We start from the raw sequence: 56862 nt of genomic DNA, 5'->3' as shown, positions 1-56862 counted from the left end.
GCGCGCCAGCGGCGCTCCCCCATGATCAGCTCGTAGCGCTCCTCGTCAACCTTGCGGACGACGATCGGCTGGAGGAGGCCCACCTCCTTGATCGAGTGCACCAGCTCGGCCATCGCCTCCTCGTCGAAGACGGTGCGCGGCTGGACCGCGTTCGGGACGATCGCGGCGATCGGCAGCTCGGCGAAGTACGCGCCGGCGACCAGGGCCGGCTCGGTCGAGGTGGTGGCCGGCCGAGGGACCGGGTCTCCCCCGACGGCGGCAGCGGCCGCAGCCCCCTCCTCGACCTGAGGCTGCGTCGGGATCAGGGACCCCAGACCTCGTCCGAGTCCACGTCGCTTGTCGCTCATGCCCCTGCTCCCTTGACTGCCATCTCACGCGCTGCTTCCAGGTAGCTGAGTGCACCCGGAGAGCCTGGATCGTAGGTGATGACGCTCTGGCCGTAGCTCGGGGCCTCCGAGACGCGGACCGAACGCGGGATCGACGTGCGCAGGACCTGGTCCTTGAAGTGCTCCCGGACCTCCTCTGCCACGCCGGAGGACAGGTTGGTGCGTCCGTCGTACATGGTGATGAGGATCGTCGAGATCGACAGGTCGCTGTTGAGGTGAGCCTTGACCATCTCCACGGTCTCGACGAGCTGACCCAGGCCCTCCAGGGCGTAGTACTCGGCCTGGATCGGGATGAGCATCTCGACTCCCGCGACGAGGGCGTTCAGGGTGAGCAGGCCGAGCGACGGGGGGCAGTCGATCAGGACGTAGTCGAGACGGTCCTCCGCCTCGGTACCGATCTTGTCGTAGGCGGCCAGTGCTTTCTTCAGGCGGCTCTCCCGGGCGACGACGCTGACCAGTTCGATCTCCGCGCCGGCCAGGTCGATCGTCGCGGGGACCGTGGACAGTCCCGCGATGTCAGGGTGGTGCTGGACGGCCTCGCTGATCGGCAGCCCGTCCACGAGCACGTCGTACGACGACGGGGTGCCGCGACGGTGCTCCGCCGCCAGGGCGGTCGAGGCGTTGCCCTGCGGGTCCAGGTCGACCACCAGCACACGGAGGCCGCCCTGGGCGAGAGCCACCGCCATGTTCACCGTGGAGGTCGTCTTGCCGACACCACCCTTCTGGTTCGCGACCACCATCACCCGCGTACGGGCCGGGCGCGGCAGCGGGTCGTTGAAGCTCGCTCGCTCCCGTGCACGCAGCTCCGCCTCAATCGCTCGGGCGAGAGGCGTCGAGGTGTCGCTGTACGACGGCGGGTTGGCGTCGAGGTCGGCGGCCGTCTTGAACGCCGGCGCGCCACCCTCTCCCAGATCCTTCTGGGGGGCTGCCTCGGGCGTACTGGGTGACTCGGTCACGGTGTGCTCCTGTACCGATGTTTCACGTGAAACAGACGAAAGGTCTGTGGATAACTGGACATGATCTGTGGACAGCCCCGCTTGGAGTGCCTCTTTGACCGGTGGATAACTTTGTGAACGTGTTCTAGACCGGTGTGGGCGAAGTCGCCCACGCCGGACTACTTCTTGACGATCTCCACGACGCGAACGGGCTGCTCCAAGAAGTCCGCGCCCAACTCCTGGACCCGGACGAAGCGCCCGCGTTCGCGTTCGATGATCTTGCCGGCGGTGGCAATCTCGGTTTCCGCCGAAGAGCCTTTCATGGCCAGGAACGACCCGCCAGACCTGACCAGGGGCAATGACCACCGGGCCAGACGATCCATCGGGGCGACCGCCCGCGAGGTGACCACGTCGAACTGCGCAGAACCGTGGACCTCTTCCGCGCGGCCACGACGTACGGTCACGTTGTCGAGCGCCAGCTTCTCGCAGGCTTCGTCGAGAAATGTCGTCCGTCGCAGGAGCGGCTCGATGAGGGTGATCTGAAGATCCGGTCGCCGGATGGCCATGACCAGTCCCGGCAATCCCGCACCTGAACCGATGTCAGCGACGCTGGCGCCTGGGGCAACAGCGTCGGTCACAACAGCACAGTTGAGGAGGTGGCGGTCCCAGAGGCGCGGGACCTCACGCGGACCGATCAGGCCGCGCACGATCCCGTCGGTCGCCAGCAGGTTTGTGTACGCCTCGGCGATCGAGAGTCGATCCAGAAACACCCTCTGCGCCACGACCGGCGTAGAGGGTGCCTCTGCATGATCCGTGGTTTCACGTGAAACGTCGTTGCGCGACGTTTCACGTGAAACGGAGTGGGCGTTCACGCGGGGAGGACCACCACGTAACGACGGGGCTCGACACCCTCGGACTCGGAGTTGAGGCCAGCAGCGGCAACAGCGTCGTGCACGACCTTGCGCTCGAACGGGGACATCGGGTCCAAGGACACCGACTCACCGGACTCCTTCACCTGCGCCACCACAGACGCAGCCTGCGCCTCGAGCGCCGTACGACGAGCTGCTCGGTGCCCCGAGACGTCCAGCATGAGGCGCGACCGTTCGCCGGTCTCGCGGTAGACGGCCAGCCGGGTCAGCTCCTGGAGAGCCTCCAGCACCTCACCCTTGTCGCCGACCAGCTGCGGAAGGTTCGCGCCGACGATCGAGACGGTGGCACGGTCACCCTCGACGTCCATGTCCAGGTCACCGTCCAGGTCCGCGATCTCGAGAAGCTCCTCGAGGTAGTCCGCCGCGATCTCCCCCTCCTGCTCCAGGCGCTTGGTGCGCGGAAGGCGAGCGTCGTCGCCGGACTCGTCAGACTCGACCGCCACGTCCGCAGCGTTGGTGTCGGTCTCCTGCACGGACTCGGGCGCTTCGTCGACGACTGCCTCGGTCTCGGTGGTCTCGCTCACTTGGTGTCTCCCTGATCAGTACTGCCACTCTTCGGTGACGGGTTCTTGGGTCCGGACTGACCGGACTGGCTACCGCGGCGCTGCTGCCGCGACTGCTTCTTGGGCTGCTGGCGCGTCGCCGGCCGACGCTCCTCCTCGACCACGGTCGCTGTGACCGTCCCGGCCGCAGCGTCGACCTTGCCCTTGGCCGCATCGCGCTTCTGCTTCGCGCGGAACGCCTCGGTGTTGGGAGCCGGGTTGTTGCGGATGACGTAGAACTGCTGGCCCATCGTCCACAGGTTCGAGGTGGTCCAGTACAGGAGGACACCGATCGGGAACGCGATACCGCCCACCGCGAACACCAGCGGCAAGATGTACAGCAGCAGCTTCTGCTGCTGGGCGTACGGTCCGGTGAGGGCGTCGTCCGGCATGTTCTTGCTCATCAGCTGGCGCTGGGTGAGGAAGGTCGTTGCCGTCATGGCGATCACCAGCACGATGGCGATGACCTTCACGACCGTCACGTCGGCATTGAGGAAGGTCGAGGAGATCTCGCCGCCGAAGAGCTTCGCGTTCGCAAGCAGCTGTGCACGGTCATCGCTCAGGATGCCGTGGCCCTTGCCCTTCTTCGCGGCCTGGTCGAGGAGTCGGAACAGCGCCAGGAAGATCGGCATCTGCACGATCAGGGGCAGGCACGAGGAGAACGGGTTCGTCCCGGTGTCCTTGTAGAGCGCCATCGTCTCCTGGGTGAGGCGCTCGCGGTCGTGGCCGTACTTCTTCTGCAGCTCCTTCACCTTCGGCTGCAGCAGCTGCATGTTCCGGCTGGACTTGATCTGCTTCACGAACAGCGGGATCAACGCCGCCCGGATGACGAGGGTCAGGCCGACGATGGAGAGCGCCCAGGACGCACCGGACTCCTCGCCGAACAGCGCACCGAAGAGCTCGTGCCAGCCGACGAGGACGACCGAGACCACGTAGTACAGCGGCGTCATGATGAAGCTGCCGATATCGCCGAGGAAACCCACTCAGACTCCTTGAGTCGTAGTCATCGCGCCCAGCTCGTGCTGGACACCTTCATGCACCGCTTCCGCGGCCGAGACCTTCTTGGCCGGCACGGGGTCGTACCCGCCTGCCGCCCACGGGTGGCAGCGGCCGACTCGCCGTACTGCCAGCCAACTGCCCTTGATGCCACCGTGCTCGGTGACCGCTTCGAGTGCGTACGCCGAACAGGTCGGGTGGTACCGGCAGACCTGGCCGTACAACGGGCTGATCGCGAACCGGTACACCTTCAGCAGACCGATCAGCACAGCACGCAGTGGGGACCTCATCGCGACGTCACCCTGGCTGCCTCACGCTGGAGACAACGATCGAGCTCGGCCGCTAGATCCCCGAAGGTCGCACCGGCTGCTGCGGGCAGTGCGCGCACGACGAGCATGCTGCCGCTGGGTAGCGAGGTGACTCGCTCCCGCATCAGATGGCGTAGTCGGCGCTTCACACGATTCCGGGTCACGGCCGGGCCGACTGCCTTCGCCACGACGAATCCCACCTGGGGAGGCGATTCTGTCGCTTTGTCAACATTCGGCACCAGGAGATGTACGACCATCAACGAGCCACCGGAACGGCGACCCCGCCGGACCACCAGCCGGAAGTCAGCTCCGTCGGTCAGACGGTTGCGCGAGGGAAGCACATCAGGCCACGGGCCTCAGACAGCGAGGCTGTTGCGGCCCTTGCGGCGACGGGAGGACAGGATGGCGCGGCCGGCGCGGGTCCGCATCCGCAGGCGGAAGCCGTGCACCTTGTGACGACGACGGTTGTTCGGCTGGTACGTACGCTTGCTCACGAGTTCTCTCCACGCGATTTGTAGGGAATCCCTCTGCAGGGACGGGTCCATCACCGGGTCGCACGACAGAACGTCGCCAGTCACACATCTCGAACAACTGGCACCGCCTGCCAACGCAAAGGACCTCAGCGAGGCCCGGTCGTGGACATGCGGCACCGGTCGAACCGGTTTCGACCTTCCAACGGTACGTGGGGGCCCCGCACACGGTCAATTCGCGGGGGACTTGTCGTTCGCCAGCATCTCAAAAGAGACGATGCTGCACCTTGGCCCGGCGATATTCACAGCGACACGCCGTTGAATCCTCGAAACCTGTGGACAACGGTTGATCCAGCCGTGGACTAGAGCCTAGAGTCCACCTCTCCGGCCCGCCTGTGAAACGCGATTCGACCGCTCGATTTCCCGCTGGCGCACCCTGCACAACCTGTGGACAAAGGTGTGGATCGGACAACAAGGACGAGGGAGCGAGAAACGCACGTGGAGTCAGCAACAGGCGGGAACAGCGGGACCGGGCGAGAGCTCGACGCACTGTGGCCGGCGATCCTCGACAGTCTTGCCCCCAACCAGCGCGCTTGGCTCTCCTCCAGCCAACCGGTCATGCTCGCCGAGAACACCGCAGTGATCGCGGTGCCGAACGAGTTCACCCGCAGCCAGCTCGAGGGTCGACTGCGCACCCGGCTCGAGGACGCTCTCAGCGACTCGCTCAACCGGCCGATCCGGATCGCGGTCAGCGTCGACGAGTCGCTCTCGACTCCCGACGACCTGGCCAACCTGCCGCACACCGAGGCCGTCGCCAACCCCGACACCGCGGAGGCGGACAACACCGTCGCCCCCGAGATCGGGCCCGCCACCGCGCTCAATCAGGAGCCACAAAGAGACTCGTCACTTAATCAACAAGGATCTTTGTCTACAAATATCCTGGGGGGTGCATCGCTCACCACCGGGATCCCGGACAGCCCGCTCAACCCGCGGTACACCTTCGAGACCTTCGTGATCGGGTCCTCGAACAGGTTCGCCCACGCAGCTGCCGTCGCCGTGGCCGAGGCACCGGGCAAGGCCTACAACCCTCTGCTCGTCTACGGCGACTCCGGTCTGGGCAAGACCCACCTGCTGCACGCGATCGGTCACTACGTGCGAAGCCTCTACACCGGCGCGAAGATCCGGTACGTGTCCTCCGAGGCCTTCACCAACGACGTCATCAACGCGATCAAGGACGCGAACACCGCTGCGTTGCAGCGCCGGTACCGCGACGTCGACGTCCTGCTGATCGACGACATCCAGTTCCTCGAAGGAAAGCAGCAGACGCAGGAGGAGTTCTTCCACACCTTCAACACGCTGCACAACGCCAACAAGCAGATCGTGATCAGCTCGGACCGACCGCCCAAGCGCCTCACCCAGCTCGAGGACCGGTTGCGCAACCGCTTCGAGTGGGGACTGCTCACCGACGTCCAGCCGCCCGACCTCGAGACCAGGATCGCGATCCTCCGCAAGAAGGCCGCCGCCGACCGCCTGCACGCGCCGGCCGACGTGCTCGAGTTCATCGCCTCCCGGATCCAGACCAACATCCGAGAGCTCGAGGGCGCCCTGATCCGCGTGACCGCGTTCGCGAGCATCAACCACCAGGAGGTCGACATGACCCTGGCGGAGATCGTGCTGAAGGACCTGATCCCGGAAGGCGGCGAGCCCCAGGTGACGGCCGGGCTGATCATCGCGCAGACCGCGTCGTACCACTCGTTCAGCATCGAGGACCTGTGCGGGCCGAGCCGGACCCGGGCCCTGGTCACGGCACGCCAGATCGCGATGTACCTCTGCCGCGAGCTGACCGACATGTCGCTGCCGAAGATCGGCCAGCAGTTCGGCGGCCGCGACCACACCACCGTCATGAATGCCGAGCGCCGGATCCGCAAGGACCTGGCCGAGCGGCAGACCACCTACAAGACGGTCAACGAGCTCACCATGAGGATCAAGCAGCAGGCCAAGCAGGTCTGAGGCACACCCGCCGAACCTGTGGTTAACCGCGGCTCACGTCGTGGAGCACCTGGGGACGACGTGTGGAGAAGCAAGCACAACCGTGCACAACCCGAAGTACAGACCACAGGAACTTGTAGTTGGCCGGCGCTGGATCCACAGGCGCTGAGGACAAGAAAACTGTCGATGACCTGCAGTTACATGTCTTGTCCACAGAATCCACCGGCCCTACTACTACGACTAGATCTATTCATTCATCCCTCGCCGCGCAACAACCGGAACGTCCCCTCCTTGGGGACAACCTCCCCTCGAACCGGTCCGCGTGGCAGGATGCCCATCCCGAGACGTGAGACCTCACCTCGCGGCAGACCTGCAGGAGGCAACACCCGTGAAGTTCCGTGTCGAGCGCGATGTTCTCGCTGACGCCGTCGCCTGGACGGCCCGCGCCCTCCCCCTGCGCCCGAGCGCTCCGGTGCTCGCCGGCCTCCTCATCGAAGCCGGCACCGTCGACGGCACCGACGGCCTGCAGCTCTCCACCTTCGACTACGAGACCTCCGCGAGGGCCACGCTCAACGCTGACGTCTCCATCGAAGGACGCGCGCTCGTCTCCGGTCGTCTGCTCGCTGACATCTGCCGGAGCCTGCCCAACAAACCCGTCGAGATGCAGATCGACGGCCCGAAGGTCAGCCTGACTTGTGGCTCGGCCCGCTTCAGCCTGCAGACCATGCCGGTCGAGGACTACCCGTCGCTGCCGCCCATGCCCGAGTCCCGCGGCAAGGTGAGCAGCACCGAGTTCGCCCACGCGGTCGGCCAGGCCGTCACCGCTGCCGGTCGCGACGACATGCTGCCGGTCCTGACCGGGGTGCGGCTCGAGCTCGACGGCAGCTCGATCTCGATGCTCGCCACGGACCGCTTCCGCCTCTCCCAGCGTGAGCTCGAGTGGAACCCGGGCACTCCCGACATCTCCACCGCCGCCCTGGTCCCGGCCAAGGTCCTTGCGGACACCGCCAAGTCCCTGACCGGCGGCGCTGAGATCTCGATCGCTCTGTCCAGCTCCGGCGCGGGAGAGGGGATCATCGGCTTCGAGGGTTCCGCCGGTGGTGGCATCCGCCGTACGACGACACGCCTGCTCGACGGCGAGTTCCCGAAGGTCCGTTCGCTGTTCCCCAGCGAGCACCTGACCCTCGCCGTCGTCAGCCGTGAGGACCTCATCAACGCGGTCAAGCGGGTCGCCCTGGTCGCCGAGCGCAACACCGCGGTGCAGCTCGCCTTCGGTGACGGTGTCCTCGTCCTCGACGCCGGTTCGGGCGAGGAGGCGATGGCGAGCGAGTCCATCGAGGCCAACATCACCGGTGACGACCTGACCACGGGCTTCAACCCGCAGTTCCTCCTCGACGGACTGACCGCGCTGGAGACGTCGCACGTCGAGCTGGCGTTCACGACTTCTGCGAAGCCTGTCGTACTCTCGGGAGTGGATTCACTCGAAGCGAGCAGTGCAGACACGGGCTCGAGCTTCAAGTACCTGCTGATGCCGCGCCGTCTGCTCTCCTCCTGATCCTGGACTCAGCTCAGGGAAGGACGTCCCGCGCATGCACCTAGGACTCGTCGGCCTCGGCAAGATGGGTGGCAACATGCGCACCCGGTTGCGCAACGGCGGTCACACCGTCGTCGGCTACGACCGCGACCAGAGCATCTCGGACGCGGCGTCCCTGGAGGCGATGGTCGCCGAGCTGCCGGGCCCGAAGGTGGTCTGGGTGATGGTGCCGGCCGGCGCGATCACCGACAGCGTGATCACGGAGCTCGGTGAACTGCTCACCGAGGGCGACCTCATCGTCGACGGTGGGAACTCGCGGTGGACCGAGGACATCCGGCACGCCGAGGCGCTCGCTGCGAAGGGCATCGGCTTCGTCGACTGCGGTGTCTCCGGCGGAGTCTGGGGTCTGGAGAACGGCTACGCGCTGATGGCGGGCGGCACGGCCGAGGACATCGAGAAGGTGCAGCCGGTCTTCGACACCCTCAAGCCCGAGGGCGACTTCGGCTGGGTCCACGCCGGCAAGGTCGGCGCCGGGCACTTCTCCAAGATGGTCCACAACGGCATCGAGTACGCGATCATGCAGTCCTACGCCGAGGGCTGGGAGCTGCTTGAGACGGTCGACATCGTCGACAACGTCACCGAGGTCTTCCGCTCCTGGAAGGAAGGGACTGTCATCCGGTCCTGGCTGCTCGACCTGCTGGTTGCTGCGCTCGACGAGAAGCCTTCCCTGGAAGGGATCCGAGGCTACGCGGACGACTCCGGCGAGGGACGGTGGACCGTCGAGGCCGGCATCGACAACGCCGTCGCGACCCCGGCGATCACGGCCGCCCTGTACGCGCGGTTCGTCTCGCGGCAGGACGACAGTCCGGCGATGAAGGCGATCGCCGCCATGCGCAACCAGTTCGGTGGTCACGCGCTGCACACCGAGCCGCCCCCGGGCGGGGACGCCTCCCCCGAGTAGCACCACCGTGTACGTCGCCCACCTGAGCCTGCACGACTTCCGGTCCTACGCAGGCGTCGAGGTCGAGATCGGCCCGGGCGTCACCGCGTTCGTCGGACGCAACGGCCAGGGGAAGACCAACCTGGTCGAGGCCATCGACTACCTCTCCAGCCTGTCCTCGCACCGGGTGGCTGCTGATGCGCCGCTGGTCCGACAGGGCGCGAGCCAGGCGATCGTCCGCGCCGCGGTGGTGCGTGACGAGCGGCGCGCGGTGCTGGAGATCGAGATCAACCCCGGGAAGTCGAACCGCGCACGCATCAACAGGTCGCCGCTGCCCAAGGCCAAGGAGCTCCTCGGCCTGGTCAAAACCGTCGTCTTCTCCCCGGAAGACCTGTCGCTGGTCAAGGGTGATCCGTCGGACCGACGCCGCTTCATGGACGACCTCCTGGTCCAGATCTCGCCCCGCTACGCGGGGATCCGCGCCGACTACGAGCGAGTTCTCAAGCAGCGCAACTCGCTCCTGAAGACCGCCCGGGCCAACCGGCGCGGCCGGCAGTCCGACGAGACGCTGATCTCCACCCTCGCCGTCTGGGACGCCCGACTCTCCGAGCTCGGCGCCGAGATGATGCGGCGCCGGACGCAGCTGGTCGAGGACCTCCAGCCCCTGGCCGGCAAGGCGTACGAGGCTGTGGCTCGGGGAGCGAACCGCGACGACGCCGTGCTCGTCTACCGGCCGAGCTTCGAGCTCAGCGGCGACGGCACCCCGCTGGAGGACCAGCTGCACGCCGAGCTCCAGCGGCGGCGGCCCGACGAGCTCGACCGGGCGCTCACCCTGGTCGGCCCGCACCGCGACGAGCTGATGGTCTCGCTCGGGGACCTGCCGGTGAAGGGGTACGCGAGCCACGGCGAGTCCTGGTCCTTCGCGCTCGCGCTGCGGCTCGCGTCGTACGACCTGCTCCGGTCCAGCGGCGACGACCCGGTGCTGATCCTGGACGACGTGTTCGCCGAGCTCGACGCCGGACGCCGTGCGCAGCTGGCCGACCTGGTCGCCGACGCCGAGCAGGTGCTGATCACCGCAGCCGTCGGGGAGGACATCCCCGAGCAGCTGCGGGGTCGCCGTTTCACCGTCGCCGGGGGCGAGGTGACCCTCGATGGGTGAGGACGAACGTCCGGGGGACGAGACCGGCGCGAACCCGGGGGACGTCTCGGCAAGCTCGACGACCGGGGGCAGCTCGGGGACCGTGGGCGGCGCGGCGGACGAGCACGACGAGAGCGGGCTCGACCTCGCCCGCAGCATCGCGCGCGGGCTCGCCGGCAAGACCGGACCGCTGCGCCGGCGTACGGGCAAGGCACCCCAGCGGGTGCAGCCGAGGTCCAGCTCCTCGCACCCCGACGACCGGGACCCCCAGACCCTGGACGCCTCGCTCGGGCGGTTCGTCTCCGAGCAGGGCTGGCAGACCGAGCTCCGGGTCCACGGCGTGTTCACCCGGTGGGGGGCGATCGTCGGCCAGGAGGTCGCCAACCACGTCACCCCCGAGTCGTACGCCGAGGGACGGCTCGTCGTCCGCACCGACTCGACGGCCTGGGCGACGCAGATGAAGATGCTCGCCGGAACCGTCGTACGACGACTGAACGAGGAGCTCGGGGACGGCACCATCGAGGTCATCGACGTCCTCGGCCCGCACGTCCCGAAATGGACCAGCGGGCGGTTCCGGGTCAAGGGCCGCGGGCCGCGTGACACCTATGGGTGATCGGTGTGCTCCGGCGAGCAGCGGGAGGGCCTCAGTGCCGATCTGCGGGCCTCACGGACGTACAGGACCTCACCTCCCGGCCTGAAATCGGGCCAAAGGGCCACTCTGGGCCCTCACAGGGCATCTTTTTGGCGTTGTTCCCCCCATTCGGCGTACGGCACCCGTGATTTGAGGCCCCTGACGGGTAGACTGAGCCATGGTCGTCCGAGCTGAGAGGCGCTACGCGGACGGCCATTTCTGTGTCATCAGCGCACAGTCCGGGCAACCAGTGAAGAGGGAACAGTGGCCGACGAAGTCCAGACCGAAGGCAGCATCGGATCCGCGGTCGAAGAGGGCAGCTACGACGCCAGTGCGATTCAGGTCCTCGAGGGTCTCGAAGCGGTTCGCAAGCGTCCGGGCATGTACATCGGTTCCACCGGTGAACGGGGTCTGCACCACCTGATCTGGGAGATCGTGGACAACGCGGTCGACGAGGCCCTGGCCGGCTACTGCGACACGGTCAACGTGACGCTCAACGCCGACGGCTCGGTCAGCGTCACCGACAACGGTCGCGGCATCCCGACCGACACCGCGCCCGGCCAGGAGCTGCCCGCAGCAACGCTCGCCCTGACCGTCCTGCACGCGGGCGGCAAGTTCGGTGGTGGCGGCTACAAGGTCTCCGGCGGTCTGCACGGTGTCGGCTCCTCGGTGGTCAACGCGCTCTCGGACAAGCTGCACCTGCAGGTGAAGAACCGCGGCTTCCTGTGGGAGCAGGAGTTCTCGCTCGGCAGCCCGGACTACGCCCTGCGCCAGGTCCGTCCGCTCGAGGACGGCGAGCGCACCGGCACCACCGTCACCTGGTGGGCCTCCCCCGACATCTTCGAGACCACCGACTACACCCTCGAGACGATCTCGACACGGTTCCGCGAGATGGCCTTCCTCAACAAGGGCCTGCGGATCGAGCTGCGGGACGCCCGCCCCAAGGCCGAGGAGATCGCCGAGGCCGTCGAGGACGGCACGGTCGACGACACGGACGGCGTCACCGGCGTGGCCGAGGCCGCGTCGGAGATCCACTCCACCGACGTCGACGGGCACAAGGCGCTGGAGCAGGTCTTCGAGTACGAGCGCGGCCTGGTCGACTACGTCGAGTTCCTGAACCGCCGCAAGGCACCCATCAGCGCGATCATCTCCACCGAGGCGGAGACCGGTGACGACGCGCCGAACCCGATGAGCCTCGAGCTCGCGATGCAGTGGCAGGCGTCGTCGTACAACGAGTCGGTGCACACCTTCGCCAACACGATCAACACTCCTGAGGGCGGGACGCACGAGGAAGGCTTCCGTGCAGCCCTCACCTCGCTGGTCAACCGGTGGGGCGAGGAGTGGGGCCTGATCAAGAAGAAGGAGGACCGGCTGACCGGTGACGACATCCGCGAGGGTCTCACCGCGATCATCAGCCTCAAGATCTCCAACCCGCAGTTCGAGGGCCAGACCAAGGCGAAGCTCGGCAACACCGAGGCCAAGGGCTTCGTGCAGTCCGTGGTCAACGACCAGCTCGGTGCCTGGCTCGAGCAGAACCCGGCCGAGGGCAAGGAGATCATCCGCAAGGCGCAGGCCGCTGCCTCGGCCCGGATCGCGGCGCGCAAGGCGCGCGACCTGGCGCGCAACCGCAAGGGGCTCCTCGGCGGTGGCGGACTCCCCGGCAAGCTCTCGGACTGCCAGTCGACCAACCCCGAGGAGTGCGAGGTCTTCATTGTCGAGGGCGACTCGGCCGGCGGTTCCGCCCGTCAGGGCCGCGACCCGCGGGTCCAGGCGATCCTGCCGATCCGCGGAAAGATCCTCAACGTCGAGAAGGCGCGCATCGACAAGGTGCTCGCGAACACCGAGGTCCAGGCGATCATCTCGGCCCTCGGCACCGGCATCCACGAAGAGTTCAACATCGAGAAGCTGCGGTACCACAAGGTGGTGCTGATGGCTGACGCCGATGTCGACGGCCACCACATCAACACCCTGCTGCTGACGCTGCTCTTCCGCTTCATGAAGCCGCTCATCGAGCAGGGCTACGTCTACATGGCGCAGCCGCCGCTCTACCGCATCCGGTGGAACAAGCCCGCCGAGCACGAGTTCGTCTACTCCGACGCCGAGCGGGACGCGATGATGGCCGACGGCATCTCCCAGGGGAAGAAGCTGCCCAAGGAGAACCCGGTGCAGCGCTACAAGGGTCTCGGCGAGATGAACGCCGAGGAGCTGTGGGAGACCACCATGAACCCGGACGCGCGGCTGATGCTCCAGGTCACCCTGGACGACGCCGCCCAGGCCGACGAGATCTTCTCGACCCTGATGGGTGAGGACGTCGAGCAACGCAGGTCGTTCATCCAGCGCAATGCCAAAGACGTTCGCTTCCTCGACATCTGAGTAGGAAACCTCCATGACCGAGACCCCCACCGAAGACGCCGCCTCGAACGGCCCCAGCGGCCGGATCCAGCCGATCGAGCTGCAGACCTCGATGCAGCGCGCGTACATCGACTACGCGATGGCGGTCATCGTCGGCCGCGCGCTGCCCGACGTGCGCGACGGGCTGAAGCCTGTCCACCGTCGCGTGCTCTACGCGATGTACGACGGCGGCTACCGGCCGGACCGCGGCTTCTCGAAGTGCTCGCGCGTCGTCGGTGACGTGATGGGTCAGTACCACCCGCACGGCGACACCGCCATCTACGACACCCTGGTCCGGCTCGCGCAGCCGTGGGTGATGCGCGCGCCGCTGATCCACGGGCAGGGCAACTTCGGCTCGCCGGGCAACGACTCGGCCGCGGCCATGCGGTACACCGAGTGCCGCATGGCGCCGCTGGCCTTGGAGATGGTCCGGGACATCACCGAGGAGACCGTCGACTTCCAGCCGAACTACGACGGTCGTTCCGAGGAGCCGACCGTCCTGCCGTCGCGCTACCCGAACCTGCTCGTCAACGGGTCGGCCGGCATCGCGGTCGGCATGGCCACGAACATCCCGCCGCACAACCTGCGCGAGGTCGCCGAGGGTGCGCAGTGGGCGCTCGAGCACCCGGACGCGACCCGCGAAGAGCTGCAGGACGCGCTCATCGAGCGGATCAAGGGACCCGACTTCCCCAACGGCGCGCTGATCGTGGGCCGTCAGGGCATCGAGCAGGCCTACCGCACCGGTCGCGGCTCGGTCACCCAGCGCGCGGTCATCGAGATCGACGAGGACAACAAGGGCCGGACCTGCCTGTCCATCACCGAGCTGCCCTACATGGTGAACCCGGACAACCTCGCGCTGAAGATCGCCGAGCTCGCCGACTCCGGCAAGGTGCAGGGCATCTCCGACGTGCGTGACGACTCCTCTGGTCGCACGGGTCAGCGGCTGGTCGTCGTGCTCAAGCGCGACGCGGTCGCCCGGGTGGTGCTCAACAACCTGCTCAAGCACACCGAGCTGCAGACCAACTTCTCGGCGAACATGCTCGCGCTGGTCGACGGTGTCCCGCGCACCCTGACCATCGACCAGTTCATCAGCAGCTGGGTCGCCCACCAGATCGAGGTCATCCAGCGCCGGACCGCGTACCGGTTGCGGAAGGCCGAGGAGCGCGCCCACATCCTGCGCGGTCTGGTCAAGGCGCTCGACATGCTCGACGAGGTCATCGCCCTCATCCGGAGCTCGCCCGACGCCAACGACGCACGCGTGGGCCTGATCGCGCTGCTGGACATCGACGAGCTCCAGGCCAACGCGATCCTCGACATGCAGCTGCGATCGTTGGCCGCCCTGCAGCGCCAGCGGATCATCGACGACCTCGCCGAGATCGAGCTCGAGATCGCCGACCTCAACGACATCCTCGCCAACGTCTCCCGCCAGCGCACGATCGTGGGCGAGGAGCTCGCCGCCATCGTCGACAAGTACGGCGACGACCGGCGGACGCAGATCATCGCGGCCGACGGCGACCTGTCGATGGAGGACCTCATCCCCGACGAGGACCTGGTCGTCTCCATCACGCGCGGCGGTTACGCCAAGCGCACCCGCGCGGACCAGTACCGGACGCAGAAGCGTGGCGGCAAGGGCGTGCGCGGGGCGTCGCTGCGCGGTGACGACGTGGTCGAGCACTTCATCTCGACGACCAACCACCACTGGCTGCTGTTCTTCACCACGGCCGGTCGGGTGTACCGGACCAAGGCGTACAACCTGCCCGAGGCCTCGCGCGACGCGAAGGGCGGTCACGTTGCCGGACTGCTCAGCTTCCAGCCCGACGAGAACATCGCCCAGGTGCTGGCGATCCGTGACTACGAGCAGGCGCCGTACCTGGTGCTCGCCACCCGCAACGGGCTGGTCAAGAAGACCCGGCTGGGTGACTACAACAGCCCGCGGCAGGCCGGCGTCATCGCGATCAACTTCCGCGAGGACGACGACGAGCTGATCGGCGCCGAGCTCGTCCACGACGAGGACCACATCCTGCTCGTCTCCCGCAAGGGCCAGGCGATCCGGTTCCCGGCCGCCAACGACCAGCTGCGCCCGATGGGCCGTGCGACATCGGGCGTCACGGGCATGAAGTTCCGCGAAGGCGACTCGGTGCTGTCCATGTCGGTGATCCGCGCCGACCAGGTCGCGAACGAGGAGCTCGACGAGGGTGCCGAGGGTGCCGAGGTCCAGGTCCAGTACGTCTTCACCATCACCGACGGCGGCTACGCCAAGCGGACCCGGATCTCGGACTACCGGACGCAGTCCCGCGGTGGACTCGGGATCAAGGCGATGGCGCTGACCAACGAGGACCGCGGCGGACTCGTCGGCGCGTTCATCGTCGTCGACGGCGACGAAGTCCTGTCCATCACCTCCGGTGGTCAGGTCGTGCGCAGCCCGATCAACGCGGACTTCCGGGCGACCGGCCGCTCCACCCAGGGCGTGAAGTTCGTGACGCCGAAGAAGGGTGACGAGGTCGCCGTGGTCGCCCGCAGCGTCGAGCGTGCCGGCGAGGAGGACGACGAGGTCGAGGGCGAGGTCGAGGGCGAGGTCGTCGAGGGTGCGGATGCAACAATCGACCCGGCAGCACCGGTCGCCGAGCCCACCGACGGCTCCGAGGTCGTCCCCGACGCTGCTGACGACACCGACACCGAGGAGAGCTGATGGCCGGCAACACCGACTCCAAGGAGTCGCTGGCGTCACGCTTCCGCAAGGACGCACCTGCCCCGAAGCAGCCCGCACCCGCGCCCAAGCAGGTGCGGCAGGCCAGGCTCCGGCTGGTCCAGATCGAGCCCTGGTCGGTGATGAAGGCCGCGTTCCTGCTCTCGGTGGCCATCGCGATCGTCACCGTCGTCGCCGTGGCGATCATCTGGGGCGTGCTCGGCGCGGCGGGTCTGTGGGACTCGATCAACTCGATCATCCAGGACTCGATCGGTGACAACAAGGGAACGCCGTTCGACATCGAGAAGTACCTCGGCACCTCGCGGGTGCTCGGCTTCACGATGATCGTGGCGGTCGCCGACGTCGTCCTCATCACGGCGATCTCGACGCTGGGAGCGTTCCTCTACAACCTCGCCGCCACCCTGGTCGGCGGCGTGGAAGTCACCTTCGCAGAAGACAAGTGAGCGGCCGGTCAGCGGAGGCCGACCTCGTTTTGTAGGGGTCGGAGACCATGGGGTAATCTTCGCTGTCGGTCACGCAGTCCGCTGCGGATCACCCGGGCCTATAGCTCAGCTTGGTTAGAGCGCTTCCCTGATAAGGAAGAGGTCGGAGGTTCAAGTCCTCCTAGGCCCACCCCGCATCCACCTGGAGGTCGGAATGAAGAAGTTCCTGTTCGTGGTCGTCGCTGCTGTCGCCGGTGTCTTCGTCAAGAAGAAGATCGACGAGGGTCGCAACGAGCAGGCACTCTGGCAGCAGGCCACGGACCCGGTCGAGAAGGCCTGATCTCCACCACGGGGCCTTGGCGCAATTGGTAGCGCACCTGCTTTGCAAGCAGGGGGTTAGGGGTTCGAGTCCCCTAGGCTCCACCATCTCGACATGACGCGCCTGCGACGACTGCTGCGACGACTGCCGGGCCGGCTCCGCCGGGAGCCCGCGGCACCGGCAGCGAAGGTCAGGAAGCCGAACCCGCACAAGGCGTTCAAGAAGAACCAGATCGCCAAGGCGGTCCACGAACCGTTCGGCCCTGCGTTCGGGCACGACCTCGAGGCCCGCTTCCTGCACGGGTACCTGAGCCCGGGTGACGTCGTCATCGACGTCGGCGCGAACGCCGGTCAGTACGCCGCGGTCATCGAGGACGCGGTCGGCCGCGAGAGCCTCACGCTGCTGGAGCCGCTCCCCGATCTCGCGGCGACGCTGCGCCAGCGCTTCCCCGGCGTACGGGTCGAGAACCTCGCGGCCTCGGACGTCGCCGGCGCTGCCACGATCCGGATCCCGAGCATCGAGGGCAGGGAGTACAACACCCGGGCGACGCTCAACGACCACACCGAGCCGGGTCAGGGCGGCAGCCGCGAGGTCGCCATCGTCACCGAGCCGCTGGACTCGGTGGTCGAGCGGCTCGGACTCGGCAGGATCGACCTGGTCAAGGTCGACGTCGAGGGCCACGAGCCCGAGGTCGTCCGGGGCGCGCGGCGGACGCTGTCCGCGCCCGACGTCCTGCTGCTGATGGAGATCGAGGCGCGGCACCACGACTTCCCGATCACCGAGGTCTTCGGGCTGATCACCGCACTCGGACTGCGAGGCTACGTCTTCGACACGAGTTCGCTGACCGTGATGTCGATCGACGACTTCGCGGTCGAGAAGCACCAGCACGTCGAGGACCTCGTCAACCGTGCCTTCGTGAAGTACCTCAACAACTTCTGGTTCGTGGCCCCGGCACGGGAGCGCGAGTTCCTGGAGGCGGCCGAGGCGTTCCTGGCAGACCTGCGCACCAGCAGGTAGCTGGGCCAGGTGCGAGGTGACTCGTTCGCTAGCGGAGTAGAACACGTTCTAGGTACCGTCAGTGCTTATGAGTGCTGAGCAGCGGATGAGCAAGGCCGAGTCGTTGGCACGCGTCGGTATCGCCTACGTGGTCGCTTTCGGCGCCGGCGGTGCCTGGATGGCGTGGGGACCTGAGACCGACCACCTGTGGTTGGACGGCCTGATCGCGGACCTGATCGCGACCGCGGTTGTCTTCGCCGCGAGCCGGATGCACCGCAACTCGAGCTTCTACGACGCGTACTGGAGCGTGCTGCCTCCCCTGCTGATGCTGGCCTGGTGGATCGAGTCCGGGACGCCGGCCGACGACACCCGCACCTGGCTGGTCGCCGTGGTGGTGCTCGTCTGGGCGGTCCGGTTGACCGGCAACTGGATCTACGCCTTCCCCGGCCTGCACCACGAGGACTGGCGCTACCCGCTGCTGCGCGACAAGGCCGGTAAGGCCGAGGCGGCCGTGGACCTGATGGCCATCCACGTGTTCCCGACGTTGCAGGTCTTCGCCGGCATGCTGCCCGTCTACGTCGTGCTGACCCGGGCGTCGGAGGACGTCGGCTGGTTGGACTACGTCGCGCTGGTCGTGGGCCTGGGCGCGGTCGTGCTCGAGTACGCCGCTGACGTCCAGATGTACCGGTTCGCCGACACCCGCCAGCCCGGCCAGGCGATGGACTCCGGCCTCTGGTCGTGGTCACGGCACCCGAACTACTTCGGCGAGTTCAGCTTCTGGTTCTCCCTGGGGCTCTTCGGGCTGGCGGCGAACCCGGACGACTGGTGGTGGGTCTTCGTCGGCGCGCTCGGGATGTACGCCATGTTCCAGGGAGCCAGCATCCCGATGATGGAGCAGCGCAGCCTCGAGCGCCGTCCGTCGTACGCCGACGTCATCGCGCGGGTCCCGCGCTTCTTCCCGCGGCCGCCGAGGAAGAAGGCCGCCGCGTGACCCAGGGCGGCCCTCGTGACAGGACCAGGCCGAAGGTCGTCGTCGCCGGTCTCGGCGACACGGGCCTGCTGACCGCGATCCACCTGGCGAAGCGCGCCGACGTCGTCGGCATCTCCTCCAAGCCGGGACTCGTCAGCGGCCAGGAGCTCGGCGTCCGGCTGACCCGGCCGAGCGACTGGGCCCGGGACTACTGGATCTCGTTCGACCGGTACCGCAAGCTCGACGGCGTCCGCACCGTGCACGGTTCGATCCTCGGCGCGGACCTGGACGGCCGCACCGTCACGGTGGCGGGACCCGACGGAGGCGAGACCACCGAGTCCTACGACGCCCTCGTGATCGCGACCGGGGTGACCAACGGGTTCTGGCGAAAGCCCGAGCTGCAGTCCGAGGCGGAGGTCGAGGGAGCTCTCACCTCCGCCCACGACCGGCTCGCATCGAGCAGCACCGTCGTCGTCCTCGGTGGCGGTGCGGCTGCCGTCAGCTCCGCCCTCAACGTCGCGCGCACCTGGCCGGACAAGAAGGTCCACCTCTACTTCCCGGGTGAGCGCGCACTCCCCCAGCACCACCACCGGGTGTGGACCACGCTGGCCGGTCGGTTGGACGACCTCGGCGTCGAGGTGCACCCGGGCCACCGCGCGGTGATCCCCGACGGCTTCGCCTGTGACGAGATCACGGCGGGCCCGGTTGCCTGGAGCACGGGCCAGGACCCGGTCGACGCGGACGCCGTGCTCTGGACGATCGGCCGGGTCCGGCCGAACACCGGGTGGCTCCCCGCGGACGTGCTCGACGAACACGGCTTCGTCGCGGTTGACGAGCACCTGCGGGTCACCGGTCGGAACGACGTCTTCGCGATCGGCGACGTCGCGGCCACGGACCCGCTGCGCAACTCGGCGCGCAGCCGCGCCGACGGCCTGCTCGCCGACAACGTGATCGCGGCGCTCCGTGGTGGCGCGCTCAAGACCTTCCAGCCGGCCAAGCGCCGGTGGGGATCTGTCGTCGGCGTCCAGCCGAACGGTCTCGAGGTCTTCGCGCCGACCGGCAAGGGCTACCGCTTCCCGGCGTGGACGATCAACACGGTGCTGCAGCCGTGGATCGTGCGTCGCGGCATCTACGGCGGCGTGCGCAAGGGCTGATCCGGGGCGCGACCGGGTGTCTCATTCGCTCGGTAGTTGAAAGCATCACTACAGCAACTGCCGAGAAATCGTGGGTTCGTAATGTCCGTTTGGGGCCTCTCGGGCGATGACCCCACGACGTTAGGAACTCCCCTTGAAGTTGCTCACCACGAAGCGCTGGAGCGCTCTCGCCGTGACGGCCCTGGCAGGCGCTCTGCTGGTGCCACTCGCACCGACGGCCACCGCGACGCCGTCCCTCGCGCCGGCGGCAGACCCGTCGGCCCTGCCCGACCCGACGGCTCGCGGCACCTACACCGCCGCCGTCGTCCAGGAGGCGAAGCTCGGCACCGCTGCGCTGCAGGAGCCGGACTCCTCCGGCGCCGCGCCGACCGCGGGTACCGCTCGGGCGCCCGAGTACTTCGAGATCCGGGGCCAGCTGTTCTACCCCTCCGACCGCTCGGAGCCGTCGCCGGTGATCGTGCTCGTGCACGGCAACCACGGCTCCTGCGACGCCGGCCAGGACAGCACCACCGCGACCTGCACCGCGTTCAAGCGGAACGAGGCCGGTTACGCCTACCTCGGTGAGAACCTGGCGACCTGGGGCTACACGGTCTTCTCGCTCTCCCAGGACCAGCTGATGATGCGGCAGGACAACAACAAGGGCAAGGGCATGCACCAGCGCCGCAAGCTGATCGCGGCCGCCCTGGACGCGCTGACCCTGGCGAACACCCCGGGTGGTGTTCCGGTCACGGCCAACGCGACGATCGGGACGACGCTGTCGGGCAAGCTCGACATGACCCGCATCGGACTGATGGGCCACTCCCGCGGCGGTGACGCGGTGACCAGCTTCATCGACTACAACCGGGAGCGGACCGACGGCCCGCGCTACCCGTTGCGCGGTGTGATCTCGCTGGCGCCGGTGGACTACGAGCGGAAGGCGCCGTACGGCACGCCGTACATGACGATCCTGCCGTTCTGCGACGGCGACGTCTCCAACCTGCAGGGCGCGCGCTTCTACGAGCGCAGCCAGTACATCAATCCGAAGGACCCGTTCCCGCGGATCCAGTCCTCGCAGCTCGGAGCGATCCACAACTGGTACAACACCGTCTGGTACGCCGACGGCGGTGCCGACGGCCAGGCCAACAACGACGCCGCCTGCGGCAACTCGGCCCCGTTCGCCTCGACGAACGTGCACCCGAACAACCTGCGCCTGTCCGGTTCGGCCAACCCCAAGGCCATCACCGCGCGGCCAGGCAGCACCAACGGCAGCCAGGACCAGGAGAAAACCAACAACTACGTCATCGACAACGACGACACCTACAACCCGCTGGTCAACACCAAGATCTCCGGCGACCCGGCTCGGATGGGCGACCAGGAGAAGATCGGTCTCGCCACGATGGCCGCGTTCTTCCGGCGCTACGTCGGTGGTGAGGGTGCCTTCGAGCCGTACATGACCGGCGAGCTCTCCGACACCGCGTCGCACCTGCAGATCCCTGCCTCGGCCTGCCCGACCAGCGAGTCCGGCACCCGGGTGCCCTGCAAGGAGTACGTCTCGACGAGCTACTTCCCAGCCAAGGGTGAGCGCGTCGACGTGATCCGTCCCGAGGTCGAGAACCCGCTCGGGCTGAACGCGCTGGGCGGGAAGCTGTCCGGTGACGGCTTCGCCTACCCCTACCTCGACAACGGCGCGGTCTCGCTGCCCGAGAAGACGGCGGGCGGCTACGACTGGTGCAACCCCGAGCCCGACGACTTCGCCCCCGCGCAGCTGGGCAAGAGCACCCAGCCCACCGGCGCCAAGGCCTGCCCACTGCCGGGCAAGGCGGCACTGGGCGGTCAGAACGGCATCCGTGAGAACGCTCCGGTCAACCACTCCTACGGGCGCCAGCTGGCGCTCGCCTGGGAGGCCGGCCAGGACGCCGAGCTCACCGCCGACATCCCGGACGCGTCCAAGGACATGTCGGGGCTGAAGGCACTGGCGATGGGCGCAGACGTCAACTTCTTCGACACCCGCAACCCGGGCGCCGACGAGCGTGGCGACAACACCAAGACCGGCACCACCGAGGCGCCGATCTGGGCCAACGAGAAGCCGCAGTCCTACGACCCGGAGAACTCCACGCAGGACTTCCTGATCACGCTCACCGACACGAAGGGGAAGACGGCGTCGGTGCACGCCGGCGACGAGCGCTGGGGCAATGCCCTGCACATGTCCACCGGCACCAACACCCCGAACACGCACATCGTGCTGGACCAGATCCGGGTCCCGCTCAGCGAGTTCGCGGACGCGGGCGTGGACATCAGCTCGTTGGACAAGATCTCCTTCGAGTTCGGTGCTGACGGGACGCCGCAGTCGGGGTCCATCCAGCTCGCGGACGTGCGCTTCCAGGAGGCCACCGCGGCGAACCCGCTGATCCTCTCCGACGGCAACGCCGCGAACGGCGCCGGCAGCGGTCCGGCCGGCACCGGACCGGACCCGGCCGACCTGCTCGAGGACTACGACGTCAGCGCGGGCAACCTGAAGCTCGTCGACACCGTGGCCGACCCGTACTCGAACACCTCGTGGGTGGTCGACGACGACAAGGAGCAGTGCCCGAACGCGAACTTCACCTCGATCCAGTCCGCGATCGACTTCGCCGCCCCGTGGGACACGATCGTGGTCTGCGCCGGCACCTACGAGGAGTCCTCGACGCCGGTCTACCACGCCAGCAACCCGGTGGCGACAGGCTCGACCAACGGTCTGACCATCACCAAGCCCCTGAAGATCAAGGGCGCCGGAGCTGACAAGGTCACCATCGAGCCGGACCAGTCGCTCGACACCCTCGCCGGGGTCAAGCCCTACCTGCGCGACGGCGGCGGCAACGTCATCACGGTGTCGCGGCAGTCGCTCGGTTCGACCGACACCAACGAGATGTTCGTGGACATCTCGGGGGTCACGGTGGTGGCCGGTGACACCTACGCCGAGGCCGGCATCGCCTTCTTCGGTGCGGCGGGCCGGGTGTCGGAGAGCGTGGTCGGGCCGATGAAGGTCGCCACGAACGCCGACGACCTCGCGGAGAACCCGCACGGGTGGGGCATCGTCAAGACGGGCCTCATCCAGGGGTCCGGCGCCGGCACGGTCGAGAACGAGGTCACCGTCACCAACAGCCTGGTCACCGGGTACCAGTCCGGCGGCATCCTGTTCGACGGCGCTCGCGGTGCTGACGGAAGTGCGGACAACCTGGTCCGGACCAACGTCAAGCAGCACGGCTACGTGACCAACACGGTCGTGAAGGGCAAGCCGGGCACGGTCGTCCCGCAGACGGGCATCAAGTACGCCGGCGGCGCGGACGGGTTCGTGAAGAACAGCCGGATCACCGGCAACTACTTCAAGCCCGACCCGTCGAAGTCCTACGGCATCCTGCTCACCGACGCCGGTACCGATGCTCCTGGTTCGCTGACCGCGACCGGCAACATTGTCACCGGGAACGGGTTCGCGGCGTACAACGCCAACGCGGACAAGTCGGCTGTGCGCCAGGGTGCTCCGTTCGCGCTGAGCAACAGCTACGTGGGTCAGGGTGCCCCGGTCGCCGGTGGACCGGCCAACCCGGACACCGGCCTGGAGGCGATCTCCGGTCCGGACACCACACCCGCGGCCACGGTCACCGTGCCCGGTCGGCTGACCTCGGCACCGGCCGCGGTGCCGACGAAGGAGGGCGGCGTCGGTGACGACGACCCGACCGCAGAGCTGATCGACCCGGGTACGGGGCTGACGGTCAAGCCCGGCCAGACGGTGTACCCGCTGGTGCTCGGTCGTGACGACTTCGCGGTGAAGTCGGCTGCCCTGCTGGTCGACGGCAAGACGGTGGCCACGGAGTCGCAGGCGCCGTACGCGTTCACCTGGACGCCGACCACAGCCGACGCCGGCAAGACGGTCACCTTCGCAGGGGTCGTCACCGACTCCTCCGGTCAGGAGACCACGTCGGGCACGCTGACGGTGAAGGTCGCCAAGGCTCCGCCGATCAAGCCGACGCTGAACGGCGCCGGCGTGGTGAAGAACAAGAAGAAGGGGACGGCCGTCCTCAGCGTCAAGGTGAACACAGCGGGCACCATCACGCTGACCGGCGGCAAGGTCGTCACCGTCACGAAGAAGGCGGCGGGTGCCGGGATCATCCAGATCCCGATCACCGCGAAGTCGGCGTACAAGGCACCGCTGAAGCGGAAGGGAAAGATCACGGTCTCCGTGACCGTCACCTTCAAGGCCGAGGGCGGGACCAAGGTGGTGAGCACGACGTTCACCTTGGTGAGGAAGAAGAAGTGATGCCGCTGACGGCATGACCAGAAGGGCCCCCGGGGAACTGTCGTGATCTCCCGGGGGCCCTTCGTGGTTCGCGTCCGTGCTGCTCAGGCCGGCGCCGGACCGCCGAGCTCGAAGTCGGCGAAGTCGAAGCCCGGTACGACGACGCAGCTGACCAGCACGGCTTCGTCGACGGGGCGAGCCGCCTGCCAGGCACCGGCCGGCACGAGCAGCTGGGGTCTCTGTCCGGCTGCGAGGTCGGAGCCGAGGATCGTCTCGGCAGGCTCGACGACCGGGTCCACCGGGTCGTCGCTGATCCACAGGCGCAGCGGCCCGCCGCGGTGGTGGAACCAGAGCTCGTCGCTGGCGACCCGGTGCCAGGCCGAGGAGTCCCCGGGTAGGAGCAGGAAGTAGATGGCCGTGCCCAGCGACCGGGTGCCGGCCGCCGTCTCGGTGGTCGCGTCGTGCCGGTAGGTCTCGGCGTACCAGCCACCCTCGGGGTGCGGCTGGAGATCGAGGTCGGCGGCCCAGTCGGGAAGGTCGGTCACGGTGCTCCTAGGTGGTGGCGTCGATGATCCAGGGGAGGTCGAGGCCGAGCAGGACGGCGTCGGCGGTGGCGAACTGGTGGCCGTCGATCTGGGCCTGCGCCAGCAGCATGCGGTCGAACGGGTCGTGCCCCTGCAACGCAGGAATCGTGGTGAGCCCGTTCGCGTGATCCTCGGTGAAGGCAAGAGGCCGGATGCCTTGCTCGCGCACCAGGCGCGGGAACTCGGACGGCACGGTGACCTTGCGGCGCTGTCCCTTGACGGCCAGCTCGACGTAGCTGATCGCGGACGCGAGCACGCCGTCCGCCTGCCGGATGGAGTCGGTGGCTCGACGCCCGACAGGGCGTACGCCGGTGACGACCCAGAGCAGGACGTGGGTGTCGAGGAGGATCACGCCGGGAAGATCTTGTCGTTGAACATCGCCGCGACCTCCGCATCGGCCTCCGGGCTGAACGCGGACTCGTCGTACTCGACGAGGTGCGCGAGCCCGCCCCAGACGATGTCGACCTTGGGCTTCACCGCCGACAGCTCGGCCACCGGCTTGCCCGCACGCGCGATGACGATCGTCTCCCCGTTCTCGACCCGCTCGAGGAGCTTGGAGAGGTGGGTCTTCGCCTCGTGGATGTTGACCATTGCCGTCACGGGTTCAGCATAGGACTTAGTCCGACTTAGTCCACAAGGTTCTGCACAGGTGTGGATTGCGCTCATCTCTAGAACAGGTTCTAGTTCTCCTGCTACCGTCCGAGGCAGCGTCCGCCCGATCCCAGGAGAACCTCATGTCCGACCCCCGCGTCGTCGTCATCACCGGAGCCGGTTCCGGCATCGGGTACGCGACTGCCGAGCTGTTCCGCGACCTCGGCGACAAGGTCTACAGCCTCGACATCAAGGGCACCGGGCCCGAGGGCACGACGTTCGTCGAGTGCAACGTCGGTGACCGCGCGTCGGTGAAGGCCGCGATTACCGGGATCGGTGACGCCGAGGGCAAGATCGACGTGCTGGCCAACGTCGCCGGCATCGTGCAGTTCGGTCGCTTCGACACGATCACCGACGACGAGTGGGACCGCATCCACGCCGTCGACCTCAAGGGTCCGTTCATGGTCATGCAGGAGGCACTCCCCTACCTGCGCAAGACCCGTGGCGCGAACATCGTCAACGTCTCGTCGGTCGCCGGCCGGGTGCCGCAGGGCTACACAGTCGGCTACTCCGCCGCCAAGGGCGGACTGACCCAGATGACCCGGTCGCTGGCGCTCGAGCTCGCTCCCGAGCGGATCCGCGTGAACGCGATCTGCCCCGGCACCGTCGACACCCCGATCGTCTCCGAGGTCGCCGAGAAGTACCCGGACGACCTGGACCCGCGGGTGGCTGACCGGCTGATGATGATGCTGCCCGGTCGCGCGATCGCGCCGGCCGAGCTGGGTGCGTCGATCGTCTACCTCGCGTCGCCGGCCGCGCGCATGATCACCGGCTGCGTGCTGGCCCACGACGGCGGGATGAGCTGAGTCCCGGTTGATCGAGCGTAGTCGAGATCATCGAGGTCTCGACTACGCTCGACCACCCGGGCGGCCCCGGTCGTCGAGCTTGCCGAGACGCCCTGACGTGTCTGCCTGACTAGTCGGTCACGCCCTCGAGGGCGTCGAACTCGAGCGCGTCGTGGGCGCAGAAGATGGTGACCTCGTTGCCGTGGTCGGCGTGCAGAGACCGGATCCGGTCCTGGTTCGCGAGCCGCGCCTTCTTGTCCATCTGGACCGCGCTCTGGAAGATCGAGAGGCCGCTGGGGCAGGTCGGTGGGGTCTGCTTCTCCCCGTGGTTGAAGTAGGAGTCGCCGGCATGCAGGAACCACCCGCCTGACGGACGGCGTACGGCGACCGCGACGTGCCCGCGGGTGTGACCACGCGTCGGTACCAGCAGCAGGTCCTCGCTGACCCGGGTCACCGACTCGAACCCGAACCAGCTCTCGCCCCCGGCGTCCACGTCGTGCACGACCCAGCTCGGGCCGTGCGCCCACTGCGCCTCGATGTAGCGGTTCTTCTCCTTGGCCGAGGCCCGCTTGCGGGCGGCGTCGAGCTCGTCGGCGAAGACGTGCACCCGCGCTGTCGGGAAGTCACCGATGCCCCCGGCATGGTCGAGGTCGAGGTGGGTGAGGACGACGTCCTTCACGTCCTCCGGCGCGTACCCCAGCGCGCGCACCTGGGCGACCGCGGTCTCGCCCGGGTCGAGCGATGCCCCCATGAGGGCGATGAACGCCTTGCCCATCCGCTTCTGGGCGAGGTCCTCGGTGCCGAAGCCGCTGTCGACCAGCGTCAGCCCGTCCGGCCCTTCGATCAGCAGGCAGTGGCAGACCATCCGGTCCGGGGTCAGTCCGAACGGTGCCCGCGGGGCCATGGACGCACAGTTGAGGTGCCGGATCAGGGAGGTCACGCGGAGATCCTCGCACCCCACCCGTAGGCTGACCAGGTGTTCACGACCCTGCTTCGTCCGAAGTTCTGGGCGGGGCACCTGGCGATGATCGTCTGCGTCTCCGCCGCCGTGGGTCTGGGGATCTGGCAGCTCGACGCCTGGCACACCCGCCGCGCGGACGCCGCCCGCGACATCTCGAACCTCAAGCCCGTCGGGCTCGGCACGGTCATGGACGGCGACAGCTCGTTCCCGGGTCGCTCGGTCGGCCGCCCGGTCAGCTTCGCCGGGACCTGGCTCGCCGACTCCACGCTCTACATCGCCGACCGGTACGTCGGGAAGAAGCGCGGCTACTGGGTGGTCACGCCGGTCCGGGTCGACGGGTCGCAGTCGGTGATGCCGGTCGTGCGCGGCTGGTCCGCGAAAGCCGAGTCCGTCGCCCCGACCGGACCGGTCGAGGTCACCGGGTGGCTGCAGGCCAGCGAGGGCAGCGGTCCGGTCGACGACGACCCGCACGACGACGTCATCCCCATGATGCGGCTGGCGAGCCTGGTCGAGCACGTCGACGCCGACCTCTACAGCGCCTACGTCGTCGCACGCGACGTCACCGGGCAGGGCGGCCCGGAGGCCGGTGGTCTGCGTTCGGTCTCGGCCGCCGCGGTCCCCGACGTCTCCGGCTTCACCGCGCTGCGCAACCTGCTCTACGCGATCGAGTGGTGGGTCTTCGGGGCATTCGCGTTCTTCGTCTGGGCCCGCTGGTGCGCGGACTCGTGGAAGGACGAGGGCGAGTCCGAGGTCGACCCCGCTGCAGCGGCGGAGGTGGAGCCCGCGTGAGCGGCCTCCTGGTCGCCGGCACCACGTCGGACGCCGGCAAGAGCATCGTCACCACGGGCCTCTGCCGGGCCCTGCGCCGCCGCGGGATCGACGTGGCGCCGTACAAGGCGCAGAACATGTCGAACAACTCGATGGTCTGCGCCGATACCACCCTCGACCGGTTCAGTGAGATCGGGCGGGCGCAGTGGATCCAGGCGCGCGCTGCCGGCGTCGAGCCCGAGGCGGCGATGAACCCGGTCCTGCTCAAGCCCGGTGGTGACACCCGCAGCCACGTCGTGGTGATGGGTCAACCTGCCGGGACCCTTTCCTCCACGAACTGGGAGGACGGTCGGGTCGAGCTCGCCCGGGCCGCGCACGCGGCGTACGACGACCTGGCCTCGCGCTTCGACGTCGTCGTCGCCGAGGGCGCCGGCAGCCCGACCGAGATCAACCTGCGCGCCGGCGACTACGTCAACATGGGCCTGGCGCGGCACGCCGGGCTGCCGACCGTGGTCGTCGGTGACATCGACCGGGGCGGGCTCTTCGCGGCGCTGTTCGGCACCGTCGCCCTCCTCGAGCCGGCGGACCAACGACTGATCGCCGGCTTCGTGGCGAACAAGTTCCGCGGCGAGCTGTCCCTGCTCGCGCCGGGCATCGACGAGCTGACCCGGCTGACCGGCCGCCCGACGTACGGCGTGCTGCCCTGGCACCCCGGCCTCTGGCTCGACTCCGAGGATGCCCTGGACCTGGACGGCCGTCGGGCCCGCACCGGCGAGGCGCTGCGGGTCGCCGTGGTCCGGCTGCCGCGGATCAGCAACTTCACCGACGTCGACGCGCTGGGCCTCGAGTCCGACCTGGACGTCTTCTTCGCGACCTCGCCGCGCGACCTGCTCGGTGCTGACGTGGTCGTGCTGCCGGGGACACGCGCCACGTTGTCGGACCTCGCGTGGCTTCGCTCCCGCGGTTTGGACCAGGCGATCTCGACCCACCAGGCCGCTGGTCGCGCGGTCCTCGGGATCTGCGGCGGCGCCCAGATGCTGGGGACCCGCATCGAGGACCCGGACGGGGTCGAGGGCAAGGCCGGCGCGTCGGTCGACGGGCTCGGCCTGGTCTCCGCCACCACGACGTTCGGCGCGGACAAGGTGCTCCGGCTGCCCGAGGGGACCGGACTGGGGCAGCCGGTCTCCGGCTACGAGATCCACCACGGGCGGTTCAACGTCGCCTCGGGGGACGCCTTCCCGGGCGGGGCGCGCGTGGGTGCCGTGTTCGCGACGATGTGGCACGGAAGCCTGGAGAGCGACGGGTTCCGCCAGGCCCTGCTCGCCGAGGTCGCCGCGGCGTCCGGTCGGGTCCGGTCGCCCTCAGAGGTCGTGTTCGCCGAGCGGCGCGAGGAGCGGCTCGACCTGCTCGGCGACCTGGTCTCCGAGCACCTCGACGTCGACGCGCTGCTGGACCTGGTGACGAGCGGCGTCCCGGCCGACCTGCCGCTGCTGCCGCCAGGGAGCCAGCGCTGAGGCTGGGCGTCTCGGCAGGCTCGCCGACCGGGCTTGGCTCGGCCCGGTTCAGCAGACCGGACCGGCGTCGGGCATCGCCCGGCTGATCAGGTCTGAGAAGGCCTCCCGCACGTCGCACCCGCAGGTGACGGTCCTGGCGAAACCGATCCGGAGGTCGTTCTGGATCCCGCAGTGCCGGATCCGCAGGACCAGGCCGTAGCGGTCGATGCCCAGCGCTCGCACGTCCTCGGGGTCCTCACTCCACCCGAGGTCGAAACGAGCCAGCCCGACGAGGAGCTCGCCGTGGTCGGCCTGCAGGTGCGGGAGCCACTCGGCCTCGTAGCCCAGCAGGGGGTCGGGGAAGGCGCACCGGTACTCGTCGATCCCGATCTGGCGCGCTGCCGGCTGGGAGTCGTCGGTCTCGCAACGCCACGCGAGTGCGACCCTCTCGGGGACCAGCTGGACGAGCCGGGTCGCCCCGTCGGGCTCCTCGGAGCCGGTCAGGTGCAACCGCATCCCGGCCGGCAACGGCTCGGCGACGTCGAACACGCGACCCGACAGGGTGACCTCGCCGCGGATCCGATCTGCCTGCGGCACGGTTGCCACGTCGACCACGGTGGCGGTGATCTGGTGGTCGTCGAGCTTCTCGGCGAAGTCGGCGGGCGCCTGGAACAGGACCGACCCGTCCGGGACGACGCCGTGGCGGTGCACGTCGAGGGTCAGCTCGGGGGAGGCGACCCGCAACGTGGTCGCGGTCGCCACGACCGTGCGTGCCCGCTCTGCTGGGGAGAGCGCGGGCAGGTTCGTGGACAGGGCCCCTCGGCGTTCCTGGAATCGACGCATGAGGTAAGGCTAACCTAACCTCACAAGCGAGGCCAGGGTCAGTAGTTCCACCCGTGCAGCGCGAGCGCCGCCGTCGCGACCACGATCGCGACGCCGACCAGCTGCAGGCGCCAGGTCGTCGCCGGCCTGGGCTGGTCGTCGTCGGCGAACACCTGGACCGACGCGAAGATCGCAGGCAGCACGGCCGCCGCGACGAACGCCGCCTTGAGCTTGTTCAGGTCGCCGTCCGCCTTGCTGATCGCGAAGGCGACTACCAGGCTGCACCAGACCACGAGCACCAGGACCTGGGTGAGCCCGGCCGGCAGTCCGGAACGCAAGGTGGGTGCGAGGGCGCTGCGGGAGCGGACCGCCGCGAGCAGGTCCGGGACCGCGAACAGCAGCACACCGACCCACAGCTGCCAGCAGGAACCGATCACCGCGATGCCGACGAGGGCGAAGAGAGCGGTGCGCACCAGGAAACCGAGCACGAGCGCGGAGGTACGCGGCTCGGGCATGTCCTCGAAGACCTCGGTCGCGCGCAGACGCTCCGGGTAGGCGACGTCGACCAGCCACCCGAGCAGCACCCGGCCGGCGACGGCGAGGCCGGTGATGACGGCGACGCTCGAGGCGTCCGCCGGGAGACCGGTCCCCGTCCCGGCGATGACGTCCATGCCGGCGGCGATCCGCTGCGCGAGCCAGCCGCAGACCAGGGCTGCGATGACGACGTCAGCCAGGCGGTCCCAGCGGAAGCGCCAGCCCTGGCCGGCGCGCCGGATCGGTCGCAGCAACGAGGCGATCAGCGGCAGTCCGGTCCACAGGAAGCCGAGCACGATCACCACGCCGATGCCGTGCTTGTCGAGGTTGCCGGCGACCCCGACGGTGAAGGCGAGGCTGGCCAGGAAACCGGCGGAGGCGTCCAGGGCGCCGAGCACGATGATGCCGACGAGGATGCCCAGAGCGGGCGGGACGGCCTGGCCGCCGGTGTCCTGAGCGCCGGCGATGCCGAGCGCGACGCCACCGATCGGGAACAGCCACCACAAACTGCCGAGCATGGCGCGGATGCCGACACCGTCGACGGAGAGCCGGCCGAGGAACGGGCTGAAGCGGGCCACGACCGGCGGCGCCGTACGGCTCCAGAAGTCGGTGGCGTCGGTGCCGAAGGCCGCCCAGGTGGGAGACTGGTCACCCCAGCCGACCGTCTCGAGCTCGGACTCCTCACCCGGGTTGCGACCGGTGAAGGACGCCGAGGATGCCGGCCGTACGCGCGAGAGGGCACCCGGTCGGGAGAGCGAGAGGACCGCGAGCGCGAGCACGAGCAGCTCGAGCAGGTTGTTGAGGCCACCGGAGATCGGCTTCTCGACCTCGGGCTCCTCCGGCTCCTCGGGGGTGACCGGCGGCTGCTCGACCTCGGGTGTCGGCGTCGCGCTGGGCGTCGGGGTCGGGGTGGCGCTCGGCGTGGGAGCTGCGGTGACGGAGAAGGCGAACGACGCCTCGGGAGAGACACTGCCGGGATCGCTCGGGTCGACGACCCGGGCCACGATCGTGTGCTTGCCGGTCGCCAGCACGTCGGTCAGGCGGCACGACCAGGCACCGGATCCCGACGAGGTGCAGGTGGCCGCCGGGTTGGACCAGTTCCGCGATCCGGACGGGTCGACCAGCAGCTGGACGGTGAGGCCGCCGGCGCTGGTGCGGCCCTTGATGGTCAGCGGCTGCTTCTTGGTGCTGACCTTCTTGGGGCTGGAGAAGCTCGGCGTACCGGGGGTGCCCTTGCCGACGACGTTGATGCTGGTGCTGGCCGACCGGGACCCGCCGCCACCGCTCTCGGTCACGGTGATCCGGTGGGTGCCGGAGGTGCCGCCGATGTCGGCCGCGGCGCGCAGGCTGCAGGTGAAGGAGGTTCCCGAGGTCGAGCAGCTGCTGCCGCTCTGGCCGGCCACGACCCCGCCGTTGGAGGTGACCCGGGCCCGGACGCCGAAGGCGCCGCCGTCGAAGTTGCCGCGGACGGTGAAGCTGCCGCCCTCGTTGACCGATCCGGAGGTCCCGGTGATGCGGAACCGGCTGGAGATGCTGCCGCTGCCCGAGCCGGTCCGGGTGGTCGAGCCGCTCTTCGCCGTGGCGGTCACGCGGATCGACCCCAGGCCGAGGCGGCCGCTGCCGAGCGTGCAGCGCCAGGTGCCGAGGCCGTTGATCGCGCCCGCGGGCCTGCAGGACATCGAGCGGGTGCCGATACCGGAGTTGGTGATCTTGGCGGTGAGCTTGCTGTTGTCGAGACGGTTGAAGACGGTGACCGTGTACGGGCGGGGCTGGCTGGAGTAGCTGGCCGACTTCACCGAGACGACCGGGCTGTCGCCGGCGGCGGTGGAGGCGGCGGGCAGGCCGAGCACGACCAGCGCGGCCAGGAAGACGCCCGTGAGCGCTCGCTTCATCGGATCCCTTTTTCGTTTCGGTGGTCGTCCGGAGCCCCGAGTTGCGGCCAGACACAGTGATCTTCCCGTGTCTTGCGTCGAATTCTGGAACTTTCGCCCTTTCGTGACGCAAGTAATCAACTTGTTCTGTGTGGGTTGCACCGCTGAGGATCGGGTGCATGCAGGCACTCGCAGACCTCTCCTGGCCGAGGTCGACGGCTCGTCTGGAGCTGCGCCCCGCGACCGCCGACGATCTGGACGCACTGTGGAAGATCCGTCGGCAGCCCGTCGTGGCGACCTGGATGACGCACCTCTCCGACCGCTGGGAGGACTTCCACCGTCGCGCCCAGGAGCCGAGCTGGTTCCCGGCGACGTTGGTGCTCGAGCGCGACGGCACGGTCATCGGGGACCTGATGCTGCGCATCGAGAACCCGTGGAGCCAGGGCGAGGTCGCCGAGCAGGCCGTCGGCGTGCAGGCCGAGATCGGTTGGTGCCTCGACCCGTCTTTCCAGGGTCACGGCTACGCCACCGAGGGGGTCGCCGAGCTGATCCGGATCGCCTTCGAGGACGTCGGCCTGCGCCGGGTGACCGCGCTGTGCTTCAGCGCGAACGAGCCGTCCTGGCGGCTGATGGAACGGCTCGGGATGCGGCGCGAGGCGCACAACGTGCGCGATGCCCTGCACCGCAGCGGCGAGTGGATGGACGGGTACCTCTACGCGCTCCTGGCCGAGGAGTGGCGGTCTCGCCAGGACCCGCAGCCCCGGGGCTGAGGACCGCCCGAGTACCTTCGGGGCGTGAAGAACAACCTGCTGGTCTACCGCGTCCTGGCGAACGTGGTCGGCGTCCTGCTCATCGTGCTCGTCCTCGTCGGGCTGCCGCTGAACGAGCTGCACCGGGTCAACCCGGCGTGGTTCACCGAGGGGACCGACGCCCAGCAGGCCGGGGACTGGATCTCCAGGACGCTCGGTGTGGCGCACGGCTGGCTGTACATGCTGTTCCTCTTCGCCGCGTTCGCCCTGGCGCGTCGGGCGAAGTGGCCCGTCGGCTTCACCGTGACGACGCTGCTCTGCGGGACCATCCCGATCCTGTCGTTCTGGTCCGAGCGCCGCGCGGCGCGACGGATCGAGGAGGAGTTCGCCGAGGAGCTCGCTGCCTGAGGCTGGCCCAGCTCAGTCCCCGCTCAGGCCCGGCTCAGCCCTTGCGACGCCGGGTGCCTCCCCACAGGCCGACCCCGATCCCGACGACCGCGCCGCCGAGGCCGATCAGCTGCCCCGACCGCGACATCTGGTCGTGCACCCGGACCCCTCCGAGCAGGTCCGCGGCGTCCGCACCTCCCGAGGCCAGGAACCAGCCACGGGTGTCGCGCCCGCGCAGGGCTGCGTGGATCAGCAGCCCGCCGATGAGGGCGTCCCGGTACCCCATCGAGTGCAGCAGCAGGTACGCCGTCGGCTTGGGAGGGGGTTCGGGGTCGCCCCAGAACTTGTTCGCCGGCTCGGGTGCGACGAGGAACGAGACCCCGGAGGCGAATCGGATGGTGCCGGCGGTGAGGGCGGCGTAGTCGACGGTCATCGATGGATCGTAGGGCGATGACCGACGCTGCGGAAGGTGTTGTCGGTTTCACACCAGCTGGTGTGAAACCGACAGATCAGCCCGTTGCACCGTGCAGTCGAGTCAGGATCGTGCAGGTGAGCGGCTCAGCGACCCTTGCGCAGCTTGCGATCGGCCGTGTCGGTCATGACCTCGTCGAAGAACGACGTCAGCGAATCGGTCGGCGGCTCGGGGATCGGGGTGACCTCGTTGTCGCCGGCCCACGGCTCCTCGACGATGTCCTCGAGCGGCTGGGTCGCGGTCGCGGCCTCGCTCACCGGGTCGGGCGTCGGCTCGGCTGCGGGCTCAGCTTCGAGGACCGGTTCGGGCAGCGGCTCCGACTCGGGTACGACGGGAGCGGGCTCGGGGGCAGGCTCGGCTTCGGCGACGGGCTCAGGGACCGTCGTCCCAGCCGCTGCGGGGCTCTCGGTCTCGAGGCGCTCGAGGGCCTCGGGCTCGACGACGGGATCGGGGGCGGGCTCGGCAGCGGGCTCGACCGGCGCAGCGGCGGCGGCAGCGGGGGCGGGGTCGGCGGAAGCCGGGGTAGCAGGTGCGGCCGGGCGCGGGGCGGGCGATGCCGTCGGCCCGGAGGAGCTCGAGGAGGACTTCGCGGCCTTGACCGCCGCCGCTCCGAGGCCCAGCAGTGCGGCGAGGACGAGCTTGCGACCGCGGCGGCGCTTGCGCGGCTTGCCACTGATCAGCTCGCTGGCCTGAGCTGCCAGAGCCTCTGCCTTCTTCGATGACCGCCCCATGGTTCCCCTCCGGTGTTCGTGGCTTCCTCGCCTCGATCATGCCTGCCCCCCGCGGAGATGAAAACCTTGGGGTCCGTGGGAGGATCTGGACGAGATTCAGCCAGTTAGTACCCCACATCTTGGAAGGCGACCCATGTCGGACCTGAAGGCCACGCTGCACACCAACCGCGGCGACATCGTGATCAACCTGCTCCCGAACCACGCTCCGAAGACCGTGGAGAACTTCGTCGGCCTCGCGGAGGGAACCAAGGAGTACAACGCCGACGGTGGCAAGACCGGCAAGTTCTACGACGGGCTGGGTTTCCACCGCGTCATCGACAACTTCATGATCCAGGGTGGCTGCCCGCTCGGCACCGGCACCGGTGGCCCCGGCTACCAGTTCGCCGACGAGTTCCACCCCGAGCTGGCCTTCACCAAGCCCTACCTGCTGGCCATGGCGAACGCCGGCCCGGGCACCAACGGCTCGCAGTTCTTCATCACCACGGCGCCGACCACCTGGCTGAACAACAAGCACACCATCTTCGGCGAGGTTGCCGACGAGGACAGCCGCTCCGTGGTCGACGCGATCGGCACCACGCCGGTCGGCGCCGGTGACCGCCCGATCGACCCGGTCATCATCGAGTCCGTCGAGATCACCCGGGGCTGATTGTCCCGACATGAGCGACCCCACGACAGCCGCGCCGGTCTGCTACCGGCACCCGGACAGGGAGACCTGGATCCGGTGCCAGCGTTGCGACCGACCCATCTGTCCTGACTGCATGAACTCGGCTGCGGTCGGGTTCCAGTGCCCCTCCTGCGTCAAGGAGGGTGCCAAGCAGACGCGGACCGGCCGGCTGCCGTACGGCGGAGGGGTCAGCGCCAACCCGGCGTTGACCACCTTCGTCCTGATGGCGATCAACCTCGCCGTCTGGATCTCGATCGCCAGCACCGGCGGATCCGGATCCTCCGTCGTCCAGAAGCTCGCGCTCCTGCCCCAGGGCGCGCTGTTCCAGGGCAATGACGGAGAGATCGTCAGCGTGCAGGGCGTGGCGGACGGCGCGTGGTGGCAGATCGTCACTGCCGGCTTCACCCAGGTAGAGGTCTGGCACATCGCGGTCAACATGATCAGCCTCTACGTCGTCGGCCCCCAGATCGAGGCGATCCTGGGCCGCACCCGCTTCCTCGCGGTCTACGGCATCAGCCTGGTCGGTTCCTCCGCGGCCGTCATGCTGCTCTCCGACCCGAACAGCCTCACGGTCGGAGCCTCCGGCGCCCTCTTCGGCCTGATGGGCGCCCTCCTCGTCATCGTCCTCAAGGCGAAGATCAACGCCGGCCCGATCATCAACGTCATCGGCATCAACGTCGTCATCACCGTCGTCGGCCACGGCTTCATCTCCTGGCAGGGCCACCTCGGCGGTTTCGTCGTCGGAGCAGCCGTCACCGCCGCCCTCGTCTACGCCCCTAAGGCCAACAGAACAGTCATCCAGACGGCCGGCCTGCTAGGAATCACCGCAGTGGTCGTCGCCCTGGTCATCTTCAGGGCCGCAGCACTCGCGTAAACCCCCATCCTGGTGCGCCGCGAGGCGGCGACGACGGCCAGGGCCCGGAGCGGCCAGCATCAAGCCGACGCGTGGCGCCGCACGCAGTGCCGTGCGCGCCACCGCCTGTAGCGGCGACTCGGGCCGGCAGCTGGCGCGAGGAGCACTGTCAGGCGCCGCCGCACCCCCAGCCGCCAAAGCCGCCCGCAGGGCAAATCCCCCTGAAAACCACGAAAGGTTGTCCCCAACCTGGGGACAACCTTGTGGAGAACTACAACGGTGTCATTCCCACTTGGTGGCGAACGTGAACCCCACCGCCATGAAGGCCACACCGACCACGAGGTTGAGCTGGTCGAGCTTGTCCATGACCGGGACGTGCGCGGTCGCGCTCTGGGCGACGAAGTAGTACGTGACGATCCAGGCGAGGCCGATGAGGAAGCAGCCGAGCATGCCGATGACGACGCCGCGGCCGCGGCCCAGCGGAGTCTTGGGGTTCGCACCGACGATCAGGCCGAGGAAAGCGAGACCGAAGCCGATGGCGTAGTTCCACCGCTTGATGTCGGACATCCACTCGAACGGGGTGTCCGGCTTCTTGGTGCCCAGGCTCTTGCTCCACTCCGCGGCGTCCATGGCCTCGTGGGTGTAGAAGGTGATCCACGCGATTCCGGCGATGACCAGGAGGACTGCGACGACGCAGCGCACGATGGAAGTCTCGTAACCGCTGAGCGTGACAGTGGGGTTACGGGCGGCGGGCTTGGACACAGCAAGGCTCCCAGGTCAGGACGAGAAGATTCGAGTACGTCGGTTAGCGTAGTCACCGCCGGCTCACTTGTGGGGAGCGGCCAGGTAATCACGTGTTTCGGAGCCGGTGGGAGTGTGGTCCAGTGCGAGCGGATCGTGCGACCAGGCTCGCGTCGCTGGAGCGCTGGCGGGACCTGTTCCGGATCCGTCTGCGCGGGCGGTGGCGCCCGGCCGCCATCGCCATGTTCGTGTTCGCCGGCGCGCTCTTCGTGACCACCTCCATCAACTCCAAGGGCCTGGACCTGCGGGAGTCGAGCATCACCGACCTCGACCACGTCGTGCGCTCCGAGCGGGACCATGCCAAGGACCTCCAGGACCGGGTCGCCTCGCTGAACCGCGAGGTGGGCTCGTTGAGCCGCCAGGTCAGCAACACCCGCGTCGAGCAGCTGCAGGCGGAGGTCGACGAGCTCCGCGATCCCGCAGGCTTCTCGGCCGTGAACGGACCGGGGCTGACGGTGACGTTGACGGATGCTCCGAAGAAGGAGATCGACGCCGCCAACGCGGACCCGAACGACGAGCTGACGCCCGACGACCTGGTGGTGCACCAGCAGGACATCCAGGCGGTGGTGAATGCGCTCTGGGCCGGGGGCGCCGAGGCGATGACCATCCAGGGGCAGCGCGTGATCTCGACGACCGGGGTGAAGTGCGTCGGCAACACCGTCGTGCTGCACGGCGTCCCGTACTCGCCGCCGTACCGGATCTCCGCGATCGGCGACGTGGACGCGCTGCAGACCAGCCTGGACGACAGCGACTACGTGAACGCCTACCTCCAGTTCGTCGACGTGTACTCGCTGGGCTACCAGACGGAGGCGAGCTCGCGACTGGAGTTCCCGGCGTACGAGGGTGTCGCGACGTTGAAGTTCGCGAAGGCGGGCGACGCCCCGCAGCAGGTCCGGGACTAGCCGAGGAGCTTCGTGGGTCACTCGCACGCGCACGCCCACCGGGACGGTCCGGGCGACGTCCCGCTCGCACGCGGACCCGTCCGGGTCCTGCTGGTCTTCCTGGCGCTCGCCGCCGTCGCGACCGTGATCGGGGTGGTGGCGCTCTGGCCGGACACCGGCAAGGTCGACGCACTGCGCGACAAGGCCCAGTTCACCGCGCCCGGCGTGACCTTCGTGGACGCGACCGTCGAGTCGGTGTCCACGACCTGTCCTGACCAGGGCACCGGTACGGGCGAGGGTGCTGACCCGGGCGGGGGTCCCGGGGACGCGCCCTCGTGCGGAACCGTCACCGCGACTCTCGACGAGGGACCGGAGAAGGGTGCCTCCCAGACGGTCGGCGTACCGACGGCGGTGGCCGAGTCAGGCCTGGCCGGGGGCGACCGGGTCCGGCTGGTGCGGGTGCCCGGGGACGCCGGTGCGCCGGCGTCGTACTCCTTCGACGACGTGCTCCGGCTCAAGCCGCTCTGGGTCCTGTGGATCGCCTTCATCGTCGTGGTGGGTCTGGTGGCGCGACTGCGCGGGATCCTGGCTCTGGTCAGCCTCGGCTTCGCCGGGTTCGTGCTCCTCAAATTCATGCTGCCCGCGCTGCTCTCGGGTTCCTCGGGGATGGCGGTGTCGCTGGTGGGGTCCGCGGCGATCATGTTCGTCGTCCTCTACCTCGCGCACGGACCGTCGGCGCGCACGAGTGCAGCCCTGGCCGGGACGCTGCTCGGCGTCGGGGTCACCGCCGCGGTCGGGGAGATCGCGATCGGAGGCGCCAACCTGTCCGGGTTCGGCGACGAGGGAGCCGCGCTGCTCTCGGCCTTCGCGAGCACGCTCTCGTTCCAGGGCATCTTCACCTGCGCGCTCGTCGTCGCCGGTCTGGGCGTCCTCAACGACGTGACGATCACCCAGGCCTCCGCGGTCTGGGAGCTGCGCGAGGCCGGCCCCGAGCTCAGCCGCCGCCAGCTGTTCACCAGCGCCATGCGGATCGGGCGCGACCACATCGCCTCGACGATCTACACGATCGTGTTCGCGTACGCCGGCAGCGCGCTCGCCGTGCTGATGCTGCTCTCGCTCTACGACCGCCCGGTCTTCGACCTGCTCTCGACCGAGACGCTGGCCGAGGAGGTCGTCCGCACGCTCGCGAGCGGCATCGGTCTGGTGCTCGCGGTCCCGATCACGACCGCGATCGCCGTCGCGACCGTCGCGGGACCCGCAGCGCAGGGTGGTCGAGCGTAGTCGCGACCCCGTGCGTCACATGGTCTCGACTGTCCGCTCACTCCGTTCGCTGCTCGACCAGCCGACCGTCTAGGGCACCGGCAGGGTCGGGTCCTCCGTCGGCGTGTTCGTGGGCGGCGGCGGTTCGACGTACGTCGAGACCTGGATGAAGATCGGCGTCTTCACGTCCTGCTTCGTCCCGGCCGGCAGGGTCTGGAAGAGGACCTCGCCGGCGGGGTGCTCGGCGTCGCCGGCAGCCGGCTGCACGGTGACCTTGAAGCCGGCTTCCCGCAGGATCTTCTTCGCGTCCTCCTCCGACAGTCCGACCACGTCGGGGACGACCGGCGGGCCCTCGGAGACCTTGAGCGTGACGGTCTTGCCGAGCTCGAGGGTCTTGCCGACCTCCGGGCTGACCCCGACGACCTCGTCGAGGCGCTCGTCGCTGGTCTGCTTGACGGTCTTGATCTTGACCACGAAGCCGGCCTCGCGGAGCGCCGCCTCGGCAGCACTCTTCGTCTGGCCGACGACGGGCGGGATGGTGGCGGTCTCCGGCGGGGCCTTGCCCTTGGAGACGACGAGATCGACCGAGGTCCCCGGGGCGACGAAGCCGTCGCTGGCCGGGTCGGGGTCCTGCGAGAGGACGTTGCCCGCGGGCTCCTCGTCGTTGAACTCCTGGGTGATCTCGCCGACCTCGAGCCCGGCGTCGGTGATCGCCTTCTCGGCCTCGACCTGGGTCATGTTGGTGACCCGCGGCAGCGAGACCTCCTCGGGGCTGTCGTTGCCGAGCACGTCGCGGAGCATCAGGCCGCCACCGATCAGCAGCGCCAGCACGATGAGACCGATGATCACGTACGGCGCGACCTTGCGGCGCTCGGGCTCCTCGGTCCACTCCTGGGCACCGGGCACCACCGAGGTGGCCGCGGTGTCGGTCGGCAGCGTCGCGACGACCGGGACCGGGGGCGTCACCGGGACGGGCGGAGCCTGCACGGGACGCCCGGCCAGGAAGCGGTCGACGTCCTCCTTCATCGCGGCGGCGCTCTGGTAGCGGTCCTCGACGCGCTTGGCGAGCGCCTTGGCGACGATCTGGTCGACCTCGGGCGGCAGGTCCGCGTCGAAGGACGACGGGGCAGGAGCCTGCTCGCGCACGTGCTGGTAGGCCACGGCGACGGGAGAGTCCCCGACGAACGGCGGTCGGCCGGTGAGCAGCTCGAAGAGAAGGCAGCCGGTCGAGTACACGTCCGAGCGGGAGTCGACGGTCTCGCCGCGGGCCTGCTCCGGCGACAGGTACTGGGCGGTGCCGACTACCGCGGCGGTCTGCGTCATCGTGCTCTGCGCGTCGGCGACGGCGCGGGCGATGCCGAAGTCCATCACCTTCACGTCGCCGGCCGGCGTCAGCATGACGTTGCCGGGCTTGATGTCGCGGTGGATGATTCCGGCGCGGTGGCTGTAATCGAGAGCGCCCAGCGTCCCGGAGGTGATCTCCAGGGCGCGCTCGGGCAGGATCTTGCGCCCCTCGCGCAGGATCTCGCGCAGCGTGCGACCAGCGACGTACTCCATGACGATGTAGGGCTGCGCGACCGGCTGACCGGTGGCGGCGTCGTCGGCCATCTCCTCGCCGGTGTCGTAGACCGACACGATGGCGGGGTGGTTCAGGGACGCGGCCGACTGGGCCTCGCGGCGGAAACGGGCCTGGAAGGTGGCGTCACTGGCGAGGTCGGTGCGCAGCCTCTTCACGGCGACGGTACGACCGAGCCGGATGTCGGTGCCCTTGCGGACCTCCGCCATGCCGCCCCTGCCGAGCAGTTCGCCGATCTCGTAGCGCCCGCCGATGCGGTGTGGCTCAACCATCGAGGTGTCCCCTCATTCGTTCCTGTGCGTTCACATCATGACGGAGCCGTGGTCGGCTCTGCCCCTGCTGGTCGGTGTGCGGCTGGGTCATCGATCGAGCACCGCTTCCATGACGGCCTTGGCGATCGGCGCGGCGAGGCCGCCACCGGAGATCTGGTCGCGCTCGACGCCGGCGTCCTGGATCAGGACGGCCACCGCGACGCGTGCGTTGTCGGCCGGCGCGAACGAGGTGAACCAGGCGTACGGCGGACGCTTCGGCGCACTCTGCGCCGTACCGGTCTTGCCGGCGACCGCGATGCCCGGGATGCGGGCGGGGCGGCCGGTGCCGTTGTCGACGACGGAGACCATCATCTCGGTCAGCTTGCTCGCCACACCGGCGGAGATCGCCTGCGGTGAGTCCGGGTTGAGCGGCTCGGGGTTGAAGCCCTTGATGACGTCGAGGTCCGAGGACAGGATCTCGTTGACCAGGTACGGCTTCATCACGCGTCCGTTGTTCGCGATCGCCGCCGAGACCATCGCCATCTGCAGCGGCGTCGCGGAGACCTCGAACTGGCCGATCGCCGAGTACGCCGTCTGCGGTGCGTCGACCTTGGTCGGGAAGATGCTGGTGACCTGGGAGGTCAGCGGGTCGTCGAGGTCGGTGAAGTAGGACTTCTTGTTGAACCCGAACTTCTCGGCCTGCTCGCGCAGCGCGTCCGCCCCGAGCTTGAGGCCGACCGAGCCGAAGGCGACGTTGCAGGAGACGTCGAGCGCGCGGGTCAGCGTGATCTTGCTGGCACCGCAGGAGCCACCGTTCTCGTTGGGCAGGTTCTTCGAGGTCAGCGGGAGGTCGAGGGACGCGCCACCGGGCACGAGGCTGTCGGGCGTGAACTTGCCGCTGGACAGGGCCGCCGCGGCGGTGACGAGCTTGAAGGTGGAGCCCGGGGGCAGCCGCTCCTCGATCGCCCGGTTGTTCAGCGGCACCAAGTCGTTCTTGAGCAGGCGCAGGTAGGTGGCGTTCGCCTTCGGGAAGTCGTGCGTCGCGAGCCGGTTCGGGTTGAAGGTCGGGCTGGAGACCATCGCGAGGATCTTGCCGGTCGACGGCTCGATCGCGACGACGGCGCCGCGGACGTTGTTGCCGAGCTTCTTCAGGCCCTCGTACGCCGCCCGCTGCGCAGCCGCGTTGATGGTCAGGCTGACGTTGCCGCCGGCCGGCGGCTTGTTGGACAGGATGTCGCCGACCCGGTTCACGAAGAGCTCGGGCGACTCCCCGGTCAGCACGCTGTTCTCGCTGGCCTCGACCGCACCGATCCGGCCGCGCGCGAAAAAGCCCGCCACGTGGGCGTACTCGGCACCGAACCGGTAGGTGCGAAGGTACTTGAACTCGTCGTCGCTCTTCTTGCTGTGCGCGACTGCCCGGCCGTTGACCAGGATGTCGCCGCGCGGGGCGGAGAAGGCAGCGTTGGAGACCCGGGCGTTGTTCGGGTGCTTGGTCAGCGAGGTGAGGTCGTCGGCCTTGAAGAACTGCAGGTACGTCGCGTTGGCGATCAGCGCGAGGAACAGCACCAGGCAGCCGGTGGCCAGGTTGCGGATCGGTCGGTTCATCGCATGGTCACCACCTGGGTGGAGTCCATGTCGTCGTCGGACTCGCCGAACTCCGGCGGAGGTCGCCGGGCCTGGTCGGAGATGCGCAGCAGCAGCGCGATGATCACCCAGTTGGCGACCAGGCTCGAACCGCCCTGGGACAGGAACGGCGTGGTGAGCCCGGTCAGCGGGATCAGCTTGGTGACGCCACCGATGACGACGAAGACCTGGAGTGCGAGCACCACACCGAGACCGGCCGCGATGAGCTTGCCGAAGTTGTCGCGGCAGATCAGCGCCGTGCGCAGGGAGCGCTCCACCAGCAGGCCGTAGAGCAGGATGATCGCGACGACGCCCGTCAGCCCGAGCTCCTCACCGAAGGACGGCAGGATGTAGTCGGAGTAGGAGAACGGCGTCTTCTGCGGGGAGCCGAGACCGAGGCCGCGGCCGGTCAGCCCGCCCCAGGCCATGCCGAACATCCCGTTGATGATCTGGGTCGCGTCGTCCGGGTGGGCGAACGGGTCCAGCCAGTACTCCACCCGCTGCTGGACGTGGCCGAGGAACGGGTAGGCCAGCGTCGCGCCGGCCGCGAACAGTCCGCCTCCGACGAACAGCCAGCCGGGACGCTCGGTGGCGACGTACAGCATCACCAGGAACATCCCGAAGAACAGCAGCGAGGAGCCGAGGTCGTTCTGGAAGACCAGGATCGCCAGGCTGATCCCCCACATCGCGAGGATCGGACCCAGGTCGCGACCGCGCGGAAGGTCGATGAACAGGAACCGGCGACCGGCCAGCGCGAGCGCGTCGCGGTAGAGCACCAGGTAGCCGGCGAAGGCGATGACGAGCAGCACCTTGGCGATCTCACCGGGCTGGAAGCTCAGTGGTCCGAGATGGATCCAGATCCGCGCGCCGCGGATGTTCGTACCGAGACCGGGCACCAGCGGCAGCAGGAGCAGCACGACCGCGGAGAGGCCCGCGGTGTAGGTGAAGGCCTGCAGCCGGCGGTGGTCGCGCAGCACCACGAGGACGGCGATGAACAGCATCACGCCGAGCGTCATCCAGATCAGCTGGCCGGGGGCGAACTCGCGGGCGTCGGAGTTCGCCGCCTTCCGGGCGATGTCGATGCGGTGGATCATCGCCAGGCCGAGGCCGTTCAGTGCCGCGACGACCGGGAGCAGGATCGGATCGGCGTACGCCGCCTTCCACCGGATGGTCAGGTGCGCGGCGACGATCAGCGCGGTCAGCCAGCCGCCGTAGGTGTAGATGTCAGCGGGCACGTGCCCCTGGGCGCCGAGCCCGACGCACGCGTAGGCGCCGATGCCGACGGCCAGGCTGAGGACGAGCAGGAACAGCTCGGCCCCGCGGCGCTGGCGGTGGACGAACTCCATCAGCGGGCCCTGTCGGGGGTCCCGCGTCTGGGTGGGCGGTGCGTTGCGGCCGGCCATCGTCAACCGGACCGTTCGCAGCCGAGGTTCTCGACGTACTTGGTGTCCCACTCCAGGACCTGGACCGGGCCACCCTTGACCGTGTTGATCGAGGCGAGCTTGTCGCTGACCGCCGGCCACTCCTTGCGGTGGAAGCCGAGCAGGTGCAGCGGGCTGGTGTCGGCCGGGGTGGAGGCGGTGGAGCTCGGGCGGATCTTCGCGCAGCGCGCGTCGTGCACGTAGGCGTCGATCTGCGCCAGGCTGCTCTTGTCGACGCCGTCGGTGATCTTAGCGGTGTACTCGCTGCCGAGGTCGTCGAGGGTGAACCCGGTCGAGCGCACCTCCTCGCTCAGCGTCACCAGCGGGAGGTCGAGGTCGACGCCGCGGTAGATGCGCACGTCCTGGCCGTCGGCCTTCACGTAGTAGCGGGTCCGGGTGTACTCGTACCCGCCGTAGCCGGCGCCGGCGAGGATGCCGAGGACGACGACGAGGGTCACCAGGCGGCGCAGCCAGACCCGGCGCGGCGGTGGCTGCGGTGCGTAGCGGATCGCCTCGGGGTCCACGGCCGCCTCGGTGACGGTGAGGACGCGGGCGTCGGCGTCGGTCAGGTTGCCGGTGCGGTCGTCGGTGATCTGCAGGTGCGGCGACGATGCGGCGGCACCGACGACCAGCGGTGCCTGCGTGCTCGGGGCGTCGCCGTCGAAAACCTCGGCGACGACCACGGTGACGTTGTCCGAGCTGCCGGCGTCGAGCGCGGAGCGCACCAGCCCGGTCGCGACGGCGTCCAGGTCGTCGCCGGCCAACAGCGCGGTGAGCTGCCCGTTGTCGAGGACGCCGGAGCAGCCGTCGGAGCAGAAGAGGATCCGGTCGCCCGCCTGCAGCGGGACCTCGAACAGGTCGGGCTCGGGCTCGTGGACGCTGTCGACCGCCTTGAGGATCAGGTTCCGGTGCGGGTGCACCCGGGCCTCCGCCTCGGTGATCCGGCCCTCGTCGACGAGGCTCTGCACCAGGGAGTGGTCGGAGGTGATCTGCCGCAGGGCGCCCTCGCGGAGCAGGTAGCCGCGGCTGTCGCCGACGTGGCCGACCTGCAGGGCCGCGCCGTCGAAGAGCGCAGCGCTCACGGTGGTGCTGGTGCCGTCCATCTCGGGGTGGGCGTCGACGATCTCCGCGAGCCGGTCGTGGGCGAGGTGGATGGTCGCCGCCAGCGCGCTGAGCCCGTCCTGCGCATCCGGTACGTCGAGCTTGCGCAGCACCTCGACGCAGGCGCTGCTGGCGATGTCGCCGCGAGCCGCCCCGCCGACACCGTCGGCCACGACGACCAGGTGGGGTCCGGCGTACCCGGAGTCCTGGTTGTCACGACGCACCCGACCGACGTCGGAGGTCGCGGCGAACCTCAAGGAAAGGCTCACTTGCGCAGCTCCATGATCGTCTTTCCGATCCGGATCTGGGTGCCGAGCGAGATGGCGGTGGCCTGCGTGATCCGGCTGGTGCCGATGTAGGTGCCGTTGGTGGAGCCGAGGTCCTCGACGTACCACTGGTCACCCGAGCGGGCGATCCGTGCGTGCCGGGTGGAGACGTAGTCGTCGTCGAGACGGATCGCCGCGTCGCTGCCGCGGCCGATGAGCAGCGGGGCGCCGGCGAGGTCGACGACCAGGCCCTTGCTGCTGCCCTCGAGGATCGCGACCTGGGTCGGGTCGCCGCGGCGTGCCTTCTGCGGCTTCGGCTTGGACTTGCCGGCCTGCTTCGCCGCGCGGCGCTCCTGGGCGCGACTGGCCTCGCGGGCGGCGCGTGCCCCGAACATGTCGGTGCGGATCACCGAGATCGCCGCGAGCACGAACAACCACAGCACGGCCAGGTAGCCGAAGCGGATCAGGCCCAAGGTCAGCTCGGACACGCTCAGCCCTCCCGCAGGTGCAGGGTCATGGTGGTGTTGCCGATGCGGATGATCGCGCCGTCCGACAGCGCTGCGTTCTGCACGCGCTTGCCGTTGACCAGCACGCCGTTGGTCGAGCCGAGGTCGTGGACGCCGACGCGGGCACCCCCCTCACCCTCGGTCACGCGGAGCTCGAGGTGGCGGCGCGAGATGCTCGGGTCGTTGACCCGCAGGTCGGCGTCGCTGCCGCGACCGACCACGATGCCCGGCGGTGCCAGCGGCATCATGTCGCCGTTGACCTCGAGAACGGCGGTCGCGCGGCGTACCTGGGTGTGGCTGATCTCCGGCCCGGTCTGACTGACCTTGGCCATCGTCTTGCTGCTCACCCGGAAGCGCCCGGTGGTCAGGTCGGGCGCGATCTCGAAGGAGATGCCGACCGGCCCGGTGAAGACGTAGGACTGCGCGGTCGCGTGCTGCTGGAGCAGCTCGACCAGCTCGTTGGGCAGCGCGGAGCCCAGCGCGCTCAGGCGCTCGTGGTCGGGCTCGGAGAGCTCGACGGTGAAGTCGTTCGGCGCGAGCCGGCGGTCCCGGCTGAGCACCTGGGCGGCGTTGTCGACCTCGCGCGCCAGGGCCGAGGAGATCTCCACCGGCTGCACGGCACTGCGGAAGGTCCGCGCGAAGACACCCGAGATCATCTGCTCGAGGCGTTGCTCGAAACGCTGCAGTCCGCTCACGGTCTCCACCTCCTTCGCACGTGCGTCAGCGCGCGGTCTAGTCCCGCGGGTCAGTTTGATCGTATCGGGCCTTGCGCAGACCGTCGTACTCCCCGGTTTGGGCGCGCGAGTCGGTCTGGGATAACCTGTCCCCGCTTCTTTGCGCGAGTGGCGGAACGGCAGACGCGCTGGCTTCAGGTGCCAGTGTCCGAAAGGGCGTGGGGGTTCAAATCCCCCCTCGCGCACACCTTGCAAGGCCCCGGACCCGTCCGGGGCCTTCTGCGTTCCCGGGTGGCACCCTGGAAGTCATGGACTCGGAGACGCGCAGCTACCGCACCGGCGACCGCGAGGTCGTCTTGGACATCACCCGTGACGCCGCGGCCTTCGCCGCCGATCGCGGGGACGGGCTGCTGCACCTCTTCGTCCCGCACGCTACCGCCGGCATCGCGATCCTCGAGACCGGAGCGGGGAGCGACGACGACCTGCTCGCAGCGCTCGCGGACCTGCTCCCGGCGGACGACCGCTGGCGGCACCGGCACGGCAGTCCGGGGCACGGACGTTCCCACGTGATGCCGGCGCTGATCCCGCCGTACGCGAGCGTCCCGGTGCTCGGGGGTGAGCTGCAGCTGGGCACGTGGCAGTCCGTGTGCCTGGTGGACCTCAACGTCGACAACGAGGTGCGTGAGGTGCGGTTCTCGTTCCTCGCCGGCTGACTGGGGTTTTGGGCACGGAGACACCCAGAAAATCAGGACGAAAAACCCCGCCGTGTTGCCAAAATCCGCGCCGTTACTGGTTCTAGTGTGGGCCGGGTCGAGGACGTGTCAGACCACATCTGTAGGTTTGCCGACTTGACGGGCACCGTTCCGCGCAGCCAGCGTGGAGAAGCCTCACCGAGCTGACAGTCGAAAGAGAGTCATCATGACGAACAAGAAGGAACTGATCGAGAAGGTCGCCGCCCGCGGAGACCTCACCAAGGCTGACGTCGAGCGCGTCGTCGACGGTCTGCTGGACGAGATCGGTGCCGCCCTGGGCGCCGGCGACTCCGTCGCCATCGCCGGTTTCGGCACCTTCGAGGTCCGCCACCGCGCGGCCCGCAAGGGTCGCAACCCGCAGACCGGTGCCGAGATCGACATCGCCGCGAGCAACGCCCCGGCGTTCAAGGCCGCTGCGGCCCTGAAGAAGCGCGTCTGACGCCAGCTTCTGCCACCAGCACTGCGGCCACGACCTCCCCGAGAGGTCGTGGCCGTTTGCTGTTCCTGCGGGTGGTTTCGGCGAGCTCAACCGGCGATGACGGCGACCGCCGCTGCTCCGGCTCCCGCGAACACCACGACGGTGAGCAACCACCCCCAGGGGCTGCCGACCGTGCGGGTCTCGCCGTTGCCGAAGAGCAGCTGCGTGCTCGAGACCGGTTCCGGTACGCCGGCCGCCTGGGTCGCGGCGACGTTCACCGCGGCGCGCACCAGCGGTGGCGGTGCCAGGCCCGCTCCGGCGAGGCCGGCTTCCCCGGTACCGGGGAAGAAGTAGTCCTTCATCGCGTACCCGGCGTACACGAGACCGCCGAGCGCCATCGCCCAGAACAGGACCCCGCAGAGGATCCACGCGCCGGCCCCCGAGACCACTGCCTGCGCGTCACCCTCTTGGACGGGGTCGATCCCCAGATCGATGAAGTTCCAGCCGAGCGCCCCGAACATCGCGGCCCACAGCAGCGGACCGACCCCGCTGATCCGTTCGTCGCTCCACGCGTCGGACGCCGCGATGAGCAGCCAGGTCAGCGCGAGCCCGACGAAGGGGGCCACGAACATCACCCACATCTCCTGCGAGCTGCAGGTGTGCCCCGCCGCGACCTCGTACGGGCCGCCGCTGGAGCACGAACCACCGTGCTCGACCATGACACTGCGCATGCCCAGGTAGAGCGCGGTCAGGGCCGCCGCCACCCCGGCGGCGCCGAGGGCGACCCCCGCGAGCGACAGCGGCCGCCTCACGAGTTCGCCCAGTCGATCCAGACGACCTGCGGGTCAGCGGAGTCGACCTTCACCGCGACGTTCGCGCCGGGGACGGCCTTGCCGAGGAAGATCTGCTCGACGATCTGCTCCACGGTCACCGGGTAGGGCACCCCACCGGTCGGGAAGACGGTCAGCTCGAGCTCCACCGACGGCTGGAAGTTGACCAGCGCGCCGGTCTGCTGCGCGGACACGATCGAGGCGGTCGCCGACGTACCGGTCAGTGCGAGGTTGGCGGCCTGGGTCGCCTGGGCCATCATCGCGTTGGCCTCCTGCATCCGGGCCATGCCGTCCTTCATCTGCTGACCCGGGTCCCAGGTCTTGTTGATCTCCTTGGCCTGCTTGTTCAGGTCGCTCATGCTCTTGAAGAAGCCCATGGTTCCGACCTCAGCCCTGCAGGTACAGGTCGCGGAACTTGGTGCCGACCACGCGGTCGGACTGCATCCGGGCGCCCCAGCCGGCAGACGCGGCGTCCCAGTCGGCCGGGCTGATCCCGTACGCCGCCGCGGCGGCGTGGGCCTGGGCGGCGTCGCCGGCGCCCGCACCGAGCTGCTTGCACAGGGTGGCGTACTGCTCGATGGTCACGCCGTTGATCGGCGTGAAGTCACCGGCGCCGGTCGCGGCCGCGGCGGTGTTCGCCGCCTGCGCCTGGGCGGCCGCCTGCTGGGCAGCAGCCTGCTGGGCGACGGCCATCTCCTGCGCCTGCGCGGCCAGCTGCTGGCCCTGGGCGATCATGCCCGGCGCCTGCTCGACCATGTTCTTCATGTCCTTCATCTGCTTGAACAGACCCATCACGTTCTCCTTGTCTCTGGCCGCGGTAGTGCGACGGGTTGAAGCCTGTCGCTGATTCACGTCCCCGCAATCAGGGAAACCCCTAAACTCACCCCCATCGGGGATCGGGCGGACCAGAAGGGGTCCCTTGTGGGTGCGATTTCGGGCGACAAGAGCGGACACCTCGCAGACTTGCAGGCCGCCGGGGGTGGCCTGCTGATCGAGGGCGATCCCGGGATCGGCAAGACCCGGATCTGGACCGATCTGGTCGCCGAGGCCAGGTCCTCCGGCTTCCGCGTGCTCACCTCCTGCCCGGTCGAAGCCGGCTCCCGGCTCACCCCCGGGGGCCTGATCGAGCTCCTAGCCGACGTGTCCGACGAGGTCATCGAGAAGATCCCCGGCCCGCAGGCCAAGGCGCTGCTCACCGCGCTGATCCGGCGCGAGCCGGACGGCGCCGCCCCGGATCCCGGCATCGTCGCGGTCGCCCTGGCGTCGGTGCTCGACCTGCTCGCCGCCGAGTCGCCCGTGCTCGTAGCCGTGGACGACCTGCAGTGGCTCGACCCCAACACCGCGGACGCGCTCGGGTGGGCCGCGCGTCGGCGTACCGAGGGGGTCCTGTTCCTCCTCACAGCTCGTACGCCGCTCGCCCCCGAGCTGCCGGCCCCCGCCCGGGACCTGGCAGCCCTCGACGCGCTGGCCCGGCACCGGGTCGAGGCCCTGGACGACGACGAGGTCGGCGCGCTGATCCGCGCGCGTAGCGGACACGACCTGCCGCGCAGCGTGCTGACCCGCGCCGTCGAGGCCAGCGGCGGCAACCCGTTCTTCGCCGTCGAGCTCGCCCGGATGTGGGCCGGCGCGACGTCGGACTCTCTCGACACGCTGCCGGTGCCGCCGTCGCTGCGCGCGCTCGTCGACGCCCGTCTGGCCGAGCTGACCCCGGAGAGCCTGTCCGCGGTGACGGCGGCCTCGGCCCTCATCGCTCCGACCCGGGCCGTGCTGGCCGAGCTCGGCTTCGCCGACGCCGACGTGGTCGCCGCCGAGCGGGCCGACGTCCTGGTCGTGGACCGCGGGCAGGTCCGGTTCGCGCACCCGCTGATCGCCGCGGCGGCGTACGACGCCCTGACCGGCAGCGAGCGCTCCGCCCTGCACCGGCGGCTGGCGACGGTCGTCTCCGGTCCGGAGAACCGGGCCCGCCACCGTGCACTCGGCGCCGAGGGACCGGACGAGGAGGTCGCCGCTGAGCTCGACGATGCTGTCGCGCGGGCACTGGCCCGGGCCGACGTGCACGCCGGGACCGACGCAGCCAGGCTCGCGCTGCGTGCGACCCCGGAGGGATCCGCGGGGCTCGCGGCCCGGGAGTACCGCCTGGCTCGCCTGCTCTTCGTCGCCGGTGACCCCGAGGCCCGACCGCTGCTGGAGAGCTTGTGCGAGCCGCAGGTGCCGGCCGCGGTGCGCGGGCCGGCCCAGGTGACGATGTGCGAGCTCGCCTGCTCGACCATCTCGCACGAGGTGGCCGAGCGCTACGGCCTCGACGCGGTGGAGACCGCCACCGCGCTGGGCGACGACGCCCTGCTCGCGGAGGCGTACATCTACCTCGCGCAGGCGCACCAGTTCGCGCCGCACCGTGCCCGCGCCGACGCCCGCACCGCCCAGGAGCTGCTCGAGGCGACCGACGACCCCGACCCGTCGCTGCTCTCCAAGGCGCTCGCCCTGGCCGCCGGGATCGACTTCAGCCTGGGCCGCGGGCTCGACCACGCTGCGATGGAGCGCGCCAAGAAGCTCGAGGCCGACGCCGGCGCGCCCGCCGAGGACCGGATGATCGGCTACTACGCCGCGCAGTGCGTGTACGCCGACGATCTCGACCGGGCCCGCGAGCTCATCGAGGAGTGGTCGCGGGTCAACGCCGAGCACGGCTACGACCGGGACCAGACCGGCGTGCTGATGTGGACCACCGCGCTCGAGCTCGCTGCCGGCAACATCGCGGAGGGTGAGCGCCTCGCGGCCGAGCACGTCGCGCTGGCCGAGCTCACCGGTCAGGCGCATATGGCGCGGTTCGCGCGGCACAACCAGGGCCTGGCGGCCTTCCAGCGCGGCGACTTCACCACCGCGGCCCGGATCGGTGAGCAGCTGGTCGCCGAGGGGGAGAACGGCGCCGGCGACCGGATCGAGTCCCTCGGCCGACGGCTGACCGGCGACGCGGCGCTCGCCTCGGGCGACCCGGCCACGGCGCTCACGCACTTCAACAGGGTCGAGGAGCTCCGCAGCCCGGAGATGTGCGACCCCTCGGCACTGACCCACCTGCCCAAGCTGATCGAGGCCCGCCTCGCGGTCGGGGAACACCTGGGAACCGAGCTCGACCTGTACGAAGGCCACGCGCGCGAGTCCGACCGCGCCAGCGCCCTCGCGCTCGCAGCCCGCTGCCGCGCCACTGCAGCGCTGGTCGCCTCCGACGAGGAGGGTGTGCTCGCGGCCCTCGACGAGGCGGTCAGGTACCACACCAAAACCGGCTACTACCCGGTCGAGCACGCCCGGACGCTCATCCTGCGCGGGGTGGCGCTGCGTCGGTTCAAGAAGAAGGCACCGGCCAAGGACGCGCTGGCCGAGGCGCGCGACCTGCTCCTGGGCCTCGGATCTCTCGGGTGGGTCGCCATGGTCGATGCCGAGCTCAGCCGGCTCGGCGCGGGGGCCCGGCCCGACGACGGCCTTACCGCGACCGAGGCCACGGTCGCCGGGATGGCCGGTGACGGCATGACCAACAAGGAGATCGCCGCGGTGCTCTTCCTGTCGCCGAAGACCGTCGAGCTGCACCTCACCCGGACCTACCGGAAGCTCGGGGTGCGCTCGCGGACCGAGCTCGCCGCGCACCTGCGGGCCGCTGAGACGGACTGAGCAGCGCGCGCGCCTGTGGAAGACGCTGTGACACTTTTTGAACCCGCGGCGCTGTCTTCAGATTCCGATTTGTGAGTCCCCGCTCAGGCACGGTTTGAGCGTGAATTCCTGGCCTAGACACCTCTTTCCGTCGAGTGGCTCGCGGGGGGTTCCAGTCGTTTGATGAGCATTCGGATGTCTCGTTTTGCGACGTGGGGTCCGGGGGGATTTTCGGCTCCTGCTCGGGGTTGAGAAGGCAATGGCCGCGGGGGGCCGCAATCAATCGACGGAAGAAAGTCTTGGGGGTAAGTGATGACCCGCAGTAATGCACCGAAGAAGCTGGGCCTGCGTCGCCTGGCGACGTTCACCGCCGCGCTCGGCGCGCTCGTGATGTCCAGTGGCGTCGCGCTGATGGTGACCGCCTCGCCGGCCAACGCCGCGAAGACCCCGGTCTACGTGTGCCACGCGACCAGCTCGGACACCAACCCGTACACCTACATCGTCGTCGACGACGACTCGGTGAAGAGCAAGGGCCACCTGGAGCACCGCTCGAACCCGAACAAGACGTGGAAGACCGACGGCACCTTCGACGGCAAGAGCCACGTCGCCGGCCAGGCCAAGCCCGACATCATCGGCGACTTCGTCGACGACAAGGGTGTTTCCCACGTCTACGACGGCGTCGTCACCAAGTCCCGCTGCGACGGAGCCGTGGTCGTCACGACCGAGGCCACTGCCGACATCGAGTACACCGAGCCCAGCTGTGCCGCCCCGACCGCGGCTGACTTCGAGGTCATCGGCAACAACCTGGCCCCGGCCACGTACACGGGCAGCAAGACCCCCGGCGGCTCCATCACCGTGACCGCGCACGCGGCCCCCGGCGCCACCTTCGAGGGCGGCGGAACCACGCTGGTCTTCCCGCAGCACACCTTCGACCCGGCTGTCGACCCGACCGCGCCCCCGTGCGTCGTCGTTGACGTCCCGGGCGTCGCGACCGCCTCGGTCGACTACGTCGAGCCGTCCTGCGCCAACAACAACGTGCCGTCGGTCGTGACCAACGGCACCAACGTCGAGTTCGTCACCGTCGGGGACAAGATCCCGGGCGGCAAGGTCACCGTCACCGCGAACGCGGTCGGGAACAACGAGTTCGCCGTGGGCGACCCGAAGACGAAGGTCTTCGACGAGCACACGTTCGGCCCGGCTGAGGCCAACTGCGTCCTGGTCGAGGTTCCCGAGACGCCGGTCGACACCCCCGTCGTCGACACGCCGACGGACACCCCGATCGCCACGCCGACCCTGGTCCACGCCGGTCTCACCGCGCCGGACCTGCGCAGCGAGCAGGGCCTGGCCCTGCTGCTGACCGGCATGGTGCTGATGATCCTGGCCGCCGGCCTGGGTCTGGCGCGACCGATCGCACGGGCACGCAGCTGATCCACTAGCCCTGGGGGCGGCGTTCGGAGTTCCACTCCGCGACGTCGCCCTCAGGGCTACTTTTGAGGTGTTTGCGCGGGTCTGCGCAGGTACAGGTGAGGATTGTGGGAAGCACAGAGGGTCAGGACGGGGCGTCTCCGGACGAGACGCCCGTCGGCGTGCTCTGGACCTGGACCCCGGAGGTCGCCGACTCGGTCGCCTACGACGAGCCCGCGACGCCCCTTGCTTCCCTGGCGCCTCCCCTGGACCTCGACGAGGTCACGCCCGTGCCGGCTTCCGCCGACGTGGGGGTGCTGTGGGACTGGGTGCCCGACCCCGAGGCTCCGGAGCGCACCGAGCTCGTCGAGCCGACAGTCGTCCGCCCCTTGTTCAAGCTCGACCCGGATCTGGTGCTCGCGCCTCCGGCCCTGCTGCCGGCGCCGATCTTTGCCGATGCCGTCGACGACGAGCACTGGGCCGGCGTCGCCCGCGCACACCGCAGGCGCCGGCGTACCCGGATCGCGGTCGGCTCAGCGCTGGTCCTGGCGTGCGCCGTCCTGCCGTGGGCGGCACCCCAGGTCCCCGACCTGTTCGCCGACGCCGTGCCGGCGAAGGCGACACCGACGGTCCCGGACCCGACGATCGAGCCCCCGGCCCCGCTGCCCTCCCGGACCGCGACGAGCAACCCGCTGGAAGGGAAGCGGCTCGCCTCGGCGGGCAAACCGCTCGAGGTGGTCGTGCCGCGGCTGCACGTGCGGTCTGAGGTGGTACCGATCAGCGGGCAGACCGGCGAGCTGGTGCCGCCTGACGACCCCCAGCTGCTCGGCTGGTGGCAGGAGGGCCGCGGCGTTGGCGTGGCCGCCGGGTCCTCGGTCGTCACCGGTCACACCGTGAGCACCGGCGGCGGCGCGTTCGACCACCTCGGCAAGCTGGTGGTCGGCGACAAGGTGAAGGTCAGGACGTCCCGGGGAACGATCGAGTACGTCGTGACGGCGTCGAAGAACTACTCGGTGGCCAGGCTGGCCGCCCGCTCGGCATCGATCTTCCGGCAGGACGGGCCGGGGCGACTGGTGCTGATCACCTGCAGCGACTTCGACGGGCGGGTCTACCGGTCCAATGCCGTCGTGTACGCCGAGCCGGTGGCGGAGCGACCGCTCAACAGCTGAGTGGTCTATTCAGAGATAGACCAGCTGGATCGCTCTTTTCCTTTGTCCACGCGTGCAAATACGGCAGATCTCGCCGGTTACCACTAGCAGCGCCGTGCGATCAGAAAGTGTCACCGAGAGCTACAGCGTGCCTAGACCGAATTGCCCAGATGTCCGATTCACGACGTGTCGGTCCCGTCCCAGACCTAACGTCTTTCACACCTCAGCAGCACCTTGCTGCACCAAACGTTTGGAGATTTACATGCTCAGCAGTGCTGTGAACCGGGCCCGCGCGGCCCGCCGCGAGGAGTCGGGCTTCACGCTCATCGAGCTCCTGATCGTCATCGTCATCCTCGGCGTGCTGTCGGGCATCGTCGTCTTCTCGGTCCGCGGCATCACGGACAACAGCAAGGAGTCGGCCTGCAAGGCGGAGGTCAAGACGGTCGCCGTGGCGATCGAGGCCTACCGCGCGGACAAGGGCACCTACCCGACCACCGTCACGATCCTCGGAACGACCGGCTTCCTGCGCTCGTCCGACACCAAGTACGTGAACGACGCGCTCGGCGCCAACGGCACGATGACGCTGTCGAGCACGCCGGGCACCTGCACCGCCGGCTGATCCAGCCTGACGCACCACCAGCAATCCAGGAGGGCCGTAGCGGCGCTACGGCCCTCCTCCTGGTTCCACCTCGGAGGGGTTCATGTACCACCAGCTGCACCGCATCGGTGACAACATCGACCACCTGCTCGAGGCACTGTGGCAGGCGCGCGGTACCGACCTGCTGCTGACGGTGGGCCTCCCTCCGATGCTCCGCGTCAACGGGTCGCTCGAGCCTGTTCCCGGAGCCGACGCCCTTCGCGCCGAGGACACCGATGCGCTTCTCGGTGAGGTGCTCACCGCCGAGCAGGCGCAGTCCTGGACTTCTGAGCACGAGTACGACTTCTCGTTCTCGTGGCGCGAGCACGCCCGCATCCGCGGCAATGCGTTCACCCAGCGTGGGATGACCGCGGTTGCGCTTCGGATGATCCCGCGGGCCATCCCCAGCCCGGACGACCTCGGTCTGCCCGCGATCTTGCGCGAACTCGCGATGACGCACCAGGGCTTGATCCTGGTGACCGGGCCGACCGGCTCAGGCAAGTCGACGACGCTGGCCTCGCTGATCGACGTGATCAACACCAACCGGGCCGCGCACATCATCACCGTCGAGGACCCGATCGAGTACGTCCACGACCACAAGCGCTCCGCGGTGAACCAGCGCGAAGTCGGCACCGACACCGGGACCTTCCACAAGGCCCTGCGCTCGGTGCTGCGCGAGGACCCCGACGTCCTGCTGGTAGGCGAGATGCGTGACCTCGAGTCGATCTCGTTCGCGCTCACGGTGGCAGAGACCGGCCACCTGGTCTTCGCCACCTTGCACACGAATGACACCGCTCAGTCGCTCGGCCGGATGATCGACGTGTTCCCGGCTGAGCAGCAGGCTCAGATCCGCGTCCAGCTCGCCTCGGCGCTCAGCTGCGTTGTCTACCAGCGATTGGTGCCCCGGGTGGGCGGCGGCATGGTTGCTGCCTACGAGGTCCTGGTCGCGAACTCCGCGGTCCGCAACCTGATCAAGGAGGGCAAGACCCACCAGCTGCGCAACTCGCTGCTGACAGGGTCGCGGGAGGGCATGGTCTCCCTCGAGCAGTCCCTCTCTGCCCTGGTCCAGCAGGGGATCGTCTCCGAGCAGGACGCCGTCGCGCGCAGCCTGTATCCCAAGGACATCGAGACGCGCCCGCGTCTGACTGCCAGCATGGGTCGGTGAGCAGGTACCGATGAAGTTCAGCCGTCGCAAGAACGTCGAGGTCGACCGGACCCCGACCGGACCGACCCGCGCCGAGCGCGACGTCCGGCTGGCCGAGACCCTCGTCGACGCGGGAGTCGTCAGCCGCGCCGAGGTCGACGCCGCTCTGGTCGCGCCGGGCGGCGGCACCGTCGCT

Annotated in this window: 56 protein-coding genes and 3 tRNA genes (2 of these 59 only partly in view); 33 read left to right on the top strand and 26 right to left on the bottom strand. The window is 69.1% G+C overall.

From position 1 onward, the window contains the following. The 8 genes from ABIE44_RS09445 to rpmH form a co-directional block, all read right to left on the bottom strand. Positions 1–347: the beginning of a ParB/RepB/Spo0J family partition protein gene (locus tag ABIE44_RS09445; protein WP_209719025.1), read on the bottom strand. 610 nt of this gene lie to the left of the window's left edge; only the first 347 of its 957 coding nucleotides appear in the window; its start codon is at positions 345–347; its stop codon lies off the left edge, out of view. Continuing rightward, a complete protein-coding gene (locus ABIE44_RS09440) occupies positions 344–1342 on the bottom strand; it encodes a ParA family protein (RefSeq protein ID WP_354437965.1) in 999 nt (332 codons plus the stop codon). Before ABIE44_RS09440 ends, ABIE44_RS09445 begins: the two co-directional genes overlap by 4 nt. A 158-nt stretch (positions 1343–1500) precedes the next feature. Then, on the bottom strand, positions 1501–2193 hold the full coding sequence (rsmG, locus tag ABIE44_RS09435; protein ID WP_354437964.1) for a 16S rRNA (guanine(527)-N(7))-methyltransferase RsmG: 693 nt from the start codon (positions 2191–2193) through the stop codon (positions 1501–1503). Continuing rightward, positions 2190–2774 carry a Jag family protein gene (locus ABIE44_RS09430; protein ID WP_502912728.1) on the bottom strand — a complete coding sequence of 195 codons (585 nt, stop codon included), beginning with the start codon at positions 2772–2774 and terminating at the stop codon, positions 2190–2192. Before ABIE44_RS09430 ends, rsmG begins: the two co-directional genes overlap by 4 nt. Then, complete coding sequence (gene yidC, locus ABIE44_RS09425; protein ID WP_209719028.1) at positions 2771–3775, bottom strand: membrane protein insertase YidC; 1005 nt, start codon at positions 3773–3775, stop codon at positions 2771–2773. The genes ABIE44_RS09430 and yidC overlap by 4 nt, the downstream gene beginning before the upstream one ends. Then, the gene (gene yidD, locus ABIE44_RS09420; RefSeq protein ID WP_209719032.1) at positions 3776–4078 is read right to left on the bottom strand and encodes a membrane protein insertion efficiency factor YidD; all 303 of its coding nucleotides are present in this window, start codon (positions 4076–4078) and stop codon (positions 3776–3778) included. After that, entirely contained in the window at positions 4075–4437 is a 363-nt protein-coding gene (rnpA, locus tag ABIE44_RS09415; protein ID WP_209719035.1) for a ribonuclease P protein component, read from the bottom strand. Before rnpA ends, yidD begins: the two co-directional genes overlap by 4 nt. A gap of 15 nt (positions 4438–4452) precedes the next feature. Further along, positions 4453–4590: a 50S ribosomal protein L34 gene (rpmH, locus tag ABIE44_RS09410; RefSeq protein ID WP_179661931.1), complete on the bottom strand. Its 138-nt coding sequence runs from the start codon at positions 4588–4590 to the stop codon at positions 4453–4455. Between the two features lie 474 nt (positions 4591–5064). Between rpmH and dnaA the strand changes: the two genes are divergently transcribed. From dnaA to ABIE44_RS09335, 15 genes are all read left to right on the top strand, one after another. Continuing rightward, positions 5065–6576 (top strand): chromosomal replication initiator protein DnaA, encoded by a 1512-nt coding sequence (gene dnaA, locus ABIE44_RS09405; protein ID WP_502912727.1) that lies wholly within the window; start codon positions 5065–5067, stop codon positions 6574–6576. Positions 6577–6943: 367 nt separating this feature from the next. Next, positions 6944–8110, top strand: coding sequence for a DNA polymerase III subunit beta (gene dnaN / locus ABIE44_RS09400; protein ID WP_209719038.1), 1167 nt, complete (start codon positions 6944–6946; stop codon positions 8108–8110). Between the two features lie 34 nt (positions 8111–8144). Continuing rightward, positions 8145–9050, top strand: a complete 906-nt coding sequence (gene gnd / locus ABIE44_RS09395; RefSeq protein WP_209719041.1) for a phosphogluconate dehydrogenase (NAD(+)-dependent, decarboxylating) — start codon at positions 8145–8147, stop codon at positions 9048–9050. Between the two features lie 7 nt (positions 9051–9057). After that, complete coding sequence (recF, locus tag ABIE44_RS09390; RefSeq protein ID WP_209719044.1) at positions 9058–10188, top strand: DNA replication/repair protein RecF; 1131 nt, start codon at positions 9058–9060, stop codon at positions 10186–10188. After that, the gene (locus ABIE44_RS09385; protein WP_209719047.1) at positions 10181–10780 is read left to right on the top strand and encodes a DciA family protein; all 600 of its coding nucleotides are present in this window, start codon (positions 10181–10183) and stop codon (positions 10778–10780) included. Before recF ends, ABIE44_RS09385 begins: the two co-directional genes overlap by 8 nt. A gap of 282 nt (positions 10781–11062) precedes the next feature. Then, the gene (gene gyrB, locus ABIE44_RS09380; RefSeq protein ID WP_209719050.1) at positions 11063–13171 is read left to right on the top strand and encodes a DNA topoisomerase (ATP-hydrolyzing) subunit B; all 2109 of its coding nucleotides are present in this window, start codon (positions 11063–11065) and stop codon (positions 13169–13171) included. A 13-nt stretch (positions 13172–13184) separates the two neighbouring features. Then, positions 13185–15878 (top strand): DNA gyrase subunit A, encoded by a 2694-nt coding sequence (gene gyrA, locus ABIE44_RS09375; RefSeq protein WP_209719053.1) that lies wholly within the window; start codon positions 13185–13187, stop codon positions 15876–15878. Continuing rightward, positions 15878–16339, top strand: a complete 462-nt coding sequence (locus tag ABIE44_RS09370; RefSeq protein WP_209719056.1) for a DUF3566 domain-containing protein — start codon at positions 15878–15880, stop codon at positions 16337–16339. The genes gyrA and ABIE44_RS09370 overlap by 1 nt, the downstream gene beginning before the upstream one ends. Before the next feature lie 94 nt (positions 16340–16433). Next, positions 16434–16508: transfer RNA gene (locus ABIE44_RS09365), tRNA-Ile, on the top strand. Between the two features lie 24 nt (positions 16509–16532). Then, positions 16533–16658: a DLW-39 family protein gene (locus tag ABIE44_RS09360; protein ID WP_209719059.1), complete on the top strand. Its 126-nt coding sequence runs from the start codon at positions 16533–16535 to the stop codon at positions 16656–16658. Between the two features lie 10 nt (positions 16659–16668). Further along, positions 16669–16744: transfer RNA gene (locus ABIE44_RS09355), tRNA-Ala, on the top strand. Between the two features lie 7 nt (positions 16745–16751). Next, on the top strand, positions 16752–17654 hold the full coding sequence (locus ABIE44_RS09350) for an FkbM family methyltransferase (protein ID WP_209719062.1): 903 nt from the start codon (positions 16752–16754) through the stop codon (positions 17652–17654). A gap of 67 nt (positions 17655–17721) precedes the next feature. After that, positions 17722–18624: a DUF1295 domain-containing protein gene (locus ABIE44_RS09345; RefSeq protein WP_209719065.1), complete on the top strand. Its 903-nt coding sequence runs from the start codon at positions 17722–17724 to the stop codon at positions 18622–18624. Then, entirely contained in the window at positions 18621–19757 is a 1137-nt protein-coding gene (locus tag ABIE44_RS09340; protein WP_209719069.1) for an NAD(P)/FAD-dependent oxidoreductase, read from the top strand. Before ABIE44_RS09345 ends, ABIE44_RS09340 begins: the two co-directional genes overlap by 4 nt. Before the next feature lie 133 nt (positions 19758–19890). Further along, complete coding sequence (locus ABIE44_RS09335) at positions 19891–24030, top strand: Ig-like domain-containing protein (protein WP_209719072.1); 4140 nt, start codon at positions 19891–19893, stop codon at positions 24028–24030. A gap of 83 nt (positions 24031–24113) precedes the next feature. Here the strand turns inward: ABIE44_RS09335 and ABIE44_RS09330 are convergent, their stop codons facing one another. From ABIE44_RS09330 to ABIE44_RS09320, 3 genes are read right to left on the bottom strand one after another with little or no spacing between them, the layout of a single operon-like run. Then, positions 24114–24554 carry a cupin domain-containing protein gene (locus ABIE44_RS09330; RefSeq protein ID WP_209719074.1) on the bottom strand — a complete coding sequence of 147 codons (441 nt, stop codon included), beginning with the start codon at positions 24552–24554 and terminating at the stop codon, positions 24114–24116. Positions 24555–24561: 7 nt separating this feature from the next. Next, positions 24562–24945 carry a type II toxin-antitoxin system VapC family toxin gene (locus tag ABIE44_RS09325; RefSeq protein ID WP_209719077.1) on the bottom strand — a complete coding sequence of 128 codons (384 nt, stop codon included), beginning with the start codon at positions 24943–24945 and terminating at the stop codon, positions 24562–24564. Next, positions 24942–25184: a type II toxin-antitoxin system Phd/YefM family antitoxin gene (locus ABIE44_RS09320; protein WP_209723444.1), complete on the bottom strand. Its 243-nt coding sequence runs from the start codon at positions 25182–25184 to the stop codon at positions 24942–24944. The genes ABIE44_RS09325 and ABIE44_RS09320 overlap by 4 nt, the downstream gene beginning before the upstream one ends. Positions 25185–25327: 143 nt before the next feature. Here ABIE44_RS09320 and ABIE44_RS09315 point away from each other — a divergent pair, with 143 nt between their 5' ends. Next, positions 25328–26050, top strand: a complete 723-nt coding sequence (locus ABIE44_RS09315) for an SDR family NAD(P)-dependent oxidoreductase (RefSeq protein WP_209719080.1) — start codon at positions 25328–25330, stop codon at positions 26048–26050. 109 nt (positions 26051–26159) lie between these two features. On the opposite strand, the gene ABIE44_RS09310 is transcribed toward ABIE44_RS09315, so the two are convergent. After that, complete coding sequence (locus tag ABIE44_RS09310; protein WP_209719083.1) at positions 26160–26969, bottom strand: MBL fold metallo-hydrolase; 810 nt, start codon at positions 26967–26969, stop codon at positions 26160–26162. A 36-nt stretch (positions 26970–27005) separates the two neighbouring features. Here ABIE44_RS09310 and ABIE44_RS09305 point away from each other — a divergent pair, with 36 nt between their 5' ends. Together ABIE44_RS09305 and ABIE44_RS09300 are read left to right on the top strand one after the other, a co-directional pair. Next, complete coding sequence (locus ABIE44_RS09305; protein WP_209719086.1) at positions 27006–27779, top strand: SURF1 family protein; 774 nt, start codon at positions 27006–27008, stop codon at positions 27777–27779. Next, the gene (locus tag ABIE44_RS09300) at positions 27776–29272 is read left to right on the top strand and encodes a cobyric acid synthase (protein ID WP_209719089.1); all 1497 of its coding nucleotides are present in this window, start codon (positions 27776–27778) and stop codon (positions 29270–29272) included. The genes ABIE44_RS09305 and ABIE44_RS09300 overlap by 4 nt, the downstream gene beginning before the upstream one ends. A 48-nt stretch (positions 29273–29320) precedes the next feature. Here ABIE44_RS09300 and ABIE44_RS09295 read toward each other — a convergent pair whose 3' ends face one another. Together ABIE44_RS09295 and ABIE44_RS09290 are read right to left on the bottom strand one after the other, a co-directional pair. After that, positions 29321–30094, bottom strand: coding sequence for a DUF2470 domain-containing protein (locus tag ABIE44_RS09295; RefSeq protein WP_209719092.1), 774 nt, complete (start codon positions 30092–30094; stop codon positions 29321–29323). A 38-nt stretch (positions 30095–30132) separates the two neighbouring features. After that, entirely contained in the window at positions 30133–32499 is a 2367-nt protein-coding gene (locus ABIE44_RS09290) for an Ig-like domain-containing protein (RefSeq protein WP_209719095.1), read from the bottom strand. 158 nt (positions 32500–32657) lie between these two features. On the opposite strand from ABIE44_RS09290, the gene ABIE44_RS09285 reads away from it, so the two are divergent. After that, the gene (locus tag ABIE44_RS09285) at positions 32658–33248 is read left to right on the top strand and encodes a GNAT family N-acetyltransferase (RefSeq protein WP_209719098.1); all 591 of its coding nucleotides are present in this window, start codon (positions 32658–32660) and stop codon (positions 33246–33248) included. A gap of 24 nt (positions 33249–33272) precedes the next feature. Then, entirely contained in the window at positions 33273–33635 is a 363-nt protein-coding gene (locus ABIE44_RS09280) for a DUF3817 domain-containing protein (RefSeq protein WP_209719101.1), read from the top strand. Between the two features lie 34 nt (positions 33636–33669). Here ABIE44_RS09280 and ABIE44_RS09275 read toward each other — a convergent pair whose 3' ends face one another. Together ABIE44_RS09275 and ABIE44_RS09270 are read right to left on the bottom strand one after the other, a co-directional pair. Further along, entirely contained in the window at positions 33670–34047 is a 378-nt protein-coding gene (locus ABIE44_RS09275) for a DUF4267 domain-containing protein (protein WP_209719104.1), read from the bottom strand. Between the two features lie 125 nt (positions 34048–34172). Beyond that, positions 34173–34817 (bottom strand): hypothetical protein, encoded by a 645-nt coding sequence (locus ABIE44_RS09270; RefSeq protein WP_209719107.1) that lies wholly within the window; start codon positions 34815–34817, stop codon positions 34173–34175. Between the two features lie 133 nt (positions 34818–34950). Between ABIE44_RS09270 and ABIE44_RS09265 the strand changes: the two genes are divergently transcribed. Both ABIE44_RS09265 and ABIE44_RS09260 read left to right on the top strand, forming a co-directional pair. Further along, positions 34951–35463, top strand: a complete 513-nt coding sequence (locus tag ABIE44_RS09265; RefSeq protein WP_209719109.1) for a peptidylprolyl isomerase — start codon at positions 34951–34953, stop codon at positions 35461–35463. A gap of 112 nt (positions 35464–35575) precedes the next feature. Next, entirely contained in the window at positions 35576–36355 is a 780-nt protein-coding gene (locus ABIE44_RS09260) for a rhomboid family intramembrane serine protease (RefSeq protein ID WP_209719112.1), read from the top strand. 261 nt (positions 36356–36616) lie between these two features. Here the strand turns inward: ABIE44_RS09260 and ABIE44_RS09255 are convergent, their stop codons facing one another. After that, complete coding sequence (locus ABIE44_RS09255) at positions 36617–37096, bottom strand: cell division protein CrgA (RefSeq protein WP_354437963.1); 480 nt, start codon at positions 37094–37096, stop codon at positions 36617–36619. Between the two features lie 122 nt (positions 37097–37218). On the opposite strand from ABIE44_RS09255, the gene ABIE44_RS09250 reads away from it, so the two are divergent. After that, the gene (locus ABIE44_RS09250; RefSeq protein ID WP_209719115.1) at positions 37219–38037 is read left to right on the top strand and encodes a DUF881 domain-containing protein; all 819 of its coding nucleotides are present in this window, start codon (positions 37219–37221) and stop codon (positions 38035–38037) included. 12 nt (positions 38038–38049) lie between these two features. Continuing rightward, positions 38050–39297 (top strand): YibE/F family protein, encoded by a 1248-nt coding sequence (locus ABIE44_RS09245; RefSeq protein WP_354437962.1) that lies wholly within the window; start codon positions 38050–38052, stop codon positions 39295–39297. A gap of 69 nt (positions 39298–39366) precedes the next feature. Here ABIE44_RS09245 and pknB read toward each other — a convergent pair whose 3' ends face one another. The 6 genes from pknB to ABIE44_RS09215 all read right to left on the bottom strand — a co-directional run bounded on the left by pknB (position 39367) and on the right by ABIE44_RS09215 (position 46715). Next, positions 39367–41124 carry a Stk1 family PASTA domain-containing Ser/Thr kinase gene (gene pknB / locus ABIE44_RS09240; protein ID WP_209719118.1) on the bottom strand — a complete coding sequence of 586 codons (1758 nt, stop codon included), beginning with the start codon at positions 41122–41124 and terminating at the stop codon, positions 39367–39369. A gap of 87 nt (positions 41125–41211) precedes the next feature. Further along, a complete protein-coding gene (locus ABIE44_RS09235) occupies positions 41212–42708 on the bottom strand; it encodes a peptidoglycan D,D-transpeptidase FtsI family protein (protein WP_209719122.1) in 1497 nt (498 codons plus the stop codon). Then, the gene (locus ABIE44_RS09230; protein WP_209719125.1) at positions 42705–44072 is read right to left on the bottom strand and encodes an FtsW/RodA/SpoVE family cell cycle protein; all 1368 of its coding nucleotides are present in this window, start codon (positions 44070–44072) and stop codon (positions 42705–42707) included. The genes ABIE44_RS09235 and ABIE44_RS09230 overlap by 4 nt, the downstream gene beginning before the upstream one ends. A gap of 59 nt (positions 44073–44131) precedes the next feature. Next, complete coding sequence (locus tag ABIE44_RS09225; protein ID WP_209719128.1) at positions 44132–45517, bottom strand: PP2C family protein-serine/threonine phosphatase; 1386 nt, start codon at positions 45515–45517, stop codon at positions 44132–44134. Then, the gene (locus ABIE44_RS09220; RefSeq protein ID WP_209719131.1) at positions 45514–46002 is read right to left on the bottom strand and encodes an FHA domain-containing protein FhaB/FipA; all 489 of its coding nucleotides are present in this window, start codon (positions 46000–46002) and stop codon (positions 45514–45516) included. The genes ABIE44_RS09225 and ABIE44_RS09220 overlap by 4 nt, the downstream gene beginning before the upstream one ends. 2 nt (positions 46003–46004) lie before the next feature. Next, the gene (locus ABIE44_RS09215; RefSeq protein ID WP_209719134.1) at positions 46005–46715 is read right to left on the bottom strand and encodes an FHA domain-containing protein; all 711 of its coding nucleotides are present in this window, start codon (positions 46713–46715) and stop codon (positions 46005–46007) included. A gap of 141 nt (positions 46716–46856) precedes the next feature. Between ABIE44_RS09215 and ABIE44_RS09210 the strand changes: the two genes are divergently transcribed. From ABIE44_RS09210 to ABIE44_RS09200, 3 genes are all read left to right on the top strand, one after another. Beyond that, positions 46857–46939, top strand: a tRNA-Leu gene (locus ABIE44_RS09210). A gap of 63 nt (positions 46940–47002) precedes the next feature. Beyond that, positions 47003–47407, top strand: a complete 405-nt coding sequence (locus tag ABIE44_RS09205) for a YjbQ family protein (protein ID WP_209719137.1) — start codon at positions 47003–47005, stop codon at positions 47405–47407. Between the two features lie 205 nt (positions 47408–47612). After that, positions 47613–47885, top strand: a complete 273-nt coding sequence (locus tag ABIE44_RS09200; RefSeq protein ID WP_209719139.1) for an HU family DNA-binding protein — start codon at positions 47613–47615, stop codon at positions 47883–47885. 86 nt (positions 47886–47971) lie between these two features. Here ABIE44_RS09200 and ABIE44_RS09195 read toward each other — a convergent pair whose 3' ends face one another. The 3 genes from ABIE44_RS09195 to ABIE44_RS09185 are packed head-to-tail and all read right to left on the bottom strand — an operon-like array spanning position 47972 to position 49486. Further along, the gene (locus ABIE44_RS09195; protein WP_209719142.1) at positions 47972–48676 is read right to left on the bottom strand and encodes a hypothetical protein; all 705 of its coding nucleotides are present in this window, start codon (positions 48674–48676) and stop codon (positions 47972–47974) included. After that, the gene (locus tag ABIE44_RS09190) at positions 48673–49071 is read right to left on the bottom strand and encodes a hypothetical protein (RefSeq protein ID WP_209719144.1); all 399 of its coding nucleotides are present in this window, start codon (positions 49069–49071) and stop codon (positions 48673–48675) included. Before ABIE44_RS09190 ends, ABIE44_RS09195 begins: the two co-directional genes overlap by 4 nt. Before the next feature lie 10 nt (positions 49072–49081). Beyond that, entirely contained in the window at positions 49082–49486 is a 405-nt protein-coding gene (locus tag ABIE44_RS09185; RefSeq protein ID WP_209719147.1) for a DUF6620 family protein, read from the bottom strand. A gap of 129 nt (positions 49487–49615) precedes the next feature. On the opposite strand from ABIE44_RS09185, the gene ABIE44_RS09180 reads away from it, so the two are divergent. The 6 genes from ABIE44_RS09180 to ABIE44_RS09155 form a co-directional block, all read left to right on the top strand. After that, positions 49616–52354, top strand: coding sequence for a helix-turn-helix transcriptional regulator (locus tag ABIE44_RS09180; protein ID WP_209719150.1), 2739 nt, complete (start codon positions 49616–49618; stop codon positions 52352–52354). A gap of 291 nt (positions 52355–52645) precedes the next feature. Beyond that, positions 52646–53761 carry a hypothetical protein gene (locus tag ABIE44_RS09175; protein ID WP_209719153.1) on the top strand — a complete coding sequence of 372 codons (1116 nt, stop codon included), beginning with the start codon at positions 52646–52648 and terminating at the stop codon, positions 53759–53761. A gap of 104 nt (positions 53762–53865) precedes the next feature. Continuing rightward, the gene (locus tag ABIE44_RS09170; protein WP_354437961.1) at positions 53866–54906 is read left to right on the top strand and encodes a class F sortase; all 1041 of its coding nucleotides are present in this window, start codon (positions 53866–53868) and stop codon (positions 54904–54906) included. A gap of 241 nt (positions 54907–55147) precedes the next feature. Then, positions 55148–55504, top strand: coding sequence for a type II secretion system protein (locus ABIE44_RS09165; RefSeq protein WP_209719156.1), 357 nt, complete (start codon positions 55148–55150; stop codon positions 55502–55504). A gap of 82 nt (positions 55505–55586) precedes the next feature. Beyond that, positions 55587–56687, top strand: coding sequence for a type IV pilus twitching motility protein PilT (locus ABIE44_RS09160; RefSeq protein WP_209719159.1), 1101 nt, complete (start codon positions 55587–55589; stop codon positions 56685–56687). Positions 56688–56697: 10 nt separating this feature from the next. Continuing rightward, positions 56698–56862, top strand: the beginning of a protein-coding gene (locus ABIE44_RS09155) for a GspE/PulE/PilB domain-containing protein (RefSeq protein ID WP_354437960.1). Its footprint extends 390 nt past the window's final position; only the first 165 of its 555 coding nucleotides appear in the window; it begins with the start codon at positions 56698–56700; its stop codon lies beyond the right edge, outside the window.

Source organism: Marmoricola sp. OAE513, from assembly GCF_040546585.1.
GTDB lineage: Bacteria > Actinomycetota > Actinomycetes > Propionibacteriales > Nocardioidaceae > Marmoricola.
This window is presented reverse-complemented; position numbering and strand designations above follow the sequence as displayed.

What these genes read in the sequence shown, in the direction of transcription:
- yidD (WP_209719032.1), bottom strand. Translation starts at nt 4,078, where the DNA reads ATGAGGTCCCCACTGCGTGCTGTGCTGATCGGTCTGCTGAAGGTGTAC.
- gnd (WP_209719041.1), top strand. Translation starts at nt 8,145, where the DNA reads ATGCACCTAGGACTCGTCGGCCTCGGCAAGATGGGTGGCAACATGCGC.
- ABIE44_RS09385 (WP_209719047.1), top strand. Translation starts at nt 10,181, where the DNA reads ATGGGTGAGGACGAACGTCCGGGGGACGAGACCGGCGCGAACCCGGGG.
- gyrA (WP_209719053.1), top strand. Translation starts at nt 13,185, where the DNA reads ATGACCGAGACCCCCACCGAAGACGCCGCCTCGAACGGCCCCAGCGGC.
- ABIE44_RS09370 (WP_209719056.1), top strand. Translation starts at nt 15,878, where the DNA reads ATGGCCGGCAACACCGACTCCAAGGAGTCGCTGGCGTCACGCTTCCGC.
- ABIE44_RS09360 (WP_209719059.1), top strand. Translation starts at nt 16,533, where the DNA reads ATGAAGAAGTTCCTGTTCGTGGTCGTCGCTGCTGTCGCCGGTGTCTTC.
- ABIE44_RS09350 (WP_209719062.1), top strand. Translation starts at nt 16,752, where the DNA reads ATGACGCGCCTGCGACGACTGCTGCGACGACTGCCGGGCCGGCTCCGC.
- ABIE44_RS09345 (WP_209719065.1), top strand. Translation starts at nt 17,722, where the DNA reads ATGAGTGCTGAGCAGCGGATGAGCAAGGCCGAGTCGTTGGCACGCGTC.
- ABIE44_RS09320 (WP_209723444.1), bottom strand. Translation starts at nt 25,184, where the DNA reads ATGGTCAACATCCACGAGGCGAAGACCCACCTCTCCAAGCTCCTCGAG.
- ABIE44_RS09315 (WP_209719080.1), top strand. Translation starts at nt 25,328, where the DNA reads ATGTCCGACCCCCGCGTCGTCGTCATCACCGGAGCCGGTTCCGGCATC.
- ABIE44_RS09295 (WP_209719092.1), bottom strand. Translation starts at nt 30,094, where the DNA reads ATGCGTCGATTCCAGGAACGCCGAGGGGCCCTGTCCACGAACCTGCCC.
- ABIE44_RS09290 (WP_209719095.1), bottom strand. Translation starts at nt 32,499, where the DNA reads ATGAAGCGAGCGCTCACGGGCGTCTTCCTGGCCGCGCTGGTCGTGCTC.
- ABIE44_RS09285 (WP_209719098.1), top strand. Translation starts at nt 32,658, where the DNA reads ATGCAGGCACTCGCAGACCTCTCCTGGCCGAGGTCGACGGCTCGTCTG.
- ABIE44_RS09275 (WP_209719104.1), bottom strand. Translation starts at nt 34,047, where the DNA reads ATGACCGTCGACTACGCCGCCCTCACCGCCGGCACCATCCGATTCGCC.
- ABIE44_RS09270 (WP_209719107.1), bottom strand. Translation starts at nt 34,817, where the DNA reads ATGGGGCGGTCATCGAAGAAGGCAGAGGCTCTGGCAGCTCAGGCCAGC.
- ABIE44_RS09265 (WP_209719109.1), top strand. Translation starts at nt 34,951, where the DNA reads ATGTCGGACCTGAAGGCCACGCTGCACACCAACCGCGGCGACATCGTG.
- ABIE44_RS09260 (WP_209719112.1), top strand. Translation starts at nt 35,576, where the DNA reads ATGAACTCGGCTGCGGTCGGGTTCCAGTGCCCCTCCTGCGTCAAGGAG.
- pknB (WP_209719118.1), bottom strand. Translation starts at nt 41,124, where the DNA reads ATGGTTGAGCCACACCGCATCGGCGGGCGCTACGAGATCGGCGAACTG.
- ABIE44_RS09235 (WP_209719122.1), bottom strand. Translation starts at nt 42,708, where the DNA reads ATGAACCGACCGATCCGCAACCTGGCCACCGGCTGCCTGGTGCTGTTC.
- ABIE44_RS09230 (WP_209719125.1), bottom strand. Translation starts at nt 44,072, where the DNA reads ATGGAGTTCGTCCACCGCCAGCGCCGCGGGGCCGAGCTGTTCCTGCTC.
- ABIE44_RS09205 (WP_209719137.1), top strand. Translation starts at nt 47,003, where the DNA reads ATGGACTCGGAGACGCGCAGCTACCGCACCGGCGACCGCGAGGTCGTC.
- ABIE44_RS09200 (WP_209719139.1), top strand. Translation starts at nt 47,613, where the DNA reads ATGACGAACAAGAAGGAACTGATCGAGAAGGTCGCCGCCCGCGGAGAC.
- ABIE44_RS09190 (WP_209719144.1), bottom strand. Translation starts at nt 49,071, where the DNA reads ATGGGCTTCTTCAAGAGCATGAGCGACCTGAACAAGCAGGCCAAGGAG.
- ABIE44_RS09185 (WP_209719147.1), bottom strand. Translation starts at nt 49,486, where the DNA reads ATGGGTCTGTTCAAGCAGATGAAGGACATGAAGAACATGGTCGAGCAG.
- ABIE44_RS09175 (WP_209719153.1), top strand. Translation starts at nt 52,646, where the DNA reads ATGACCCGCAGTAATGCACCGAAGAAGCTGGGCCTGCGTCGCCTGGCG.
- ABIE44_RS09165 (WP_209719156.1), top strand. Translation starts at nt 55,148, where the DNA reads ATGCTCAGCAGTGCTGTGAACCGGGCCCGCGCGGCCCGCCGCGAGGAG.
- ABIE44_RS09160 (WP_209719159.1), top strand. Translation starts at nt 55,587, where the DNA reads ATGTACCACCAGCTGCACCGCATCGGTGACAACATCGACCACCTGCTC.